The organism is Paracoccus zhouxuedongae, from assembly GCF_041927815.1.
In the GTDB taxonomy this organism is placed as follows: Bacteria; Pseudomonadota; Alphaproteobacteria; order Rhodobacterales; family Rhodobacteraceae; genus Paracoccus.
Genome location: NZ_JBHFHM010000014.1, coordinates 1 through 57086 on the forward strand (window position 1 = coordinate 1; position 57086 = coordinate 57086).

General features: G+C 68.1%; 48 protein-coding genes, 1 pseudogene and 1 CRISPR repeat array (1 of these 50 running past the window's edge). Of the genes and pseudogenes, 19 read left to right on the plus strand and 30 right to left on the minus strand.

Annotated features, from left to right (window positions below; all coding sequences use genetic code 11):
• The first annotated feature begins 48 nt into the window (after positions 1–48).
• A CRISPR array of direct repeats spans positions 49–2699; the repeat unit is 29 nt; unit sequence CGGTTCATCCCCGCGTGTGCGGGGAACAG.
• 78 nt (positions 2700–2777) lie between these two features.
• Both cas2e and cas1e read right to left on the minus strand, forming a co-directional pair.
• On the minus strand, positions 2778–3059 hold the full coding sequence (cas2e, locus tag ACEYYA_RS13510) for a type I-E CRISPR-associated endoribonuclease Cas2e (protein WP_374801441.1): 282 nt from the start codon (positions 3057–3059) through the stop codon (positions 2778–2780).
• Positions 3056–3964 carry a type I-E CRISPR-associated endonuclease Cas1e gene (cas1e, locus tag ACEYYA_RS13515; protein WP_374801442.1) on the minus strand — a complete coding sequence of 303 codons (909 nt, stop codon included), beginning with the start codon at positions 3962–3964 and terminating at the stop codon, positions 3056–3058. The genes cas2e and cas1e overlap by 4 nt, the downstream gene beginning before the upstream one ends.
• Before the next feature lie 159 nt (positions 3965–4123).
• On the opposite strand from cas1e, the gene ACEYYA_RS13520 reads away from it, so the two are divergent.
• Complete coding sequence (locus tag ACEYYA_RS13520; protein ID WP_374801443.1) at positions 4124–4255, plus strand: hypothetical protein; 132 nt, start codon at positions 4124–4126, stop codon at positions 4253–4255.
• Here ACEYYA_RS13520 and cas6e read toward each other — a convergent pair.
• From cas6e to ACEYYA_RS13590, 14 genes are all read right to left on the minus strand, one after another.
• Positions 4239–4907, minus strand: coding sequence for a type I-E CRISPR-associated protein Cas6/Cse3/CasE (gene cas6e / locus ACEYYA_RS13525; protein WP_374801444.1), 669 nt, complete (start codon positions 4905–4907; stop codon positions 4239–4241). The two genes, ACEYYA_RS13520 and cas6e, sit on opposite strands and share 17 nt — an antisense overlap.
• Complete coding sequence (gene cas5e / locus ACEYYA_RS13530) at positions 4904–5590, minus strand: type I-E CRISPR-associated protein Cas5/CasD (protein ID WP_374801445.1); 687 nt, start codon at positions 5588–5590, stop codon at positions 4904–4906. The genes cas6e and cas5e overlap by 4 nt, the downstream gene beginning before the upstream one ends.
• Entirely contained in the window at positions 5583–6656 is a 1074-nt protein-coding gene (cas7e, locus tag ACEYYA_RS13535) for a type I-E CRISPR-associated protein Cas7/Cse4/CasC (protein WP_374801446.1), read from the minus strand. The genes cas5e and cas7e overlap by 8 nt, the downstream gene beginning before the upstream one ends.
• Complete coding sequence (gene casB / locus ACEYYA_RS13540; RefSeq protein ID WP_374801447.1) at positions 6653–7162, minus strand: type I-E CRISPR-associated protein Cse2/CasB; 510 nt, start codon at positions 7160–7162, stop codon at positions 6653–6655. The genes cas7e and casB overlap by 4 nt, the downstream gene beginning before the upstream one ends.
• Positions 7159–8637: a type I-E CRISPR-associated protein Cse1/CasA gene (gene casA, locus ACEYYA_RS13545; protein WP_374801448.1), complete on the minus strand. Its 1479-nt coding sequence runs from the start codon at positions 8635–8637 to the stop codon at positions 7159–7161. Before casA ends, casB begins: the two co-directional genes overlap by 4 nt.
• Before the next feature lie 175 nt (positions 8638–8812).
• Positions 8813–11284 (minus strand): CRISPR-associated helicase Cas3', encoded by a 2472-nt coding sequence (cas3, locus tag ACEYYA_RS13550; RefSeq protein WP_374801449.1) that lies wholly within the window; start codon positions 11282–11284, stop codon positions 8813–8815.
• 138 nt (positions 11285–11422) lie between these two features.
• The gene (locus tag ACEYYA_RS13555; protein WP_374801450.1) at positions 11423–14509 is read right to left on the minus strand and encodes a multidrug efflux RND transporter permease subunit; all 3087 of its coding nucleotides are present in this window, start codon (positions 14507–14509) and stop codon (positions 11423–11425) included.
• Positions 14509–15660, minus strand: a complete 1152-nt coding sequence (locus ACEYYA_RS13560; protein WP_374801451.1) for an efflux RND transporter periplasmic adaptor subunit — start codon at positions 15658–15660, stop codon at positions 14509–14511. Before ACEYYA_RS13560 ends, ACEYYA_RS13555 begins: the two co-directional genes overlap by 1 nt.
• 107 nt (positions 15661–15767) lie before the next feature.
• A complete protein-coding gene (cydX, locus tag ACEYYA_RS13565) occupies positions 15768–15908 on the minus strand; it encodes a cytochrome bd-I oxidase subunit CydX (RefSeq protein ID WP_374801452.1) in 141 nt (46 codons plus the stop codon).
• 12 nt (positions 15909–15920) lie between these two features.
• Positions 15921–17084, minus strand: a complete 1164-nt coding sequence (cydB, locus tag ACEYYA_RS13570) for a cytochrome d ubiquinol oxidase subunit II (protein ID WP_374801453.1) — start codon at positions 17082–17084, stop codon at positions 15921–15923.
• A 6-nt stretch (positions 17085–17090) separates the two neighbouring features.
• Positions 17091–18686, minus strand: coding sequence for a cytochrome ubiquinol oxidase subunit I (locus tag ACEYYA_RS13575; protein ID WP_374801454.1), 1596 nt, complete (start codon positions 18684–18686; stop codon positions 17091–17093).
• 101 nt (positions 18687–18787) lie between these two features.
• Positions 18788–20443 carry a thiol reductant ABC exporter subunit CydC gene (cydC, locus tag ACEYYA_RS13580; protein WP_374801455.1) on the minus strand — a complete coding sequence of 552 codons (1656 nt, stop codon included), beginning with the start codon at positions 20441–20443 and terminating at the stop codon, positions 18788–18790.
• A 5-nt stretch (positions 20444–20448) separates the two neighbouring features.
• Positions 20449–22107: an ABC transporter ATP-binding protein/permease gene (locus ACEYYA_RS13585; RefSeq protein WP_374801456.1), complete on the minus strand. Its 1659-nt coding sequence runs from the start codon at positions 22105–22107 to the stop codon at positions 20449–20451.
• Positions 22104–23111, minus strand: coding sequence for a LacI family DNA-binding transcriptional regulator (locus tag ACEYYA_RS13590; protein WP_374801457.1), 1008 nt, complete (start codon positions 23109–23111; stop codon positions 22104–22106). The genes ACEYYA_RS13585 and ACEYYA_RS13590 overlap by 4 nt, the downstream gene beginning before the upstream one ends.
• 145 nt (positions 23112–23256) lie before the next feature.
• Between ACEYYA_RS13590 and ACEYYA_RS13595 the strand changes: the two genes are divergently transcribed.
• The 11 genes from ACEYYA_RS13595 (at position 23257) to ACEYYA_RS13645 (ending at position 34735) form a co-directional block, all read left to right on the plus strand.
• The gene (locus ACEYYA_RS13595) at positions 23257–24231 is read left to right on the plus strand and encodes a substrate-binding domain-containing protein (protein WP_374801458.1); all 975 of its coding nucleotides are present in this window, start codon (positions 23257–23259) and stop codon (positions 24229–24231) included.
• A gap of 54 nt (positions 24232–24285) precedes the next feature.
• Positions 24286–25776 (plus strand): sugar ABC transporter ATP-binding protein, encoded by a 1491-nt coding sequence (locus ACEYYA_RS13600; RefSeq protein ID WP_374801459.1) that lies wholly within the window; start codon positions 24286–24288, stop codon positions 25774–25776.
• Positions 25769–26743 carry an ABC transporter permease gene (locus tag ACEYYA_RS13605; protein WP_374801460.1) on the plus strand — a complete coding sequence of 325 codons (975 nt, stop codon included), beginning with the start codon at positions 25769–25771 and terminating at the stop codon, positions 26741–26743. Before ACEYYA_RS13600 ends, ACEYYA_RS13605 begins: the two co-directional genes overlap by 8 nt.
• Positions 26743–27699: an ABC transporter permease gene (locus ACEYYA_RS13610; protein WP_374801461.1), complete on the plus strand. Its 957-nt coding sequence runs from the start codon at positions 26743–26745 to the stop codon at positions 27697–27699. The genes ACEYYA_RS13605 and ACEYYA_RS13610 overlap by 1 nt, the downstream gene beginning before the upstream one ends.
• A 9-nt stretch (positions 27700–27708) precedes the next feature.
• Positions 27709–29232 (plus strand): FGGY-family carbohydrate kinase, encoded by a 1524-nt coding sequence (locus ACEYYA_RS13615; RefSeq protein ID WP_374801462.1) that lies wholly within the window; start codon positions 27709–27711, stop codon positions 29230–29232.
• A 56-nt stretch (positions 29233–29288) separates the two neighbouring features.
• Positions 29289–30140, plus strand: coding sequence for an HTD2 family dehydratase (locus ACEYYA_RS13620; RefSeq protein WP_374801463.1), 852 nt, complete (start codon positions 29289–29291; stop codon positions 30138–30140).
• An 80-nt stretch (positions 30141–30220) separates the two neighbouring features.
• The gene (locus tag ACEYYA_RS13625; protein WP_374801464.1) at positions 30221–31495 is read left to right on the plus strand and encodes an NAD(P)/FAD-dependent oxidoreductase; all 1275 of its coding nucleotides are present in this window, start codon (positions 30221–30223) and stop codon (positions 31493–31495) included.
• The gene (locus ACEYYA_RS13630; protein WP_374801465.1) at positions 31485–32717 is read left to right on the plus strand and encodes a DUF1365 domain-containing protein; all 1233 of its coding nucleotides are present in this window, start codon (positions 31485–31487) and stop codon (positions 32715–32717) included. Before ACEYYA_RS13625 ends, ACEYYA_RS13630 begins: the two co-directional genes overlap by 11 nt.
• Positions 32702–33445, plus strand: a complete 744-nt coding sequence (locus tag ACEYYA_RS13635) for a class I SAM-dependent methyltransferase (protein ID WP_374801490.1) — start codon at positions 32702–32704, stop codon at positions 33443–33445. Before ACEYYA_RS13630 ends, ACEYYA_RS13635 begins: the two co-directional genes overlap by 16 nt.
• The gene (locus ACEYYA_RS13640) at positions 33438–34205 is read left to right on the plus strand and encodes an SDR family NAD(P)-dependent oxidoreductase (protein ID WP_374801466.1); all 768 of its coding nucleotides are present in this window, start codon (positions 33438–33440) and stop codon (positions 34203–34205) included. The genes ACEYYA_RS13635 and ACEYYA_RS13640 overlap by 8 nt, the downstream gene beginning before the upstream one ends.
• The gene (locus tag ACEYYA_RS13645) at positions 34202–34735 is read left to right on the plus strand and encodes a glutathione peroxidase (protein ID WP_374801467.1); all 534 of its coding nucleotides are present in this window, start codon (positions 34202–34204) and stop codon (positions 34733–34735) included. Before ACEYYA_RS13640 ends, ACEYYA_RS13645 begins: the two co-directional genes overlap by 4 nt.
• Positions 34736–34738: 3 nt before the next feature.
• Here the strand turns inward: ACEYYA_RS13645 and ACEYYA_RS13650 are convergent, their stop codons facing one another.
• Genes ACEYYA_RS13650 through ACEYYA_RS13660 form a run of 3 tightly spaced genes read right to left on the minus strand, consistent with a single transcriptional unit; the run spans position 34739 to position 36058 of the window.
• On the minus strand, positions 34739–34888 hold the full coding sequence (locus tag ACEYYA_RS13650; protein WP_374801468.1) for a hypothetical protein: 150 nt from the start codon (positions 34886–34888) through the stop codon (positions 34739–34741).
• Positions 34885–35283: a DUF2177 family protein gene (locus tag ACEYYA_RS13655; RefSeq protein ID WP_374801469.1), complete on the minus strand. Its 399-nt coding sequence runs from the start codon at positions 35281–35283 to the stop codon at positions 34885–34887. The genes ACEYYA_RS13650 and ACEYYA_RS13655 overlap by 4 nt, the downstream gene beginning before the upstream one ends.
• 43 nt (positions 35284–35326) lie before the next feature.
• Entirely contained in the window at positions 35327–36058 is a 732-nt protein-coding gene (locus tag ACEYYA_RS13660) for a FadR/GntR family transcriptional regulator (protein ID WP_374801470.1), read from the minus strand.
• 139 nt (positions 36059–36197) lie between these two features.
• Between ACEYYA_RS13660 and ACEYYA_RS13665 the strand changes: the two genes are divergently transcribed.
• The 5 genes from ACEYYA_RS13665 to ACEYYA_RS13685 all read left to right on the plus strand — a co-directional run bounded on the left by ACEYYA_RS13665 (position 36198) and on the right by ACEYYA_RS13685 (position 42553).
• Positions 36198–37769, plus strand: coding sequence for an ABC transporter substrate-binding protein (locus ACEYYA_RS13665; RefSeq protein ID WP_374801471.1), 1572 nt, complete (start codon positions 36198–36200; stop codon positions 37767–37769).
• 74 nt (positions 37770–37843) lie between these two features.
• Positions 37844–38809: an ABC transporter permease gene (locus tag ACEYYA_RS13670; RefSeq protein ID WP_374801472.1), complete on the plus strand. Its 966-nt coding sequence runs from the start codon at positions 37844–37846 to the stop codon at positions 38807–38809.
• Position 38810: 1 nt separating this feature from the next.
• Positions 38811–40799: a dipeptide/oligopeptide/nickel ABC transporter permease/ATP-binding protein gene (locus tag ACEYYA_RS13675; RefSeq protein ID WP_374801473.1), complete on the plus strand. Its 1989-nt coding sequence runs from the start codon at positions 38811–38813 to the stop codon at positions 40797–40799.
• Positions 40796–41596: an ABC transporter ATP-binding protein gene (locus ACEYYA_RS13680; RefSeq protein WP_374801474.1), complete on the plus strand. Its 801-nt coding sequence runs from the start codon at positions 40796–40798 to the stop codon at positions 41594–41596. The genes ACEYYA_RS13675 and ACEYYA_RS13680 overlap by 4 nt, the downstream gene beginning before the upstream one ends.
• Before the next feature lie 30 nt (positions 41597–41626).
• Complete coding sequence (locus tag ACEYYA_RS13685) at positions 41627–42553, plus strand: dihydrodipicolinate synthase family protein (protein ID WP_374801475.1); 927 nt, start codon at positions 41627–41629, stop codon at positions 42551–42553.
• A 33-nt stretch (positions 42554–42586) separates the two neighbouring features.
• On the opposite strand, the gene nagB is transcribed toward ACEYYA_RS13685, so the two are convergent.
• The 6 genes and pseudogenes from nagB to ACEYYA_RS13715 form a co-directional block, all read right to left on the minus strand.
• Positions 42587–43366 carry a glucosamine-6-phosphate deaminase gene (gene nagB, locus ACEYYA_RS13690; protein WP_374801476.1) on the minus strand — a complete coding sequence of 260 codons (780 nt, stop codon included), beginning with the start codon at positions 43364–43366 and terminating at the stop codon, positions 42587–42589.
• Positions 43363–44217, minus strand: a complete 855-nt coding sequence (locus ACEYYA_RS13695) for an ROK family protein (RefSeq protein ID WP_374801477.1) — start codon at positions 44215–44217, stop codon at positions 43363–43365. The genes nagB and ACEYYA_RS13695 overlap by 4 nt, the downstream gene beginning before the upstream one ends.
• Entirely contained in the window at positions 44217–44891 is a 675-nt protein-coding gene (locus tag ACEYYA_RS13700) for an N-acetylmannosamine-6-phosphate 2-epimerase (protein WP_374801478.1), read from the minus strand. The genes ACEYYA_RS13695 and ACEYYA_RS13700 overlap by 1 nt, the downstream gene beginning before the upstream one ends.
• Before the next feature lie 197 nt (positions 44892–45088).
• A pseudogene (gene bioB / locus ACEYYA_RS13705) lies at positions 45089–46039 on the minus strand (biotin synthase BioB); the annotation flags it as partial.
• A complete protein-coding gene (locus ACEYYA_RS13710) occupies positions 46036–46605 on the minus strand; it encodes a biotin transporter BioY (protein WP_374801479.1) in 570 nt (189 codons plus the stop codon). The gene ACEYYA_RS13710 and the pseudogene bioB, both read right to left, overlap by 4 nt.
• 78 nt (positions 46606–46683) lie before the next feature.
• Complete coding sequence (locus ACEYYA_RS13715) at positions 46684–47352, minus strand: GntR family transcriptional regulator (protein ID WP_374801480.1); 669 nt, start codon at positions 47350–47352, stop codon at positions 46684–46686.
• A 144-nt stretch (positions 47353–47496) separates the two neighbouring features.
• Here ACEYYA_RS13715 and ACEYYA_RS13720 point away from each other — a divergent pair, with 144 nt between their 5' ends.
• Positions 47497–48510: an alpha/beta hydrolase gene (locus ACEYYA_RS13720; protein WP_374801481.1), complete on the plus strand. Its 1014-nt coding sequence runs from the start codon at positions 47497–47499 to the stop codon at positions 48508–48510.
• A 3-nt stretch (positions 48511–48513) separates the two neighbouring features.
• On the opposite strand, the gene hpbA is transcribed toward ACEYYA_RS13720, so the two are convergent.
• The 3 genes from hpbA to ACEYYA_RS13735 are packed head-to-tail and all read right to left on the minus strand — an operon-like array spanning position 48514 to position 54080.
• Positions 48514–50550, minus strand: coding sequence for an N-methyl-L-proline N-demethylase HpbA (gene hpbA, locus ACEYYA_RS13725; RefSeq protein ID WP_374801482.1), 2037 nt, complete (start codon positions 50548–50550; stop codon positions 48514–48516).
• Between the two features lie 59 nt (positions 50551–50609).
• Positions 50610–53000, minus strand: a complete 2391-nt coding sequence (locus tag ACEYYA_RS13730) for a transketolase (protein ID WP_374801483.1) — start codon at positions 52998–53000, stop codon at positions 50610–50612.
• Positions 53001–53060: 60 nt separating this feature from the next.
• Positions 53061–54080 carry a 1-aminocyclopropane-1-carboxylate deaminase gene (locus tag ACEYYA_RS13735; protein ID WP_374801484.1) on the minus strand — a complete coding sequence of 340 codons (1020 nt, stop codon included), beginning with the start codon at positions 54078–54080 and terminating at the stop codon, positions 53061–53063.
• 139 nt (positions 54081–54219) lie between these two features.
• On the opposite strand from ACEYYA_RS13735, the gene ACEYYA_RS13740 reads away from it, so the two are divergent.
• Complete coding sequence (locus ACEYYA_RS13740) at positions 54220–54696, plus strand: Lrp/AsnC ligand binding domain-containing protein (RefSeq protein WP_374801485.1); 477 nt, start codon at positions 54220–54222, stop codon at positions 54694–54696.
• Positions 54697–54737: 41 nt separating this feature from the next.
• On the opposite strand, the gene ACEYYA_RS13745 is transcribed toward ACEYYA_RS13740, so the two are convergent.
• Positions 54738–55979 (minus strand): MFS transporter, encoded by a 1242-nt coding sequence (locus ACEYYA_RS13745; protein WP_374801486.1) that lies wholly within the window; start codon positions 55977–55979, stop codon positions 54738–54740.
• Positions 55979–57086: the end of an NADP-dependent malic enzyme gene (locus tag ACEYYA_RS13750; RefSeq protein WP_374801487.1), read on the minus strand. Its footprint extends 1172 nt past the window's final position; 1108 of the gene's 2280 nt are visible here — the last part of the coding sequence; the start codon falls outside the window, past its right edge; it ends in the stop codon at positions 55979–55981. The genes ACEYYA_RS13745 and ACEYYA_RS13750 overlap by 1 nt, the downstream gene beginning before the upstream one ends.

A 57086-nucleotide genomic window follows, 5' to 3' on the forward strand; every position in this document is an offset into this window, starting at 1 on the left:
CGTGTGCGGGGAACAGCCGTCAGCCTCGGGGGCGAGTTCGGGGCGCAGCGGTTCATCCCCGCGTGTGCGGGGAACAGGCCATCATCCCGCAGGGTATGGAGATCGAGTTCGGTTCATCCCCGCGTGTGCGGGGAACAGCGCGATCCCCCGGCCCGAGGTGAAGATCGGAACGGTTCATCCCCGCGTGTGCGGGGAACAGGGCCGCATTCCAAGCCCTGCTGGAGGCTCGTGCGGTTCATCCCCGCGTGTGCGGGGAACAGCCAGGTGGGCAGGATGTGCGACTCCCCGACCTCGGTTCATCCCCGCGTGTGCGGGGAACAGGGCGGTCATTCCTTCGTGGTCTCGATGATGATCGGTTCATCCCCGCGTGTGCGGGGAACAGGGCATCCAGCCGGGCGTGGTGCTGCAATACGCCGGTTCATCCCCGCGTGTGCGGGGAACAGATGATACGGCTGGCCGCCCCCTCGATCTGCTGCGGTTCATCCCCGCGTGTGCGGGGAACAGTTTGCGGTAACATTTGGCATCGTGAATATTATCGGTTCATCCCCGCGTGTGCGGGGAACAGAGGCCTGCGCCGCTTCGAAAATATGCTCGGTGCGGTTCATCCCCGCGTGTGCGGGGAACAGGCATCAGTGGTTCGATCAGGCCCATCCTGACCCGGTTCATCCCCGCGTGTGCGGGGAACAGCGCCAGCTCGCGGATCGGGGCGACCCTCTCGCCGGTTCATCCCCGCGTGTGCGGGGAACAGGCTCAGGCGCGAGGGTATATCGCCCGCAGCCGCGGTTCATCCCCGCGTGTGCGGGGAACAGCCTCGGCGGTCGTGGCCGCATTCCAAGCCCTGCGGTTCATCCCCGCGTGTGCGGGGAACAGGCCCTGGGCAAAACTGGTCGCGTCGACGATGCCGGTTCATCCCCGCGTGTGCGGGGAACAGGACCGGGGGGGCGTTTCGCCGGGGGGCGTTCCCGGTTCATCCCCGCGTGTGCGGGGAACAGTCATGTTCAAATCGCAAGCAAATCTGGCGCGGCGGTTCATCCCCGCGTGTGCGGGGAACAGCCGTGGAGACGAAGGCAGCTCTCATGTTTTTCCGGTTCATCCCCGCGTGTGCGGGGAACAGGGTGATCAGTTCTACGCCTCATTCCAGGCCAGCGGTTCATCCCCGCGTGTGCGGGGAACAGAAGGTTCATTGGAAAGCACATTACGCAATGTGCGGTTCATCCCCGCGTGTGCGGGGAACAGAGCGCTTCTAGCCGGTGCACTGCCTGCTGGACCGGTTCATCCCCGCGTGTGCGGGGAACAGATTTCCCGGCACGGCCAATATGTGATCGGGGTCGGTTCATCCCCGCGTGTGCGGGGAACAGGCGACGGTGGTGATCTCAGGACGGATTGCCCGCGGTTCATCCCCGCGTGTGCGGGGAACAGGTTGAACTGCCCGAGGACGAACACCTGGTCGGCGGTTCATCCCCGCGTGTGCGGGGAACAGGACCGGGGGGGCGTTTCGCCGGGGGGCGTTCCCGGTTCATCCCCGCGTGTGCGGGGAACAGGTGATGAGGTCGATGACATTGGGCCACTCGACCGGTTCATCCCCGCGTGTGCGGGGAACAGTGATCGAGAACCGCAAGGCCTTCAACAAGCGCCGGTTCATCCCCGCGTGTGCGGGGAACAGCTGGGGGCCGTGCGCTGGAAAAAGCAGGTGCCCGGTTCATCCCCGCGTGTGCGGGGAACAGGTCTTGCGAAAGGCTCGCTGGGGAAGAAACGGCGGTTCATCCCCGCGTGTGCGGGGAACAGGCTTGAACCACGGCTGCGGACAGGCTGCTGATCGGTTCATCCCCGCGTGTGCGGGGAACAGGGGGGCAAGCGCGAAATCAATAGATTGCCTCCCGGTTCATCCCCGCGTGTGCGGGGAACAGGTCTCGGTGGTGATCTTCTGCAGGAAATCATCCGGTTCATCCCCGCGTGTGCGGGGAACAGGCTGCACACCGATGATGGTTGCGCCGCCGATCGGTTCATCCCCGCGTGTGCGGGGAACAGTCCGCGACCGGACGGTGTTCCAGCCGCCGCGCCGGTTCATCCCCGCGTGTGCGGGGAACAGGGCGTGCAGCGCCTGATGCTGGCGCGCATCGAGGGTTCATCCCCGCGTGTGCGGGGAACAGGGCATGAGGTTTGCCCGGATCGCGCCGAGTGCCGGTTCATCCCCGCGTGTGCGGGGAACAGTGGCCAACCCTGATTTCAGAGCCTCGGCAGACCGGTTCATCCCCGCGTGTGCGGGGAACAGTTCTCCCGCGGCGTCATTTCGCGCAGCCGGCGCGGTTCATCCCCGCGTGTGCGGGGAACAGGCTGAGGAGCTTTTGATGACGTCCCTGATTTCCGGTTCATCCCCGCGTGTGCGGGGAACAGCATCCTGACGCAGGAGACCAGACAATGATGATCGGTTCATCCCCGCGTGTGCGGGGAACAGGCCCTGCAACAAGGCACGCAGGTCAGCCAGGTCGGTTCATCCCCGCGTGTGCGGGGAACAGTGGATCGCGTCACTGTTTTCCAGAAGCCAGCGCGGTTCATCCCCGCGTGTGCGGGGAACAGCATCTATCAGGATTTTGTCGAGCAGTTGCAGGCGGTTCATCCCCGCGTGTGCGGGGAACAGGGCTATTGACCGCCAGAGCATCACGCGGCCTCCGGTTCATCCCCGCGTGTGCGGGGAACAGTCTTCGTGCAGGCTATTGACCTAGCTTGATTTTCACAATGTCAAAGAGCGCACCAGATATTCCAATGCTTTCTCGTGGTCACTTTTCCGGGCGGAATTGCACCAGGGTCAGGCCGTCGAAATCCACCGGCATCCGGCGGTTGCGGCCCAGGGTTTTGAAGTCGAAGCCCTGGTCGGTCGGGGCGCGCCAGATCATCACGGCGTCGCCGCCATCAAGGTAAGCCTCGACCTGGCCCCAGATCCGGTCGCGGGTGCGGGCGGAATAGTCGCCGACAAAGACACCCGCGCGGATCTCCAGCAGCCAGGCGGCAAGGCGGCCGCGCAGGCGGGGGGGTGCGTTGGTGACGACGATCACCATCATTCCGGGTCATCCTGAAACGCCGGGCCTGCGGCCTCGGGCGGGGGGGCGGGGCGGGGCAGATCGCCCGCCGACAGCACATCTTCGATCGCCGGGATCAGGCGCGCCAGCAGGCCGGTGCGGCGAAAGGCATCGCGGCAGGCCAGCCGCACGGCGCGGTCAGGGGGCATGTCCAGCTTGCCGCGCGCGTGCTGACCGGCGATGCGGAAAGCCTCGGGGACCACGGTGTCCAGCTTGAACAGGTCGGCGATGTCATAGACGAATGACAGCGGCTTGCCGGTGTGCAGAAAGCCGATGGTGGGGGCGTAGCCGGCGGCCAGCACGGCGGCCTCGGACAGGCCATGCAGGCAGGCGGTGGCGGCGGAAAGGCAGCGATTGGGGATGTCGCCAGCCTCCCAATCCTTGGGGTCATAGCTTCGGCGGGTCCAGGTCACGCCATGCTGCTGCGCCAGCAGGGCATAGGTCTCGCGCACGCGCACGCCCTCGATCCCGCGCAATTGGTCGATCGAGCGGCGGGTGGGGGCGTCCTCGCCAAAGCGCATCGCATACATCGCCCGCACCACCCGCAGCCGGGCCACGGGGTCCAGCGCGATGGAGGCCTGCCACAGCAGCTTGTCGGCCCGCGCCCCGCCCGGCTGACCGGCGGAATACAGCCGCACCCCGGCCTCGCCCACCCAGGTCACCAGCGTGCCGGTGCGCGCGGCCAGCGCGACGGCGGCATGGGAAATCCGCGCGCCGGGTTCCAGCATCAGCCCCGCCAGACCGCCCACCGGGATATGGGTGCGGGTGCCGTCGGCGTTCACGGCGACGAAGGCCCCGTCCAGCACATCCAGCTGCGCGCGTTCGACAAACACCAGCTGGGCGCGGTCCTTCAGCGGGATCGGGCGCGGCGGGGGCAGGCCTTTCATGGGCGTGAACCGCTGAACTGGTTCACCGGGCCTTTTGCCGCGCCGGGTGGGCAGTCTGGGTTCAGGCCTGGCGCAACGCCACAGCGGTGACAGCCGACACCCGTTTGTGGCGACAAGTCATGGCCTGGAACGAACCTACCAACACCAACCGAGATACCCATGACGACCCTTTCCCTGCACCTCACCCCGGTCTCGTTCAAAGTGGCGGCGACCGGCCAACCGGCCATTCGTGCGATGGTCCGTCTGGCGATGACCGCCATCCTGCTGTTGCCGCTTATCCTCGCCGGATAAGCATGAGCCCGCAGCCAAAGGCCTTGGCACGCCCGAACCCCGCCGCCAGTTTGGCGACAAAGGCGGGGGGGTCGGTGACGCGCAGGCGGGCGGTCAGGTCCAGCACGCCGAACTGCGGCTGGCCGGCGCGCTTGCCGCGATGGCCAGGCAGGGCGACGGTCGAATAATCCTGAACCGCGACGGCCAGCGGGTCGAACCCATGCTGCGCCCCCTGCCCCGCCAGCCAGTCCTGCGCCGCCACTTGCGCCACCGCCATGCGCTGCGCCGCGCGCTCGCCCCGCGGCACGCCATGCAGCGCATCCATCACCACGTCGACGCGGCCCACGCCCTTGCGCGCCCGCGTGGCGTTGACGCGCAAGACCGCCTCCAGCACGTCGCCGGGGACAAGGTCGGGGGCAAAGGGCTTCACCTCGGGCGGATCGAACAGCGGGCTGTGGCCGGGGGGGCGCGGCGAGAGAACGAGGAAGCGCCCCTGCCCCTCGGCCCGCCACAGGAAATCGCGGGTTGCCGTCGGATCGCCCGCAAAGGCCGACCACAACAGGCGGTGATGCGCGTCCATCCGCGCGCCGTCATGGGCCGGGTCCAGCAACGCATCCAGCGCCGCCACCGCCGGGTCGCGCGCCACCCGCAGGCGCGAAAGATAAAGGCTCATGTCGCGGCCTCCGGGGTGATGTCGACGGCCACCATGGCGACGCTGCGCGGGGCGAAATGCCAGGCGCGGCGGTTGATGGCGATGTCGTGGCGGGCCTCGTGCCGGGTCGCGGCGGGGTGGTGGTCGCAGGCCATCTGGGTGGCCCGTGCGCCCCTGTGCCAGGCGGGCAGGCGCAGCGCGGCAAGCGCGGCCTCGGGGCTTTCGGCCGTCACGATCTGGGGGTTCAGGGGCGCGGCCAGCGGGCAGGACTTGCGCCCCAGATATAGCGTAAAAGCCGGCGTTTTCAACGCCTTGGCCAAGGCCCCAAGATCGCCACCCCAGACCGCGACACCATAAAGCGGCCCGGCGCGATAGTCGCGCAGGGTAATCGTCGTGTTTGTCCGCCCGCGCGCGGCCCGCAGCGCCGCGGGGCGCGATTGCGGGCGCTTCGCCGCGGCTGACGGCACCGTCTCGACCGTGTGGTAATCGCGAAGCACCGCCCCCGCGTCAAAGATCGCCACGGCGGTGTGCAGCGCCTCCAGCGCCGAAAAATCGCCGTCGCGGCGGATGCCAAGCGCCGCCCCCATCAGCCCGATCAGGGCCGAGCGCCCCGGCCAGGTCAGGCTACCGCGCCGCTCATGCCCGGCCAGTTCGCCCATCGCGCCAAGCGCGGCGGTCAGGTGAAAAGTCAGATAGTCAGCCACGGTCCACAGCCCCGGCGGCAAAGGCAGCGATGTCCTCCAGCGTCCCCCGCCCCGCCGCGACATGCATCACCTGATGCGCGTCGCAGCAAGCGCCATAGGCGGCGCTGATCTGACCCTCGCTCACCTCCAGCGCCGCGATTGAGGCCGCCATCAGGTCATCGCCCTTGACCGCCGTGAAGAAGGCCCCCGACAGATCGCGGGGCTGCTGCGGGCCGATCTCGGCGCGGATATAGCCCGCGCGGGGGTGGTGGGCGAAACTGTTCTGCTTGCCGCGCGGCGTGGCCATGGCCAGGGCGCGGGCCAGCGACTGCAAGCCGCGCGCCGCCAAGTCCTTGTCGCCGTTCAGGTTTTCGATCAGCAGATCGACATTCACACAGGTATATAGATAGTAGACGCCCGACCCAAAGCCGACCTCGCCCAGATGCCCCGCACCGGCGTCATCCTCACGCCTTTTCAGGTCGTCGACGGCGGAAAACCAGTCGTCTTCGGCCAGCACGCGGTGGGTGGTGATCGCGTGGCCGACCTGCACGGCGGCATCGCGGTTGAAATCGGGATCATCGGCCAGCATTCGCCCGAACATGGCAATGTCCACCGCGCCATCGGCCTGACGCAGGACCAGCTTTTTCAGATCCTTGTCCTTGGGCAGGTCGTCGCCCGCCAGCATCCGCGCCGCCAGATCCTCGGCCAGCCGCCATTCCTCGGGCGAGACAAAGGCCAGCGTTGTCGTCACCGGCTCTTGCGCCGCACCCTTGGCCGGGGCCTCCAGCTTGGAAAACACCGCGGCGACACTGGCGGCGGTGGACTTGGCGCTTTCCGGCGCAACCCCCTGCCCGATCAGCCGCCGTTCCAGTTCGACCCCCAGCCGCTTGGTGCGCGTGCCCATATGTCCGGCCAGATCGCTGGCAAAGAAACTGCTCTCCCGCACCGCGCGCTTGATCGACTGCGACGACAGCCGCAGCCGGGGCGCGCCGCCGACCAAGGCCGATTTCGGGCGGCCCTGGTCGTCGCGGTTCGGGTTCGACGGCGGATAGGCGGTCAGGACGTGAAATTGCACAAAGGTGGTCATGCGGGGGTCTCCTGAAGATCGGGTTGCAGCGCCGCAGGCGTGGGCGCGGCGTAGTATTCAAAGGTCCAGCGGGCGCGGGTCTGGTCGTCCCAAAGCCACAGGTCGCGGGCAAGCGCGGCGACGGCGCAGGCGCGGGCGTCTGCCGGGCCAAGCGCGCGGATCGCGCGGATCAGCGCGGTGGTCAGCTCGTCGCCCTCGGCCCGCATCAGGGTCTGAAAGCGCGCGGGCGAGATGGTCTTGGGATCGCCCTGCCCCAGCAGGCGCGGCAGGCTGGCCTGCGCCGTGCCGCGCAATTCGGCCAGCACGCGCACCAGACGGATCAGCCGGTCGGCATTGCGGCTGTGCAGCGCGGCGGCCAGATCCTGCACCGGCTTTTCTGCCAGGATCTCGATGCCCGTGCGCCGCCGCAGCCGCGCCGACAGGCCGCGCGCGGCACCGGAGTCACGGTCGGCGACCTCATGCGCCCACCAGTTGCGGATGGTTCTGCCGATGTCTTCGGGGGTCATGCGGCCTCCTGTTTGCGGGCGGGCGCGGGCAGGCCCAGTTGAGCGAAGGCCTTGCCGCCATAGGCGCCAAAGCCGTTGAATGCGCCGCACAGATTGCGATGCGCCTGCACGATGGCCTGCTGATCGGCGCTGTCGCGGTCGGCCAGCCCCGGCAGGGCGCGGGCTTCAAACAGGTGCAGCGCCACGCGCCGCATCGCGGCCAGCCAGATGCGCGCGGTCGCCTCACCCACATCGGCGGTCAGGGCGGCTTCAAAATCCGCCTGCGTCTCGGCATAAAACGCCTCTCGCACGGCCTCGCGCGCTTCGCCCTCGGCCATCACCGGGCCAAGCGCGTTGCGCAGCGCCAGGCTGAACAGGTCGGCGGCCTCGACCATGCCGACCACGGCCTCGGCGGTCTCGGGCGGCAGGTCCAGCAGCGGCGGCGTCGACAGGATGAAATCGCGGGGCTTCATGTTGTCCATCGCCCAGCCGGCGACGATCACCCGCGCTGCACGGCCATTGCCGCGTTCACCCCAGGCCCGCAGCATCTGCGCCCGCCGCATCAGCCCGCTGTCGCGTTCGCTGGCAATCACCGTGCCCAGCCAGTTGGGATAGCCGAATCGCCCGGCGCGCGGGTGCTTCGGCAGCCATTCGGTCGTCAGCTTCAGCCGGTAATAGGGGGTCAGCGGGTGGTCCCAACCGGCGTAATTCGTGCCGTAAGGACGCTGGATCACACCGGTGATCCGCTCGCCATCCGCCACCAGCCGCAACCGGCGCGGCATCCCGAAGAACGCCTCAACCGGGTGCGTCTGTTCGGGGAAAACCTGCTGCCCGGTCTCGGACGTGGCGGTCGCCCGCATCCACGGCAGATCGCCTGTGCTGCCGGGGGTGCCGTCCGGGACATTGGCCCAGACCAGATCCCACAGCCCCCCGCCTTCGGGCGCGACCAGCGTGACCATCGGCCCGCCGCCCCGCATCGAGGTGCGGTTCCCCGCCCCGCCCGAGGGCGCAAAGGCCTGCAACGTGTAAATCGCCATCGCCGCAAGCGCCGGTTCCAGCGCCGGATAGCGGTCGCGCCAGACCATCAGATCGGCATTGTTGCGCGTGGTCTGGCCGCCCGCGCTGTCGATGAACAGCATGTCCAGCGGGTTCGCCTCCCCCTCCAGCCGGGCGCGGTCCTGCATGAAGCGCGGCCCGTCGCCCAGCAGATCGAAGGCGGGGGCAAAAGCGGCCAGCCGGTCGCGCAGGCGGTCGGGGTCGGGGCGCTGCCGCGCCTCCCAGTCCTCGGCGTCCTGCGGCGGGTCGGCCAGGAACATGAGGCCGATCAGCAGTTCCAGACAGGCGATGTTCAGATCGGGGCGCGGCCAGTCCAGGCGGGCAAGGGCAGGATCTGCGATCTGCCAGGGCGCGATGACGCGTTCGGTGCCCGCATGGTCGAGGACGGGAATCCAGCGGTCGGCAATCAGGTTCAGCGGCATCGGAAACCTGTCAATCATCAATGAGTGACCCACACTTGCCCGCCGACCCGATTCGCACAAGCGATTTTTGTTTCCCTTCCGTACCTACCCATCAATTCTTATCCCCATATTAGCGGGGAACATTGGCATGAAGCGCTGATACCGACCCAACAGTTCGGTTCATCCCCAACCGGGGAAGCCTGCCTGTCCAGCACTACCCCCCTGCCGCGCCGAAAACCAGCCCGGTCTGCGGGTCATAGCGCAGCCCCTCGCAGATCACGCCCTCTGGCCCCAGCGGGCAGACCGTCACCGCCTTGCGCCGCCAGTCGGGCCAATCGGCAGTCAGGGCGGCGATCTCGGGCGCGCTCTGGTCGGGCAGATCCAGCCCGCGCAGGCGGGATTCGGCGGCCTGCACCTCGGACAGTTGACAGCTGTCAACGCCCCCGGCGACGGGCAACAGCGCCCCGCCGTCCCGCACGGCCAGCATCAGCGCGCGCGTCGGGCGGCCCAGGCGGGTGGGGTAATCGGTATCGTCCGAGGCCGCGCCGCCATCCCGATAGCCCCTGCCAAGATCAACCATATTGCGCCGGGCGGCGTTCGCCTCGGCATAGCCAAGGCCGATGCGCTGCGCTTCGGCCGCCTCAAGCGGGGCGGGCACAGGCAGGGCGTCGGCCCCATGGACGGCCTCGATCAGCGCGCGCAGGCCGGTCGGCGCGGTGATCCGGCCGGTGTCGAACAGCACCCGTGCCGTGCGCCATTGCAGATCCAGCGGATAGACCCAGGCGCCCTTGTCCAGCACCCGGTGCAGCCATTGCTCGTCGGCCACCTGCGCCGGATCGGGGGCCACGACATGCAGGATCGGCGCTGGAACCGGGCGGCTGACCTGCGGGCGCAGGTCCATATGTCGCCACAACCGCCCGGCCCGCTGGATCAACGCGGCGACCGGGGCAAGGTCCGACACCATCACGTCGAAGTCCAAATCCAATGAGGATTCAACGACTTGTGTGGCCACCAGCACCCGCCCCGCGCGCCCCTGCCCGTTTTTGCCAAACCGTGCGAGCGCGGCCTTTTCATGCCGCAGCCGATCGGCCAGCGTGAAACGCGCGTGCAACAGGTCGGCATCCACCCCCGCCGCCCGCAGCGCCGTGACCGCGGCAATCGCGTCATCGACGGCATTGCGCACCCACAGGCAGGCGGACCCCTGCCCTGCCCGTTCGGCCAGCAGCGCGACCGCAGCTGTCGCATCGCCCAGTCGTTCGACCGCCACTGGGCCACGCACGCCGGCGGCCTGCGGCAGATCGCGGCGCGCCGCTCCGCCTGCCACGGTCAGCGCCGGATAGGCCGGATCGCCGTCGTCCGCAGCACCCCATGCGGCCAGCAGGTCGCGCCGCAGGTCCAGCGGCAGCGTCGCCGTCAGCAGAATGGCCGAGCCGCGCGCCGCCCCGTGCAGCCGCAAAAGCTGGGCCAGTTCGGTCGCCATGTAAGGGGTGCCCATCTCATGCACCTCATCGACGATCAGGATCTTGGACGACAGGCCGAAACCGCGCAACGTATTGAAGCGCGTCGGCAAAATCGCCAGCAAGGCCTGATCGACGGTGCCCACGCCGACCGTGCCCAACAGCGCGCGGCGGCGGTTGTCGGCCAGCCAGTCGGTGCAGACCGGCGCATCGGTCTGGCGGACGCTTTCGCCGCGCAGGTCGCGGTATTCGCCAGACAATTCCGCCCGCCCATGGGCCAGCGTCAGACTGGGCGGCGCGGTGAACATGCGCCGCACGATACCGCGCGCGCGGGCGAACATCGCATCCGCCGTGGCCGTGGTGGGCAGCGCGAAGAACAGCCCGCGCCCCTTGCCCGCCAGCATCATCCGCTGGGCAAGGATCAGCGCCGCCTCGGTCTTGCCGGCGCCGGTTTCATCCTCGATCACCACCAGCGACGGGCCGTCGGGCAGATCGACCGTGGCGCAGGCATCCTGCATCGGGCGCAGCGCGAAGTCGAACAGCGCCCCGCCCGCAGGATCGGGATGGTCAAGGCCCGCACGGTTGACGGCCGTCAACGCCCGGCCCCGCGCGCCGTCCAGATAGTCGGCCAGCGACAGCCCGGGGGCCTGGGCCGGGAACCAGTCGGTATTGGACCCGATCCAGTCGGCGCAGGCGATGAAACCCGGCAGCCACCAGCTAAGCCGCTTGGCATCCGCCATGCTCAGCCCCGCAACCGAGGCACCGGGCCACAGCCCAACAAACGCCTCGATCAACGCGCCGCTGTCGGCCACGGCCTGCGGCCCGATGGCGTCCATGCGGCGAAGGGAATCGAAATCCGCGATGTTCGGCGGGCGCCCATGATGACCCGCCGCCGCCGCATAAAGCGGCTGACGAACATGACGGCTGCCGCCAAGCGCCGCAGCCAGAACCGCGTCATGGCGGCGCAGCAGAACCTCGGTCAGTTCCCAGTGGCGACCCCAGACCTGGCGCGCGCCACTGGTCAGCATGGCGCGAAAACTGTCGCTGATCTTGCCCAGATCGTGCAGGCCAGCCAGCAGGATCAGCGCGTCGCGCAAAGGTGCGGGCAGGGCAAAGGGCGCGATCAGCCGTTCGGCCACCGCCGCCACATCCAGCATGTGCCAGACCGCCGGATGGGAGATCCCGCCGTCGATGGCGCTTTTACCGGGCCAGTCGCTGACGAACTGCATGATCACCCCCATCAGACTGCGGGGGTATTATAGGCCCGGATCAGCGCCATGGCCATGGGTTCGGGTGAAAAACGGTCTGGATCGGCGGCGGTGCGCGGGTGGCGGGTGCGGATGCGTATTTGGGCAAGAAAGAAGGGCTTAGCGCAGCGATTGCCCGCGCAGCCGTTGCACCAGGCCATAGAGCATCGGAATCAGCAGCACCCCGATCACGGTCGCCGCGATCATCCCGCCCATCACGCCCGAGCCGATGGCGTTCTGCGCACCTGCCCCCGCCCCCGAGGCACGGGCCAGCGGGAACACCCCCATCACGAAGGCCAGCGAGGTCATGATGATCGGCCGCAGACGCTGGCCCGCCGCCGTCATCGCCGCCTGCCAGACGCTATCGCCCGCGGCGTGGCGGGTGCTGGCGAACTCGACGATCAGGATGGCGTTCTTGGCGGCAAGGCCGATGGTGGTCAGCAGGCCGACCTTGAAATAGACATCGTTGCTTTGGCCCATCAGCACGGCGGCGATCAGCGCCCCCATCAGCCCGACCGGCACCGCCAACATCACCGCCAGCGGGATCGACCAGCTTTCGTAAAGCGCGGCCAGGGCAAGGAACACGACCAGTGCGGAAATGGCGTAAAGCAGCCCCTCTTGCGTGCTGGCCAGCCGTTGCTGCCAGGCAAGGCCCGTCCATGCGACGCCATAGCCGCCGGGCAACGCCGCTGCCAGCTCCTCGACCGCGTGCATCGCCTGGCCCGAGGTGACGCCATCCGCCGCCTGGCCCGAGATCTGCATCGCCGCCGTGCCGCCATAGCGGTTCAGTGAAGCCGGGATGTCCTGCCAGCCGATGCTGGCGAAGGCGCGGAACGGCACCATCTCGCCCTGGGTGTTGCGGGCGAACCATTCGAAAATGTCGTCGGGCTGCATGCGATAGGCTGCATCGCCCTGAACGATGACGGGGTTCAGGTCGGCGCCGTTCTGAAAGTCGTTCACCTCACGCCCCGAGAAGATGGTGGAGAGCATCGCGTTCACATCCGATAGCGGCACGCCCAGCCGACTGGCGCGGATCGCGTCGATGTCGATGTTCAGCGCGGTGTCCTGGCGGATTTCGCCGCCGCGCAGGTTGGCCACGCGCGGGTCGTCGGTGGCAACCAGTGCCTGTGCGGCGTCGGCCAGCGCCTGCGGGCCGTGGCCGCCCTGATCCAGCAGCCAGGCGGTAAACCCGCCGCTGTCGCCCAGGCCCATGATCGCGGGCGGCGCCATGAAGAACACCCGGCCCTGGCGGTTGTCGGCAAAGGCCTGGGTGGCGCGGCGGGCGATCTGGGCGGCGGTCTGGTCGGGGTCGCCCAGCCGTTCGTCATAGCTGCGCAACCGGATGAACATCATCGCGGCATTCTGCGCGCTGCCGCCGAAGCTGAACCCCTGATTGGCAAAGATCGCATCGACCCCGGCGGTTTCCTGGGTCAGCAGGTAATCCTCGACCTGCTGCATCAGCGCGTCGGTCTGGGCGGTGGTGGCGCCGTTCGGCAGGCGGATCTGGGCCATCATCACGCCCTGATCCTCATCCGGCAGAAAGGATCCGGGCAGGCGGTTATAGAACAGCACCGCCACCGCGATGACCACCGCCAGCGCCGCGAGTGCCGCCAGCGGCACCCGGATCAGCGGCCCCAGCACCGCCAGATAGCCGCGCGACAGCCGGTTGAAGCCGCGGTTGAACCAGCGCGCGGGGGCGATGGGCGGGCGGGTGCGGGGGCGCAGCAGGCTGGCGCACAGCGCCGGTGTCAGGGTCAGCGCAAAGACCGTGGACAGCACCATCGCGGCGATGATCGTGACCGAGAATTGCCGATAGATCACCCCGGTTGATCCGGCGAAAAAGGCCATCGGCAGAAACACCGCCGCCAGCACCACGGTGGTGCCGATCAGCGCCGGGGTCAGCTCATCCATGCTGACAGCGGTGGCCTGATCGGCGGGCAGCCCCTGTTCGGTCATCACCCGTTCGACGTTTTCAACCACGATGATCGCGTCATCGACCAGAAGGCCGATGGCCAGCACCAGTGCGAACATCGTCATCGTGTTGATCGAAAAGCCGAACAGCGCCAGCACGCCGAAGGTGCCCAGCAGCGTGACCGGCACCGCCAGCGTCGGGATCAGGGTGGCGCGCGGGTTCTGCAAGAAGATCAGGATGACCAGGAACACCAGCACCACCGCCTCGATCAGGGTGTGATGGACCTTCTGGATGGATTGCTGGACAAAGGGCGCGGTGTCGAAAGGCACCTGCACGGTGACGCCATCAGGCAGCGCGGGGGCGATGCGGTCCATCGTGGCGCGCACGGCGGCGGCGGTGTCGACGGCATTCGCCCCGGTCGCCAGGTTGACGCCGAAGCCCGCCGCAGGCTGGCCGTTGTAGCGCGAATTGCCGCCATAGCTGGCCTGCCCGATCTCGACCCGTGCGACATCGCCAAGCCGGACGACCGCGCCTTCGGCCGTGGTTTTCAGCAGGATGGCGCGAAAGTCGTCGACGCTGCGCAACTGGCTTTGGGCGGTCACGTTGGCGGTGAATTGCTGCGCCTCGACCGCCGGTTGCGCGCCCAGGGCGCCGACGTTGACGGTTGTGTTCTGGGTGCCGATGGCGCTGGTGATGTCGCCGGGCGTCAGCGCGAATTGCCGCAGCCGCGCCGGGTCCAGCCAGATCCGCATCGCATAGCCGGACCCGAAACTTTGCACCCCGCCGACACCGGGGGTGCGTTCGATGGCACCACGGAACTGCTTGTCGACCATCTCGGCCAGTTCCAGGCTGGACCGGCGGCCATCGGTGCTGACCAGGGCCCCCACCATCAGGATCGAGCTGGTGGCGCGGCGCACGCTGACGCTGTTCTGCACCGGGCTGGGCAGTTGCGGGATGATGCCCTGCACCCGGTTCTGCACGCGGATCTGCGCCATCTCGCCGTCTTCGGACTGGTCAAAGACGATACTGACCGAGGCCCGCCCCCGCGACGAGGATGAGGTCATGTAGACCATCCCGTCCAGCCCGGTCATCGCATCCTCGATCACCGTGGTGACGCTGTTCTGCACCGCCTCGGCGGATGCCCCGGCATAGCTGGCCCCGATGCGCACCGTCGGCGGCGCGACCTCGGGGTATTGCGAGACCGGCAGTTGCCCCAGCCCAAGCGCGCCCAGCAGCATGGTCATCAGCGCAATGACCCAGGCAAAGACCGGGCGACGGATGAAGAACCGCGCCATCAGGGGGCAACCGGGATCACGGTGCCGCCCGGCCCGACGCTGACCGGCACAGGTTCGGCAGCGGCGCCGTCGCGCAGGTTGTCCAGATTGTCGACGATCAGCCGGTCACCCGGTGACAGCCCATCGGTCACGATCCAGTCCTGATCGGTGCTATAGGCGGCGGTCACCTGCTGGCGGGCGATCTTGCCGTCGCGCAAAAGCCAGACCCGCAGGCTGCCATCGGCCTGCGGCGCCCCGGCGCGCTGCGGCACCAGCAGGGCCTGATACTGGCCAAAGGTGATCTGCGCGGTCACGAACATGCCGGGCCAGACGCGGCCTTCGGGGTTGGCGACCTCGACGCGAACGGTAAAGCTGCCGGTGCTGGTCGAGACATTGTTGCCGATCGACACCACCCGGCCCTTGCGGCTGATCGTTTCGCCGTTCTCCAGCCGCAGCGCAACATCCAGCGTGTCGGCGCGGGTCAGCGTGCCGCCGTCCAGCATCGCCCGCAGCGCCAGCATCCGGGCGCTGCTGTCGGACAGGTCGGCATAGATCGGGTCGATCCGGCTGACCCGCGCCAGCCCGTCGGCCTGCCCCGCCGTCACCAGATCCCCGACCGAGACCGAGGGCACCGAGGCCCGCCCGGCAATCGGGCTGGTGATCGTGGTGCGGTCCAGGTTCAGTTGCGCGGCGGCGACATTGGCGGCGGCCAGATCCACGGCGGCACGCGCCTGCGCCAGGGTCGCGCGGGCGGTTTCCAGATCGGCGCGCGTCACCACGTTGCTGCCCGCCAGCCGCTCGCCCCGGTCAACGGCGGCCTGCGCGGGGGGAACGGCGGCCTCGGCGCGGGCCTGATCGGCGCGGGCCACGGCCAGGGCGGCCTGATAGCTGGCCGGGTCCAGCCGGAACATCGGATCGCCGGGGCGCATCTGCTGATCGGGGCGATACAGGATGTCCTGCACGATGCCCTGCACCAAAGGCCGGATCACCGCGTCTTCGCTGGCCAAGGCCAGCCCCGACAGCGCCAATGTCATCGGCACGTCCTGCGCGGTCAGCTCGATCACGCCGACGCGGATAGGGGTGTCGGGGCGCGCAGCCCGCCCCTGCGCCAGGGCCGGAAGCGCCGCGATCAACATCAGCAGCGCAGCGACCAGGCGGCGGGCAACGGGCATGGGCGATCCTTTCGGCGGGGCAGATCGCGCCATTATCGGGAAAGTCCGCGCCGCAGGCAATCAGTTGATGGTCGCGGGCAAGCGCCCCGCCCGCCGCGCCATTCGGGTCAGCGCGGATCGGCAGGCGGCGGGTCGGCAGGCGGCGAGTCGAACAGCACGTTGTCATCGACCAGTTCCAGCCACATCGCATTGACGATGGCAAAGGCAGCCGCCAGCGGCAGGCCAAGCATCCAGGCGAAATACCACATCGTTCGGCCCTTTCAGTAGGCGTGGGTGTCGGGCGTGGTGACGTCCTTTTCGGTCACCTTGCCCCACAGGACTTTGTAGACCCAGGCGGTATAGGCCAGGATCAGCGGCATGAAGATCGCCGTCACCACCAGCATCACAAACAGCGTCAGATGCGAGGACGAGGCGTCCCAGACGGTCAGCGAGCTGCGCGGGTCCAGGTTCGACGGCAGGATGAAGGGGAACATCACCAGCCCGACCGAGGACATCATCCCGAAGATCGCCAGCTTCGACCACAGAAGCGCGCCCAGATCGCCACCCGACCGCAGCGCCCGCAGCACCATCAGCATTCCGACAAAGCCCAGGATCGGCGCAATCGTGATCCAGGGGCGGTCGGCATAGGCGACAAGCCAACTGGGGGTGCGCGTGACCTCGGTCAGCAGCGGGTTCGACGGGCCGTTCGCCACCGGCGGGGTGACGAAGGCGTAACCCGAAATCCCGTAGGCCAGCCAGACCCCGGCCACAGCATAGCCCGCCAGGGCGATCAGCGCGGCCCAGGTGCCATAGCGCCGGGCGCGGGCGTGGATCGCACCCTCGGTTTTCAGCACCAGCCAGGCCGCGCCATGCATCACGATCATCGCCAGCGAGACGACCCCCGTCAGCAGCGCGAAGGGTCGCAGCAGGCCGAAGAACTTGGTGGCAAAGCTGCCGTCATACAGCGACAGCAGATCGGGCGTCAGCCGGAACGGAACGCCCAGCAGCACATTGCCAACCGCGACGCCGAACAGCAGCGCGGGCACCGCGCCACCGATGAACAGCGCCCAATCCCAGCGATTGCGCCAGACCGGGCTGTCGTTCTTGGACCGATACTTGAAACCCACCGGCCGCAGGATCAGCGCCGCCAGGATCGCGAACATCGCCAGGTAAAAGCCCGAAAAGCTGACCGCATATAGCGGCGGCCAGGCGGCGAAGATCGCGCCACCGCCCAGGATGAACCAGACCTGATTGCCCTCCCACACCGGGCCAACCGTGTTGATGACAACGCGGCGTTCGACATCGCTACGCGCGACAAAGGGCAGCAGCGTGCCCACCCCCATGTCAAAGCCGTCAGTCAGCGCAAAGCCGATCAGCAGCACCCCCAGCAGCAGCCACCAGATGACCCGCAGCAGGTCGAAGGACAGAAGTTCATGCAGGATCATGGCGTGTCACTCCGCAGGGGTTTCGTTGACCAGGCCCAGCCGTTGCCGCCGGGTGGCCGTCCAGGTCTCGGTCATCTCCACATCCTCGGTCGGGCCTATGCGGATGAATTTCAGCATCAGCCTGATCTCGATGATGAACAGGACGGTGTAGAAGGCCGAGAAACCCGCGAGGGTGATCAGTAGATCGGTGATCGACAGGTGGCTGACCGACAGCGCGGTGGGCAGCACGCCATCGACCGTCCAGGGCTGGCGGCCGAACTCGGCGGTGAACCAGCCCAGTTCGGCGGCGATCCACGGCGTCGGAATGATCGCCACAGCCAGCCGCAGCGCCCAACGCGGGTATTTCGCGCCGCGGAAGTTGGTGACCCAGAAGAAATAGGCCATCACCGCGATGAAGGTGAAGCCCAGGCCAACCATCAGGCGGAACGACCAGAACAGCGGCAGGACCATCGGCAGGGTGTCCTGCGTGGCCATGGCGATCTGTTCCTCGGTCGCTTGACGCGGATCTTCGACATAGCGTTTCAGCAGGAAGGCATAGCCCAGATCGGCCGAATGATCCTCGAACGCAGCGATCTGTTCGGGGCTGACCGCCGCGCCCGCCGCGCGGATCTGCATCAGCGCGTCATAAGAGATGATCCCCTGCCGGATGCGGCGTTCGGATTCGACCAGCAGATCCTCGATCCCCTCGATCGGGGTGGTGAAGGACCGGGTGCCGATGATCCCCATGACAAAGGGAATGTGGATGGCGTATTTCGTTTCGCGTGCCTGCTGATCGGGGATGCCGAACAGCGTGAACGATGCCGGGGCCGGTTCGGTGTGCCACATGGCTTCCATCGCGGCCAGTTTCATCTTCTGGTTATGGGTGGCCGAATAGCCGGACTCGTCGCCCAGCACGACGACCGACAGCGCCGAGGCGAGGCCGAAGCTGGCAGCCACGGCGATCGACCGGCGGGCCAGATCGACATGGCGGCCTTTCAGCAGATACCAGGCCGACACGCCCAGAACAAAAACCGCGGCGGTGACGTAACCGGCGCTGACGGTGTGAACGAACTTGGCCTGCGCGACCTCGTTGAACATCACGTCGAAAAAGCTGGTCATCTCCATCCGCATGGTGACGGGGTTGAACCGCGCCCCCACCGGGTTCTGCATCCAGCCATTCGCGATCAGGATCCACAAAGCTGAAAAGTTGGACCCGATGGCGACCAGCCAGGTCACGGCCAGATGGCCGACCTTGCTTAGCTTGTCCCAGCCGAAGAACATCAGGCCGACAAAGGTCGCCTCAAGGAAAAAGGCCATCAGCCCCTCGATGGCCAGCGGCGCACCAAAGACGTCGCCGACGTAATGGCTGTAATAGGACCAGTTCATGCCGAACTGGAACTCCATCGTGATGCCGGTGGCGACACCCAGGGCGAAGTTGATGCCGAACAACAGCGCCCAGAACTTTGTCATCTGCCGCCAGATTGGTCGGTTGGTCATCACATAGACGGTTTCCATGATCGCAACGATGATCGACAGACCAAGCGTCAGCGGCACGAACAGAAAGTGATACATGGCGGTCAGGGCGAATTGCAGCCGTGACAGCTCGACGATTCCAAAGTCCATAGGGTGTCTCCCTTGCTGGCGGACTTATCTGATGAATCCCAAAAGTCGCACCATCCTGTCACGATTATTGACCGGCATCAAAGGTGTATGGCGAATGCGCATTATGTCGCAGCCGGCAGCGCAAGCTGGCGGTCGGCCCAGGCGGTTTCCTCGGGGCGGTGGCTGGCCAGGATGATGGCGGCCTGCGGCAGGGCGCGGCGCAGACCGGCCAGGACGGCGTGGGCAGTGGCCGGGTCCAGCCCCTCGGTCGGTTCATCCAGCAGCAGCAGGCGGGGGTTGCGCAGCAAGGCACGGGCCAGCACGAGGCGGCGCGCCTCACCGCCCGACAGGCCCTCGCCGCGGGGGCGAAGCGGCATCGAAAGCCCGCCGCGCGCCGCCGCCAGCCGGTCCAGCGCAACATCGCGCAGGGCCTGCCACAGCCGGTCATCGCTGGCATCGGGGCAGGCCAGCCGCAGATTGTCGGCCAGCGTGCCCGACAGCAGCGCCGACCGCTGCGGCACCAGCGTCAGATGCTGGCGCAGCGCGGGCTCGGGCCAATCGGGCAGCGGATGGCCGCCCAGCCGGACCTGACCCGACAGCGGCGGGGCCATGGCCGCGATCACATGCAGCAGGCTGGATTTGCCCGCACCGCTGCGCCCGGTCAGTGCCAGCACCTGCCCCGGAAGCAGATCAAACGTCACGTCGCGCAGCAGCGCGCGGTCGGTGCCGGGTCGCGCCACGTCGATCTGGTCCAGCGACAGCAGCGGCTTTGCCGGGTCGATGACCGGATCGGGTCCGGGGCCTTGCGGTGCGGCGGGTCGCGTGGCCACCGGCGCGACGCGGCGGGCGGCGTCGGCAATACGGCCCAGATCCGACAGGGCGCGGCGCAGCGGCACCAGCACTTCGGCCAGGGCCAGCCCCGCCAGCAGCGCCATGGCGGCGATGGCGGGGCTGATCCGACCGGCCTGCGCCGCGGCGATACCCAGCCCCAGCAGGGCCGACACCACCGCCCCGGTCAGCAGCGTCGCCGCCGCGCCGATCCGGCGTTCGCTGCGATCCAGCCCCCGGCGCAGATACAGGCGACGGGTTTCGGCCTCGTTGACGGCATCGCGCGCCGCCAGCAGGCGCGATGTCGCGGCAAGGTCGCGGCGCGCCTCGATCAGGGTGATCAGGCGGCTGCGCAGGGCCTGGGTCGCGGCCTCGGCCCGCCGCGCGGGGGCGATCAGGCGGGGCAGCGCGCCCCCGGCGATCAGTGCCGGGCCCAGCCCATAGCCCAGCAGAAGAACGGCGGCGGCGGGCCATCCCCACAGCCAGCCGACCACCGCCGCCGTGCCGACCAAGGCCGCAAGCCCTGCGACCAGCGGCAGCGCAATGCGCAGGACCAACCCGTCCAGCGCATCGACATCGGCCATCACCCGGTTCACCGCCTGCGCGCCGCGCAGCCGCGCCTGGCGATCAAAGGGCGCGGCCAACAGCCCGGCGAACAGCCGCAGCCGCAGCCCCTCAAGCGCGCGCAGGGTGGCATCGTGGCTGGCCAACCGTTCGCCATAGCGCGCCGCCGCGCGCCCCATTGCCAGAAACCGGACCGAGGCCGAGGGCCGAAACACGTCGAACACCGCGCCCGCGCCAGCCAGACCGGCAGCGGCGGCGGCGGTGATGAACCAGCCCGACAGGCCCAGCAGCGCCGCGCCCATGGCCAGCACGACCGCCGCCAGCAGCACCGCGCGCGCGAATGACATGCGCGCCGCGCCCAGGATGACCCGCAGGATCTGCGCCATCCGCCTCATCCGCTGTCCGCCAGGTCAAGGGTGCGGTCCAGCATCGCCGCCAGCTCGGGGTCGTGCGTGGCGACGATCAGCGTGGCCCCGCGCGCGACCTCGGCCGACAGCGCGGCACGGATGCGGGCGGCGGTGGCGGGGTCAAGGTCGGCGGTCGGCTCATCCGCGAGGATCACCCGAGGGTTGCCGAAAATGGCGCGGGCCAGCATCAGCCGCCGCGCCTCGCCGCCCGACAGCCCCGCGCCGGTCGCGCCCAGCCGCGTGTCAAGGCCGCGCGGCAGCCGCGCCAGCACCGGCGTGAAGGCCGCGCGATCCAGCGCCGCCGCCACCGTGTCGCCACCGCCAGGCCGCCCCATGGCGACATTGGCGCGCAGGCTTTCGGGCAGGAAATGTGGTGCCTGCGGCATCCAGCCCAGCCCGGCGCGCCAGGCATCGGCGATGTCATCGGTCAGCGGCTGCCCACCAACGGTGACGCCGCCAGGCCCCCCCTCAAGCCCGGCGATGCGGCGCAGTAGCGTGGTCTTGCCGCTGCCGCTGGCCCCGGTCAGTGCCAGGCCTTGACCCGGCCCGACGCGCAGGCCGGGCAACTGGCGGCCATCGGGCAGCCGACTGGGCGCGACCTCGATCCACGCTGGTCCCGACAGGGCGGGCGCAGGGCCGCCGCTGCCCAGCAGGTCCGCGGGGACGGGCGCGACCTCGGCGGTGATCAGCTCATCCGCCACCGCCTCGGCGCTGGCCTTGTCATGCCAGGCGGCGGCCAGATCGCGCAGAGGCTGAAAGAACTCGGGCGCGATCAGCAAAAGGAAGATCCCGGCGGCGGGGGTCATGCCCGCGCCCCAGGTGCCGAAGTCGATCAACCCCAGCAGGGTGAAGCCGACATAGACCGCCACCATTGCCACGCCGATGGCCGAGAACAGCTCCAGCACGGTCGAGGACAGGAAGGCCAGCCGAAGCACCGCAAAGGTGCGCGCCCGCACATCGCCGCTGCGCTGGCGAAAGTCGCGCGCGACCGCATCGCCCGCGCCGATCAGCCGCAGATCGACCAGCGCCGACAGCCGTTCGACCAGCAGGTCGTTCAGCGTGCCGACCTGCGCCAACTGCCGGGCGCTGGCGTCGCGGGCCGCCATGCCGACCAGGGCCATGAACACCGGGATCAGCGGCCCGGCCACCAGCAGGATCAGCGCCACCGCCCAGGATTGCCACAGCGCCAGCGCCGCGATCAGCAGCGGCAGCACGGCCACCCGGAACTGCGCCGGTCGGTAGCGCTGAACATAAGGCCCCAGCAGGTCCAGCTTTTCCACCGCCAGCGCCGCCGCCTGACCGGCACCCTGCGCGCCCTGACCATGAAGGGCGGCAGCCAGCCGCGCCGTGCGGGCCTGATGCACGACATCCTCGGCAGCGGCCTGGGTCAGCCGGTCGGCCAGCAGCCCCAGCCCGGCGCGCAGCACGAACAGCGCAAACAGGGCCGCCGCGCGCGGCCAGGCGGCGATCACGCGCCCCGCCAACAGCGCGCCCAAGCTGTCGGCGATCAGCGCCGCCTGCGCAAGCCAGACCAGCCCGGCCAGCACCGACAGCGCCGATCCGGCCCGCAGCCTGGCCCAGCCAGGCGCCGACAAGGCCCGCAGCCGGGCCGCACGATCCCGGCCCTGGCGGGTGTCCGTCATCGCGCGGCCAGCCCCGGCGTCATGACCAGATCGCAGGGCACCAGCTCGGTCTGGCCGGGGGCCAGCGCGCGGTGGTCAAGCTGATGAAAGGCGCGCTGCACCAGCCCCGCGCCGTTCTGGCGCACCATGATCAGCGGCATGTCCAAAAGCGCCGCAAAAGGGTCGTGGTCGAACACGCCGATCACCGTCTGCCGCAGGCTGCCCGGCGGCGTGTCGCGCAGGGCGCGCACCACGCCCTCGAACGCGATGGTCGAGTTGACGATCAGCACGGAGGGCAGGCCGCGATCCGCCACGATCCGGCGCAGCGCGGCCTCGGCCCGGTCGGGGTTGTAGCCGTCGACGATGCGCTGCACCGCGATCCCCGGCGCGACATCGGCCAGCGCCGCATCAAAGCCGCGCAGGCGCTGGACCGTGGCGAAATCATGCGCGCGCCCACCGATGAACAGCGCGCTGCGCGGGTCGGGATGGGCGCGCAGGGCGGCGCCGGTCAGATCGCGGCAGCCGGTAAAACTGTCCGACACGATCGAGGGCGCCAGCCGCCCCGGCAGGTCAAGGTTCAGCACCTCGACCCCCTGGGCCTGCGCCAGTTCGGCCACCGGATCGGGCGCGGTGGCCCCCACCACGAACAGCGTGTCGATCCGGTAGGCCAGCAGATGCCGCGCCGCATCCAGCTCCAGCGCGGGGTCGCGCAGGGCGCTGACGATCACCGGGAACAGACCGCGCGCCCGCGCCTCATGCTCAAAGGCTTGCGAGATGGTGCTGAAGAACCGGTTGTCATGCATCGGCAGGATCATCCCGATCATCCCCGACCGGTCGCCGCGCAAGGCCTGCGCCTGGCGGTTCGGCGTAAAGCCCAGATCCTGCGCCAGATCGCGCACCCGTTGCGCGGTGTCGGGCTTGATCCGGCGGCGCTGCCAACTGCCGTTCAGCACCGCGCTGACCGTCGACACCGACACCCCCGCCCGGTCGGCGATGTCGCGGATAGAGACGGGGCGGGTGTTCATCGGCCGGGCCAGGATTGCGTTAACATCACGCACAATAATCTTGACTTTGCGGCGGCGACAAGGAAGTTTCAGCTTGCGCAAACGATTGTGCAACGGTTTGCGCAGGTATGACCAAAGGGGCGCGCGTCGCCCGATCGGGGGGAAAATGAAGAAGATCCTGTTTGCAGCCTCGGCCATCGCGCTGATCGCGGGCGCTGCGGCGGCGGGTGACAAGCCCAGCATCGGCATCGTGGTCAAGATCGGCGGCATTCCGTGGTTCAACGCCATGGAAACCGGCATCAAGGAACAGGCCGAGGCTTTGGGCGTCGATGCCTTCATGGTTGGCCCGACCAGCGCCGACCCGGCACTTCAGGTGCGCGCGATCGAGGATCTGATCGCCCGTGGCGTCGATGTGATCGGCGTTGTGCCCAACGATGCCGCCGTGCTGGAACCGGTACTGAAACGCGCGCGTGAGGCCGGGATCAAGGTCATCACCCATGAATCGCCCGACAGCCAGAACGTCGATTTCGACTTTGAAATGGTGTCGTCGAAAGACCTGGGTGAGGCGCACGCCAAGCTGCTGAAGGACACCACCGGCTGCAAGGGCAGCTATGTGATGTATGTCGGCGGGCTGACCGTGCCGGCGCATAACGCCTGGGCCGATGCCGCCGCGAACTGGCTGGCCACCGAATGCCCCGATTACAAACAGGCCGCCGACCGCTTTGGCGTGGCGGAATCGGTCGACGATTCGCGCAACACCACGCTGGATCTGCTGCGCGCCCATCCCGATCTGTCGGGCATCATCGGCTTTGGCAGTCAGGGGCCGATCGGTGCCGCCCGCGCCGTGCAGGAACGCGGGCTTGAGGGCAAGGTCGCGGTCATGGGCCTGTTCAGCGCCGGTCAGGGGCAGAAGCTGGTCCATGACGGTGCCATCACCGGCGGCTTCCTGTGGTCCCCGCTTGAGGCCGGCAAGGCCTTTGTCCAACTGGGCAAGATGCTGGTCGATGGCGAAGCGATCAACGATGGCGCCGATCTGCCGATCCTGGGTCCGGTCAAGCTGGATGGCCATGTGATCTATGGCAACAAGCCGCTGGCGCTGGACAAGACCACCATCGACGGTCTGGCCGAACTGGGGCTGTAAGCCCTGATCCGGGCGGCGCGATCCCTGCGCCGCCCCCTTTCTTGCGGGTACCCGATGGCCGCCGATACCGTGCTGTCGCTGGCGCAGGTCACCTGCCGGTTTGGCCGGCTGACCGCGCTGGATGACGTTTCCTTTGACCTGACCGCGGGCGAGGTTCACTGCCTGGCCGGTGAAAACGGCTGTGGCAAATCCACGCTGATCAAGATCGTGAACGGCGTCTACGCGCCCGAAGCCGGCGCGCGGATCGCGCTGCATGGCGGTGCCGCGCAGGCGCGGCTGACGCCCTCGCAGGCGCGGGCGGCGGGCATTCATGTGATCTGGCAGGATCTGGCGCTGTTTCCCGACCTGACCCTGGCCGAGAACATCGGCTATGACAGTTTCGTCGCGCGTCCCCTTGCGCCGCCGAACCGCGCGGACCTGGCCGAACAAGCCCGCGCCGTGCTGGCCCGGCTGGGGCTGGATCTGGACCCCGCGACCCGGCTGGGCGATCTGCCGATCGCGCAGCGCCAGTTGATCGCCATTGCCCGCGTGCTGGCCGCCGATGCGCGGATCGTGTTCATGGACGAGCCCACCGCCTCGCTGACCCAGGCCGAGGTCGCAGGGCTGCTGGCGGCGGTGCGGCGGATGACCGATGACGGCATCGCCGTGGTCTTTGTCAGTCACCGCCTGGCCGAGGTGCTGGACATTGCCGACCGCGTGACGGTGCTGCGCGATGGCCGCAAGGTCGGCACCTTCCCGGCAAGGGGGATGACGCAAAGCCGCCTGACCACGCTGATGACCGGGCGCGAACTGACCGACACGCCGCGCGCGCCCAAGGCGTTCGATACGCCGGTGCTGACGGTGCAGGGGCTGACGCGCACCGGGCAGTTTCACGACATCGACCTGACCCTGCACAAGGGTGAGATCGTCGGGCTGACCGGCCTTCTGGGGTCGGGTCGCACCGAACTGGCGCTGTGCCTGTTCGGCATGACCCGCCCCGATGCCGGGCAGATCCTGCTGGACGGAGTGCCGCAGGCGTTCCGGTCGAACCGCGATGCGATCCGCGCCGGGCTGGCCTATGTGTCCGAGGACCGGCTGAATCTGGGCCTGATCCAGGTGCAATCCATCGCCGACAATGCCGCGATGGCCGCCCTGCCCCGGATCGGCCGCGCCGCCTGGCTGTGGCCGCGCGCCCTGGCCGATCTGGCGCGCGACTGGGTGGGGCGCCTGTCGATCAAGGCGCATGACGTCGATCTGCCGGTGAACAGCCTGTCGGGCGGCAACCAGCAGCGGGTGGTGCTGGCGAAATGGCTGGCGACGCAGCCGCGCGTGCTGATCCTGGACGCGCCCACCGTCGGCGTCGATGTCGGCGCGAAAGAGGGAATCTTTCGCATCGTCCGCGACCTGGCCGATCAGGGCATGGCGATCCTTGTCATCTCGGACGAGGCCAGCGAACTGCGCGTGAACTGCGACCGCATCCTGGTGCTGCGCGACGGGCGGCTGACCCGCCAGATCGACCCGCGCCATGTCACCGACACCCAGATCGAGGAGGCCGCCCATGCCTAGGCTGTCGGTCGAGGCCATCCTGGCCCTGCTGATCCTGGCCATCGCCAGCGCGCTGTCGCTGACCGCGCCGGGCTTTGCCAGTATGCAAAACCTGTTCGACCTCTTGAACGCCAGCGCGGTCAACATGATCTTCGCGCTTGGCCTGCTGGTCGTGCTGCTGATCGGGGGGATCGACATCTCGTTTTCGGTCGGGGCCTCGGTCGTGCAATATGTCGCGATCACCGCGCTGATGGGGATCGGCGGCGGCAACTGGGCGATGGGCATCGTGCTGGCCATGGCTATCGGTGCCGGGCTGGGGCTGTTCAACGCCGCGCTGATCCACGGCTTTCGCATCGTCTCGATCATCGTCACCATCGCCACGTTCAACCTGTATTTCGGGCTGCTGATGTTCCTGACCGGCGGGCGGTCGATCTACATGATCCCCGACTGGCTGGATACGCGGGTGCAGATCCTGTCGATCGACACGGCCAGCGGCGCGGCGCGGTTGGGGCTGCCGGTGGCGGTCGTGGTGCTGGTCGCGGCGCTGACCTGGGCGATCCTGAACCGCACCGGCTTTGGTCGCCAACTGGCCGGCTATGGGTCCAACCCCGAGGCCGCGCTGCGATCCGGTGTCAGCGGCTGGCGGGTGCATCTGTTCGCCTATGGCTGGCTGGGCGCGATGGCGGGGCTGGCCGGTCTGATGCAGGCCCATATCGTGCGCGAGGTCGTCCCGAACGCCCTTTACGGGCGTGAGTTCGACGTGCTGGCCGCCACGGTTCTGGGCGGCGCGGTGCTGGGCGGCGGGCGCGGCACGGTGGCGGGCACGATCCTCGGGGTGCTGCTGCTGGCCATGGTGCAGAACGGGCTGAACCTTCTGGGCGTGTCGCCCTATGCCTTCAAGATCGTGGTCGGCGCGATCATCCTGATCGCCGTCACCGGCATCAACTTCGGCCGTTTGCGCCACAACCTTGGCGGAGGCCAGATCTGATGCGCAACCTGCATCCCGACACGCGCGAAACCCTGTCGATGCTGGGCTTTCTGGCGCTGGTGCTGGCGGGCTTTGCGGCCTTTGCGCCGCAGGTGCTGGGGCCGGTGGCGCTGCGGTCGATGGCGTTTCAACTGCCGGAACTGGGGCTGCTGACGCTGGCGATGTTCATTCCCATCGTCGCGGGCGGGCTAAACCTGGCCGTGACCTATACCGCCAATGCCGCCGGGCTGATCGCCGCCGTGCTGATGACGCAGGTGATGCCCGATGCGGGCGGCGCGGGCATTGCCTTGGCGATGATCGCCGCGCTGCTGGCGGGGGCGGCGATCGGCGCGGCCATCGGCGCGATGATCGCCTGGGTCGAGGCGCATCCGATCCTGGTGACCCTTGGCGCGATGATCCTGTTGCGCGGCGTGGGTGAGTTCGCGACCCGTGGCGGCGACATATCCGGCATGCCCCCGGTGCTTGAGGTGGTGGGCCATGGCAGCCTGCTGGGCCTGCCGGTGCCGCTGCTGATCTTTGCGGCGGCGGTGGCGCTGTGGGTCTGGATCATGCGCTATACGAGGCTGGGCTATCGCATCCACATGGTCGGGTCGAACCCGGCGGCGGCGACTTTCTCGGGCATTGACACCCGCCGGGTGCTGATCGCGGTTTATGCGCTGTCGGGGTTCATGGCGGCCCTTGCGGGGCTGATGATGCTGGCGCGGTTCAACTCGGTTCGGGTGGGGCATGGCGAAAGCTATCTGCTGATGACGATCCTGGCGTGCTTTCTGGCCGGGGCCGATCCGTTCGGCGGCTTTGGCCGGGTGGTGCCGCTGGCCATCGCGCTGGTCAGCCTGCAACTGATCGCCAGCGGCATGAACGTGCTGGGGGCCAATCAGCATCTGGTGACCGCTGTCTGGGGCGGCTTTCTGATCATCGTGATGATCGGCCGCACCAGCCTGTTGCGGCGAAGATAGGGGAACGCGATGACCTATGTGATCGGGGTTGACGTCGGCACGCAATCCGCCCGCGCCGGGGTATTCGACGCCCAGGGCCGGATGCTGGGCAGCGCCCGCCAGGGCCTGCGCATCCACCACCCGCAGGCCGGTTGGGCCGAGCAATCCAGCGCCGACATCTGGGGGGCGATCTGCGCCTCGGTCCGTGGCGCGATGGCGCAAGCCGGGGTCGATCCGGCGCGCGTCACGGGTATCGGCTTTGACGCCACCTGTTCGCTGGTGCTGACCGATGCGCAAGGCGCGCCTCTGCCCCTGTCGGGCGACTGGGACGTGATCCTGTGGATGGATCAGCGCGCCACCGAACAGGCGGCGCGCGCCAATGCCACCGGCGCGCGGCCGCTGGCCTATGTCGGCGGCACCATGTCGCCGGAAATGGAGATGCCCAAGCTGATGTGGCTCAAGGCGCATCGCCACGATCTGTGGGCGCGGATGGGCGCGGCCTTTGATCTGGCCGATTGGCTGACCTGGAAGGCCTCGGGGTCGAACGAAAGGTCGGCCTGCACGCTGACCTGCAAATGGGGCTATCTGCCCGATCAGACCCCTGCCTGGGACGGCGACTTTCTGGCGGCCATCGACCTGACCGATCTTCAGGCGCGAACCAAAGTGCCCGATCGCGCGGTGGACATCGGCACCGATCTGGGACCGCTGACCGCCAAGGCCGCCGCCGATCTGGGCCTGCCGACAGCCGTGCGGGTGGCCGCCGGGATCATCGACGCCCACGCCGGGGCCTTGGCGGTGCTGGGCGCCGCGCCCGCGCCGGATACGCTGGCGCTGATCGCCGGCACCTCGAACTGCCACATGGCGTTGCACCCGCAGGCGCAGGCGGTGCCGGGCGTCTGGGGGCCGTATCTGGGCGCGGTGCTGCCCGGATTGTGGCTGAACGAGGGCGGCCAGACCGCCACCGGCGCGGCGCTGGATCATCTGGTGGCCAGCCATGCCGGTGCGGCGGCCTTCGGTCCCGATGTGCATGGCCGGGTGCAGGCCGCGATCCTGGACCGGATGGCCGATGGCGACCCTGCGCCCGATCTGCACGTGCTGCCCGACTTTCTGGGCAACCGATCCCCCCATGCCGATCCCGACCGCCGCGCGATCATCGCCGGGCTGACCTTTGACGACCCGCCCGAGCAGTTCCTGCGGCTTTACTGGGCCACGGCCACGGGCATCGCCCATGGCACCCGCGCCATCATCGACCGCCTGAACGCCGCCGATTATGCCATCACCCGGCTGATCCTGTGCGGCGGCCATGCGAAAAGCCCGCTGCTGGCGCGGCTTTACGCCGATGCGACCGGCTGCACCGTGCTGATCCCCGACGCGGATGAGCCGGTGTTGCTGGGCGCGGCCGTCACCGCGCTGATGGCGGTGGGGGGCGCGCAGGCGGCGCTGGCGGGCATCCGCGACCAGATCGCGCCCGACCCCGCCTGGCAGGCGATCCACGCCCGCCGCTGGGCGGCCTATCAGCGGCTGGACCGATTGGCGGGCGAACTGGCTGGCTGATCTGGACATCGGCGCGCGGCGCTGCGATCAACGGGCATGACCCAAGGCACCGCACGATGATCGACATCGCCCATCTGCAAGGCTGGATCGGCCAGACCGAGACGCTGACCGAACGCATCGCGCCCTTTCCCGCCAATGCACTTGCCGCCACGCTGGACCGCGACGATCCCCCCTATGCGGATGGCTCGCCGCTACCGCCGCTGTGGCACTGGCTGCATTTCCTGCCGATCTTCAAGCGGGCGCAGGCCGGATATGACGGCCATGCGGCGCTTGGCGGCTTCCTGCCGCCGGTGCCGCTGCCACGCCGGATGTGGGCGGGCAGCCGCCTGCGGTGGCTGGCGCCGATGCGCATCGGGCAGGTGCTGCGCAAGGTCTCGACCGTGGCATCGGTCACCCACAAGGCGGGGCGGTCGGGCGATCTGGTGTTCGTCACCGTGCGCCATCAGGTTTTTGACGGCGATGTGTTGGGGATCGAGGAAGACCACGACATCGTTTATCGCCAGCCCGCCGACCCGCTTGCCCCCATCACCGCGCCGCCGCCCGCGCCCGACACCTGGGCCTTTGCCCGCGACATCACCCCCGACCCGGTGCTGCTGTTTCGCTATTCGGCGCTGACCTTTAACGGCCACCGCATTCATTACGACCACCCCTTCTGCACCGGGACCGAGGGCTATGACGGCCTGGTGGTGCATGGCCCGCTGCTGGCGACGCTGCTTTTGGACCTGCTGCGGCGCCAGATGCCGGAGGCCACTGTCACCGATTTCCAGTTCCGCGCGCTGGCGACGATCTTTGACACCGCGCCCTTCAGCGTTCACGGCCAGACGCAGGGCGATGGCCGCAGCATCCGGCTGTGGGCGCGTCGGAGCGACGGCGCCCTGGCGATGGATGCGACCGCCACCATCGCCTGACCCCACCGGCGCAAAAGAAATCTGCAGCACGCGCAACCCTTGCGCGGCGCGCATCGTTTCGTCGATACCGGTTTCGCCGGGTGTGGGGGAACGATGAAGATTGCGGGATTGGCGGCGGCATTTCCGGTCTGGGTGCCGACTTTCTGCTGGACCCGCATCACGACGTCACCCTGTTCGAGGCCGAGGCGCGGCCCGGCGGCCATGCCCGTACCGTGATGGCGGGGGGCGTGGCGGTGGATACCGGCTTCATCGTCTGCAACGCCCGCACCTATCCCTTGTTCGTGCCGCTGATGGATCATCTGGGCGTCACCCTGTCGCCCAGCGACATGTCGTTTTCGGTCAGCCTGGATGGTGGGCGTTACGAATATGGCACCACCACGCCGCTGGCCCTGCTGGCGCAGCCGGGGCTGATGGCCAGCCCGGCGCATTGGCGGCTGGTGCGCGACATCCTGCGGTTCTTCCGGCAGGCCCCAGCGCATCATGGCACGACGGGATCGCTGGGCGATCTGATCGACGCCATGGGCCTCGGCGCGGCGTTTCGGGATCGGTTCCTGCTGCCGATCTCGGGCGCGATCTGGTCGACGCCGACCGCGGGGATGCTGGATTTCCCGGCGGCGGCCTTTCTGCGGTTCTTCGACAATCACGGCCTGCTGACAGTGAACCGCCATCCGAAATGGATGACGGTTCAGGGCGGATCGCAGGTCTATGTGCAGGCGATCCTGTCGCGGTTACGCGGCGCGCTGCGGCTGAACTGCGCGGTGCGCGGGCTGCGTCGGCATCCGGCCGGGGTAACGGTGATGACCGACGCCGGCCCGCAGGATTTCGACCGCGTGGTGATCGCCACCCATGCCCCGCAAGCGCTGGCGCTGCTGGACCGCCCCGACCCCGATGAGGCCGCGATCCTGGGCACGCTGCGCACCCAGCCGAACCGCATGGTGCTGCATTCCGACACCCGTTTCATGCCGCGCCGCAGGCGGGCCTGGGCCTCGTGGAACTATGTCACCGCAGCGCGCGCGCCGACCACCGACCGGCCGATCAGCCTGTCCTACTGGATGAACCGGTTGCAGAACCTGACCACGCCGCAGCCGCTGATCGTCACCCTGAACCCCGAGGTCGAGCCGCAGCAGATCCACGATCAGGCCACCTTCGCGCATCCGCAATTCGACGCGGCGGCGATGGCGGCGCAGGCGCGGCTGCCCGCCATTCAGGGGCGCGGCGGCATCCATTACGCCGGGGCCTGGACGCGCTATGGCTTTCACGAGGATGGGCTGCTGTCGGCGCTGCGCGTGGCGCAGTCGCTGGGCATCGACTGGCCCTTGGGGCCGGACCCCTGGGGGACCAGCGATGTGCGCTGACCGCCCGGTCGATCTGTGGGATGGCGCGCTGATCGACACCGCGATCTGGCATGGCCGCAGCGGCGAGGCGGCGCGCCAGTTCCGCTATCGCGCCACCTATCTGGCCCTGCCCCTGGCCGCGTTCGAGGCGGGCCACCTGCCGATCCGCCCCGACCGCGCCGGGATCTGGTCGCTGCGGCGGCGCGACTATGGCCTGCGCGACGGCAGCGCGCTTGGCGATTTCATCCGCGATCAGCTGGCCCCGGTCGGGCTGGCCGATGCGCAGGTCACACTGGTGACGATGCCGCGCAGCAGTTTCTATGGCTTCAACCCGGTCAGCTTCTGGCTGGCGCGCGACGCGGGCGGGCTGCGGGCGGTGCTGGCCGAGGTGTCGAATACCTTTGGCGAATGGCACCTGTATCTGTGCCGCCACCCCGATGGCCGCCCGATTGCCCCCTGCGACCGGATCACTGGGGACAAGCTGTTTCACGTCTCGCCCTTTCTGCCGCGCAACGGCCATTATGTGTTCTGCTTTGACGCGGGGCCGGGGCGGTTCGGGGCCTGGGTCGACTGGATCGGCGCCGATGGGGCGGTGCGGCTCGGCACCTCGATGGCGGGGCCTGCGCGGGCGCTGACGCCCGCCAGCCTGCGCGCCGCGCGCCTGCGCCATCCGTTGCAGGCGCAGCGGGTGATGGCGCTGATCCACTGGCAAGCGCTGCAACTTGTGCGGCGGCGCGTCCGTTTTTATCCGAAACCGGCCCAAGCCGACGCGACCAGCTCGCGCGCTGAAGGTGCGGCAGCAGACCGGGCCAAGGGTGCCATCCGCATGTTTGAACGCCGCTTTCAGGATCAGCTTCTGCGCAGCCTTGCCGCACTGCGCCATGGCAGCCTGCGGCTGACCACGCCCGACGGGCAGGTGCGCGATTTCGTCGGCCCCGCGCCCGGCCCGGCGGCGGAACTGACGATTGCCGACTGGCGCGCGGTGCCCGCACTGGAGGCGAAAGGCGACATCGGCCTGACCGAGGCTTATCGCGACGGCTGGGTGGACACGCCCGACCTGACCGCGCTTCTGACGCTGGGGCTGGTGAACGAAAGCGCGCTGGATCGCTATGTTCACGGCCACCCGATTCAGGCGCTGGCGGCGCGGCTGATCTATCTGATGAACCGCAACACCCGCGCCGGATCGCGGCGCATTACGATCTGGGCAATGATTTCTATCGGCTGTGGCTGGACCCGACGATGACCTACTCCTCGGCCCTCTACGGGCCGGGCGACGATCTGGTGGCGGCGCAGCACCGCAAATATGACCGCATGATCGACGGGCTTGGCGCGCCATCCGGGCGCCTGCTTGAGATCGGCTGCGGCTGGGGCGGCTTTGCTGAACGCGCCCTGTCGCGCGGCGATTTCGCGCCGAAGGGCCTGACCCTGTCGCAGGAACAGGCGGCCTATGCCCGCGAACGGCTGGGTCCGGGGGCGCAGATCGCGCTTCAGGATTACCGCGACGAGGCCGGGCGCTACGACCATGTGGTGTCGATCGAGATGTTCGAGGCGGTCGGCGAAAAGTTCTGGCCGGTCTATTTCGCCAAGCTGCGCGAGGTGCTGGCACAAAAAGGCCGCGCCATGATCCAGACCATCACCATCGACGACCGCCATTTTGACCGCTACCGCAAGGGCAGCGACATGATCCGCAGCTTCATCTTTCCGGGCGGAATGCTGCCCTCGCCCAGCCGGTTCCGCGATCAGGCCGAACGCGCGGGCCTGCGGGTAGAGGACGCCTTCGGCTTTGGCGCCGATTACGCCCGCACCCTGCGCGAATGGCTGGACCGGTTCGACGCCCGCCGGGATGAGGTCGCGGCGCTTGGCTTTGACGCGGGCTTCATCCGGGTCTGGCGGTTCTATCTGGCCGCCTGCATCGCCGGTTTCGCCACCGGCCGCACCGATGTGATGCAATACCGGCTGGCCCATGCCTGACGCCCCCGCCATCTGGATCATGGGCGCGTCGGACGGCATCGGCGCCGCCGTGGCACGCGCCTATGCGGCACGCGGGGCGCGGCTGATCCTGTCGGCGCGATCCCCCGGCCCGCTGGCGGCACTGGCGGCGGAGCTGGGCGCGACCGCCCTGCCCTGCGACACCGCCGATGCCGAAGGTCTGGCGCAGGTGGCGGCGCAGGTGGGGCCGATCGACCGCGCGATCACGCTGGCGGCTCTGTATGATCCCGGCGCGGCGATGCAGGCCGACCCGGCGCGCGCGGCGCAGATCGTGACCACCAATCTGACCGGCAGCCTGCTGTTCGCGCAGGCCGCCGTGCCGCTGCTGCGCCCCGGTGGGCAGTTGGCGCTGACCGGATCGGTGGCGGGCTATGTCGGCCTGCCGCAGGGCCAGATCTATTCCGCCACAAAGGCAGGCGTCATCAATCTGGCCGAGACGCTGCGGGCCGAGCTGTGGCCGCGCGTCGATGTGCGGCTGATCTGCCCCGGCTTCGTCGCCACCCGGATGACGGCGCGCAACGATTTCGACATGCCCGGCCTGATGACGCCCGAAGCCGCCGCAAACCGCATCGTCGCGGGTCTGGACCGGCGCGGGTTCGAGGTCCACTTTCCCCGCCGCCTGACCTGGCCGCTGAAGATCCTGCGCGCCCTGCCCTATGGCGCGGCGCTTGCCCTGACCCGCCGCCTGACCCGCCGCCTGACCCGCGACGCGGCCCGCACCTCTGGAAAGGAACCGTCATGAACCGTCGCCTGTTTGTCGCCCTGACGCTTGCCGCGCTGACCGCCGCCCCCGCGATGGCGGCGGATGCCCCCGGCTTTACCTTTCCGTCCATCGACGGCGGCACGCTGAACACCGCCGACTGGCGCGGCCAGCCGGTGCTGGTGGTCAACACCGCCTCGATGTGCGGCTTTACCGGCCAGCTTGAGGATATGCAGGCCCTGCACGACAGCCTTGGCCCGCGCGGTCTGGTGGTGCTGGCGGTGCCGTCGAACAGCTTTGATCAGGAATATGACGACGCCAAGCGCGTGAAAGAGTTCTGCACGATCAAGTTCGGCATCACCCTGCCGATGGCCGACATCACGCCGGTCAAGGGCGCCGATGCCCACCCCTTCTATCGCTGGCTGCGCGACACGCAGGGCTTTGAACCCTCGTGGAACTTCAACAAGGTGCTGCTGGACCCGAATGGCGTCGTCGTCGGCACCTGGGGGTCGATGACCAAGCCCGGCGCGCGGGCGATTACCGACAAGCTGGCCCCCTGGCTGAAGGGCTAGGCGCTACCCCTCGACCCGTTTGGCGCGCCCGTCGGAAAAACTGCCGGTGTCGGCGGGGGTCGGCCCGTCGATCACCTGATCACCGCGCGAACGCAGCGCCTGGGCCAGTGCCGCACCGATGGTGCCGCTGTCGCCCAGGATCAGATCCGTCATGACAACCAGCGGGTGACGGTCAGCCCGGCCCAGGCCGAAAATCCGGTCAGCACCCCGCCCCAAGTGGTGTCGATCAACATCTGGCGCACCGACCAGTCGCGCAGGGTGGCGAAATTGGTGAACTCATAGGTGGCGTAGCACAGCAGGCCCAGGATCGCGCCGCGCAGTAGCGCCTGGCCCGCGGCGCCGCGTTCCAGCGCGGGGACCGAGACGAAATACAAAAGCCCGGCGATATAGCCCAGGTAAAAGATCACCGCCGGGCCGATTCGCATCGGATCGGCCAGCAGATGCCCGACATGGGTCTGAAACACCGGCTTGATCAACAGGGTGATGCCGATGGCGTCGATGACCAGAAAGATCACCAATGTGGACAGGTAAAGCGCCACGATCTGCATGGGGCGCACCTTTGGGGGAACAGCCATGGAAACGTGGCCCGGTTCAGGAAAGTTGCGCGGACCCGGCCAGCATTTTCAACAGCGGGCCATAATGGTCGACCACCGCCGTGCGATAGGCCGCCACATCCCCGGCCTGTGCGGCGGCCAGCAGGTCGCCATGGGCCTGCGCGGTCTGGCGCAGATCGGCGGGCAAGGCCAGGCCCAGACGCGGCAGAACGGCGGTGTGAATGTCCCAGAAGGCGGTCACCAACTGCCCGGCCAGTTGATTGCCGATGGGCGCCAGCAGTTCGGTGTGAAACTGCCGGTCGGCGGCCAGAAAGGTCTGGCCCCGGTCGGCAAGCTCGACCATCTGCGCCACCAGCCCGGCCAGCACCGGATGGTCGCGCCCGCGATGCGCGGCGACCACCCGGTCGGCCATCGCCAGATCCAGCGCGGATCGCAACTCGACCACCTCGCGCAGCACCTCCAGGTCATCGCCGGGCGACAGCACGCCGCGAAAGACCAGGGTTTCGACCAGCGAATCCAGGCTCATCTGGCCGACGACGGTGCCGTGGCCGTGGCGGACCTCGACGATATCCAGCGTCGCCAGGGTGCGGATCGCCTCGCGCAGGGATGACCGCGAGACGCCAAGTTCCTGACACAGCTCGGCTTCGGTGGGGATGGAATCGCCGGGGCGCAGCCCGCGCCGCAGGATCAGCGCCTTGATCTGTTCAGCCGTGGTGGCGCGGCGCATCCGGCCGGCGGCGGGCGGGGCGGTGTCAAAGGGCGCGTCCATCACATTGGCTTCCCACGCAAAAGGGTTCGGCTTTCGGTCTATAGCGGCATTTCCCCCGATCAGCACAAGAGGATTGCGCCACCTTTCCGTTCGTTCTACATGATGTATGACGTCTGATGTCAAGCGATGGGGAGGAACCATGTCCAAGACAGCTTTCGCAGTGACCCGCCGGCACCTGATGCTGGGCGCCGCCGCCCTTAGCCTGGGGCTGGCACTGGTCAACGCCAAACCGGCCCTGGCCGAAACCGCCGAAATCAACCCCGATGCCACGCTGGAAGTGGCCATCGCCTATGGCCTGTCGGGTTCGTTCGACCCGCTGAACGCATCCGGCGCGGTGACTCTGGCCGCCAACTGGCATGTGTTCGAAGGTCTGGTCGATCTGGACCCGGTGACGCGCAAACCCTATGCCGCGCTGGCTGCCGCGCTGCCCAGCAGCACCGATGGCACGACCTATGACATCAAGCTGCGCGATGGCGCGACCTTCCATGACGGCAGCCCGGTGACCGCCGACGACGTGGTGTTTTCCTATCAGCGCGTGATGGACCCGGAATCGAAATCGCTGTTCCGGTCGTTCGTGTCGTTCATCGACACGGTGGAAGCCGTCGATCCGCAGACCGTGCGCATCACCACCAAGTTCCCGTTCTCGCTGTTCAACGAACGGCTGGGGTCGGTCAAGATCGTGCCCAAGGCCGCTGTCGAAGCCGATGCCGAGGGCTTTGGCAAGCTGCCGATCGGCACCGGGCCTTACAAGATCGTGTCCGCCGTGCCCGAGGACAAGATCGTCTTTGAACGCAACGACGCCTATAACGGCCCGCGCCCGGCCTTGGCCAAGGAACTGGTCTGGAACCTGATCGCCGACCCGACCGCGCGGGTGAACGCGCTGACCTCGGGCACCGTGATGGCGATCGAGGACGTGCCCTATATCGACGCCGATGCGGTGGCCGCCCAGGCCTCCCTGGAAAAGGCGCAGTCCTTCGGGCTGCTGTTCGCGATGTTCAACACCCAGGCCGAACCCTTTGACGATGTGCGCGTGCGCCAGGCGTTCTTCTATGCGCTGGACATGGACAAGATCATCGGCACCGGGATGCTGGGCAATGCCGCGCCCGCGACCTCGTTCCTGCCCGAGGGGCATCCGAACTATCACCGCGCCGCGACCGTCTATAGCCATGACGCCGAAAAGGCCAAGGCGCTGCTGGCCGAGGCCGGCACCCCCAATCCGCAGATCACGCTGATGAGCTCGGACCACGGCTGGGTCAAGGACGTGGCCCCGATCATCAAGGATTCGCTGGATCAGGTCGGCTTCCAGACCACGCTGGATATCGGCCAGGCGGGCGGCCAGTATAAAAAGGTTGATGCCGGCGACATGCAGGTGATGATCGCGCCGGGCGATCCGTCGGTCTTCGGCAACGATCCCGACATCCTGATGCAATGGTGGTATGGCGACAACGTCTGGCCCAAGGATCGTTATCGCTGGGCGGGCAGCCCGGAATACACCCAGTTGACCGGCATCCTGGATGAGGCCCTGCGCCTGGACGGCGACGCCCAGCAGGCCAAGTGGAATGAGGCCTTTGACCTGCTGTCGGATCAGGTGCCGCTGTATCCGCTGTTCCACCGCCAACTGCCGACCGCCTGGGACGCCGAGCGTCTGGTCGGCTTTGCGCCGGTGCCGACCACCGGCCTGTCGCTGCTGGATGTGGGCGTGGCGAAGTAAGCCCGCCGCACGACCGGTCCCGGCGGCGCGCACCAGCCGCCGGGGCCACATCTGCCCCAAGCAAAGGCGCCCCTATGCTGAACGTCCTGACCCTGATCGGCCGCCGTCTGCTGCAACTGCCGGTCATCGTCCTGGGGATCACCTTTCTGGTGTTCTTCATCATGTCGTTTTCCAAGATCGACCCGGCGATCACCGCTTTGGGCGAGGGCGCGTCGGTCGAGGCGCGCGAAGCCTATCGCGAGGCGCATGGCCTGAACGACCCGCTGCTGACGCGTTATGTCAGCTTTCTGGGCGGCATGGTGCGGGGCGATCTGGGCACCTATTCGGCGCGCCAACTGCCCGTCACCGATGAGGTGGCGCGCGCCTTTCCCATCACCTTGCAACTGACCTTCCTGGGGCTGGTGATCGCCGTCGCGGCGGCACTGGTGCTGGGGGTGGTGGCGGCGATCTATCGCGACCGCTGGCCCGATCAGGTGATCCGGGTGCTGTCGGTCGCCTCGCTGTCTACGCCGTCGTTCTGGCTGGCGGTGCTGCTGATTCAGGCCTTCGGCAACCGGGTCGGGCTGATTTCGCTGCTGCCGACCTCCGGGCGGCTGCCGGCGCTGATGGATGACCCGGCGGGCTGGCTGGCGCGGATGCTGCTGCCCGCCTTTGCCCTGGCGGTGCCCGTCATCGGCCAGCTTTCGCGCGTGGTGCGCACCGCCATGGTCGAGGAGCTGGACCGCGATTATGTCCGCACCGCGCTTGGCGCCGGGGTGCCGCGCCGCGTGGTGGTGGCGCGCAACGTGCTGCGCAACGCGCTGATCACCCCGATCACCGTGCTTGGCCTGCGCATCGGCTATCTGATGGGCGGCGCCGTGGTGATCGAGATCATCTTCAACATCAACGGCATGGGGATGCTGATCATGAATGGCGTGACGAACAACGAACCCAATCTGGTGCAGGGCGTCACGCTGACCGTGGCTTTGGCCTTTGTCGTCATCAACATCATCGTCGACCTGCTGTATGTGCTGGTCAACCCGCGCATCCGGTCGGTGTGACATGCTGCGCGATGACCTGACCCGCCGCCTGTCTGTGCCCGGCCTGCGCCTGTCGGCGCTGCGCAACCTGCCCCTGCTGACGCGGATCGCGCTTGGCTTTGTGCTGATCGTCAGCCTGGCGGCGATCTGCGCGCCGCTGATCGCGCGGTTCGACCCTTTGTCCACCGGCCTGACCCCCGGCCCCGCCGCGCCCGACGGCACGCATTGGTTCGGCACCGACCGGCAGGGCCGCGACATCTTCTCGCGGCTGGTTTACGGCGCGCGGTCCTCGCTGGTGATCGGGCTGGCGGCCACCGGCATCGCCCTGGCCGCCGCCGCCGTGCTGGGGGCCATCGCCGCCACCGCCCACCGCTGGCTGTCCGAGGCGCTGATGCGCGCGCTGGACATGGTGATGTCATTTCCCGGCATTGCCTTGGCCGCCGTCTTTGTCAGCGTCTTTGGCCAGTCGCTGCCGGTGCTGGTTCTGACCATCGCCTTTCTCTATACGCCGCAACTGACCCGCGTGATCCGCGCCAACATCATCGGCCAGTATGGCGAGGATTACGTCGCCGCCGTCCGCGTCATGGGCGCATCGACCCCGCGCATCCTGATCCGGCATGTGGCGCGCAACTGTCTGGCGCCGATCCTGGTGTTCGCCACCGTGCTGGTCGCCGATGCCATCGTGTTCGAGGCCTCGCTGTCCTTCATTCAGGCCGGGGTGCCGGACCCGCACCCGTCCTGGGGCAATGTCATCGCCTCGGGGCGGCAACTGGTGATGTCGGGGGCGTGGTGGGCGACGTTCTTTCCGGGGATGCTGATCACCCTGACGGTGCTGGCGCTGAACATCCTGGCCGAGGGCATGACAGACGCCATGGCCGCGCCCCGCGCCCGCAGCACGATCAGCGCCGCCGCCGTCGAGGCGCAGATCGACGATGCCACGCCGCGCGACGAGGCCACCCCGCTGGCCACCCGTCTGGCCGAGCTGCGCGCGGTGGAACTGCGCCGCACCGACCGGCTGGTCTTTCACCGCCCCGACACCCCGCCCCTGCTGGAGGTGCGCAACCTTTCCATCGGCTTTCCCCGCCATGGCAGCGTGAATGTGGTCGATGACGTGTCCTTCGACCTGCACCGGGGCGAGACACTGGCGCTTGTCGGGGAATCCGGTTGCGGCAAGTCGATCACCTCATTGGCGATCACCGGGCTCTTGGACCGCCGCGCCCGGATCGAGGGCGAAATCCTGTTCGAGGGGCGCAACCTGCTGACCCTGCCGCGCGCCGAACGTAACGCGCTGCGGGGCACCGGCATCGCGATGATCTATCAGGATGCGCTGTCATCGCTGAACCCGGCGATGCTGATCCGGTCGCAGATGGCGCAACTGACCAGCCGGGGCGGCACCCGCAGCGCCGAAAGCCTGCTGGATATGGTGGGCCTGGACCCGGCGCGCACGCTGCGGTCCTATCCGCATGAACTGTCGGGCGGCCAGCGTCAGCGGGTGCTGATCGCCATGGCGCTGACCCGCGCCCCCAAGCTGGTGATCGCGGATGAGCCGACGACCGCGCTGGATGTAACCGTGCAGAAGCAGGTGATCGACCTGCTGAACCGGCTGCGGCAGGAACTGGGTTTCGCCATGCTGTTCGTGTCGCATGACCTGGCTTTGGTGGCCGAAATCGCGCATCGCGTGGCGGTGATGTATGCCGGGCAGATGGTCGAACAGGGCCGCACGCAAGAGATCCTGACCCAGCCGGTGCATGAATACACCCAAGGCCTGCTGGGCGCCGTGCTGTCGATCGAGGCCGGCGCGCAGCGGCTGCATCAGGTGCGGGGCACCGTGCCCTCGCCACTGGACTTTCCGCCGGGCGACCGGTTCGCGCCACGATCCTCTGACCCGGCGCGCAACATGGGCGTTCGCCGCGTGATGCGCCAGATCGCCGGGACGACGCATTCCTATGCCGCGCATCCCGACGATCCGCCGGTGCTGCCGCTGCTTCAATCCGGGGGGGACCGCGCATGACCACGGCAAAGACCGCGCCGGTGATGGCGCTGCGCGACGTGACCGTGACCTATCGCCCGCGCGGCAGTTGGGGCGGCGCGGTGTTCCGGGCGCTGGACGGGGTGTCGCTGGCGGTGCATCGCGGCCGCACCCTGGGCATTGTGGGCGAATCCGGTTCGGGCAAATCGACGGCGGCCAAGGTGATGGTCGGGCTGATCCAGCCCACATCAGGCCAGGTCGACTTCGCCGGCCAGCAGGTCAGCCGCTTTGACGCGCGCACCCGCCGGGCGCTTGGCCGCGTGGTGTCGGTTGTGTTTCAAGACCCGGCAACGGCGCTGAATGCGCGGATGCGGGTGGCCGATGCGCTGCTGGACCCGCTTCAGGTGCATGGCATCGGCGACCCCGACAGCCGCCGCACGCGCGTTGCCGCGCTGATCGCGCGGGTCGGGCTGCCGCAATCGGTGCTGGATGCCATTCCCTCGCAACTGTCGGGGGGGCAGAGGCAGCGCGTGGCCATTGCCCGCGCCCTTGCGCTGGACCCGCAGGTGATCGTCGCGGATGAGCCGACCTCGGCGCTGGATGTGTCGGTGCGGGCGCAGATCCTGAACCTGCTGGCCGACCTCAAGCGCGATCTGGGGCTGGGGATGGTGTTCATCTCGCACGATATCCAGACGGTGCGGCATGTGGCCGATGACATCGCGGTGATGCAATCGGGCCGGGTCGTCGAATACGGCCCCGCCGCGCAGGTCTTTGACCGCCCCGCCCAGGATTATACCCGCAGCCTGCTGGGCGCCGCCCCCAGCCTGCTGCACCCCTGACACCACCAACCACCACGAACGGATCAACCCATGACCGCAACCCAGTTCCACGGCATCATCCCGCCCGTCGTCACCCCCCTCACCCCCGATGGTCGCGTCGATCACGACGCCTTGGCCGGGGTCGTCGAGCACCTGCTGGCGGGCGGCGTGCATGGCCTGTTCCCGCTGGGATCGACCGGCCAGGTCGCCTATCTGACCGAGGCCGACCGCCGCGCCATCATCGACACCGTGGTGCGCACCACCGCCGGGCGGGTGCCGGTGATCGCCGGGGCCATCGACCTGACCGCCGCCCGCATCCGCGAAGGCGCGCGCGCCCTGATCGACGCGGGCGCCGATGCCATCGTCGCCACCGCGCCCGTTTACACGATCAATGACGAGGCCGAGATCGAGGATCACTTCCGCATCATCGCCGACGGCTTGGGCGTGCCCTTGTTCGCCTATGACATCCCGGTGCGTGTGCATCGCAAGTTGTCGGCGGGAATGCTGGTGCGGCTGGGGCAGGACGGGGTGATCGTCGGGGTCAAGGATTCCTCGGGCGATGACGTGGGCTTCCGCCGCCTGATCGCCGCGAACCGCGCAGCCGGTCAGCCGCTGCGGCTGTTCACCGGGCATGAGGTGGTGGTGGATGCCATGGCGCTGATCGGCGCAGATGGTGCGGTGCCGGGCCTCGCCAATGTCGATCCGGGCGCCTATGTGCGGCTGTGGCAGGCGGCGCAGGCGGGCGACATCACCCGCGCCGTGACGGAACAGGAACATCTGGCCCGTCTGTTCGAAATCGCCTTCCGCCCGCAGGGCCGGTCGGGCGATGCGGCGGGCGTGGGTGCCTTCAAGGTTGCCATGGCCGAACTGGGCATCATCCCCCATGCCACCATGCCCGCGCCGCTGCGCGATCTGGACGCCGCGACGCGCGACCAGATCCGCACCATCCTGCATGAGGTCGGCCTGCTGGCGCGCTGACGAAACCGCCGGGCGCGCGAGCCGCGCCCGGCCTTAGCCCAGATCCGGCATCTCGCCGTTCGGGTGGACGTGGACGTAATAGCCCAGCAGTTCCAGCCGCGCCGCCGCCGCACGGTCCAGCACCACCGTCGCATGACGGTGCATTTGCAGGATCGAGGCCGGGCAAGCCGCGGTGATCGGACCTTCGACCATCGCGGCGACGGCCTCGGCCTTGGCGGCGCCTGTCGCCAGCAACAGGCAATGACGTGCATCCATGATCGTGCCGACGCCCATCGTCAGCGCGTAACGCGGCATATCGCCATCGGGGAAATAGCGCGCATTCGCCTCCAGCGTGTCGCGGGTCAGCGTCTTGATCCGCGTGCGCGAGGTCAGGCTGCTGGTCGGCTCATTGAAGCCGATATGGCCGTTCTGGCCGATCCCCAACAGTTGCAGGTCGATTCCGCCATGGCTGGCAATCGCGGCCTCATAACGGTCGGCCTCGGCCTGCGGGTCGGGGGCATTGCCGATCGGCAGATGCGTGCGGGCCAGGTCGATATCGACATGATCGAACAGTTCCGCCTGCATCGTCGCGCGGTAGCTGTGCGGGTGGTCGGGGGAAAGGCCCAGATACTCATCCAGGTTGAAGGTGGTGGCGCGCGCAAAGCTGACCTGCCCTGCCGCCACCATCGCCCGCAGCGCGCGATAGACCGGCACCATCGTGCCCCCCGTCGCCAGCCCCAGAACAGAGGCCGGACGCGCCGCCAGTTGTTCGGCGATCAGCCCGGCGGTGCGGTCGGCGGCCTGGGCTGCGGTGTCAAGGATCAGAACCTTCATGGCGCCTCGCTTGCATGGATCAATGCGCCGATCAGGCCCGCGTCATGGCCAAGGGCTGCGCGCACCAGATCGGGGCGGAACAGCGGCGGTTCACCCGACAGATGACGGGCCACCCGGTCCAGATAGCCGTCGGCCAGCCCGATGCCTCCGCCGATTGCCACCCGGTCCAGCCCAAGGATCGTGGTCAGATCCGCGATCAGCGCGGCCACGGCGGCGGCGGACCGGTCGATGATCGGCGTGTGGCCGGGGTCGGCAAAGGCCTCGCGGGCGTCGCTGACGCCAGCAGCAGCGGCGATGGCGCGGCCTGCGGCGACGCTTTCCACGGTGCCGATGCGCCCCGACCCGCAGCGTCCGTCCCCCAGCCGCGAGCCGACAAAGCCCACATGCCCGGCCAGCCCGCTGGCGCTGTCGACCAGCCGCCCGCCCAGAACGATGCCACCCCCCACGCCGGTCGAGACCGTCAGGAAGGCGAAGTTGTCGGCGCCCTGCCCGGCGCCAACCCGCGCCTCGGCCAGGGCGGCGGCGGCGGCATCGTTGATGGCGCGGGCGCGCGGGCCAAAGAACAGCGCCAGTTCCGGCCCCAGGGGTGCGGCGGCAATGGCGCGCAGCGTGCCGGTGTTGACCGCGTGCCAGCCGCCCTGCCGATCCACGCGCCCGGCCACCGCGACGCCCAGCGGATCACCCGAGCGAAAGCCAAGATCATCCAGCAGCGCGGCCATGGCAGCCACTTGATCCTGCCAGTCGCCATCGCCATCGGTGGCGATCTGCTGTCGTGCCGCCAAGCGCCCGCCCGTGATGCGCGCAGCCGCGATCTTGCTGCCGCCAAGGTCGACCGCGAACCCGTCCAGCATCAGCCGCGCCCTTTGACGGCGGCGACGAACCAGCCGGTGACATGCTCAAGCCGGGTCAGCGCGCTGCCGACCGTGACCGCATCTGCCCCCGCCTGCATCGCCTGCGCGGCCAGTTCGGGGGTGTTGAACCGCCCCTCGGCCATGACGAAACCGTTCAGCGCGCGGAAGTCGCGGATCAGGCTGAGGTCGGGGCCGTCATCGTCGCGCAGCGTGTCGTCTGTATAGCCCGACAGCGTGGTGCCGATGATCGCCGCACCGGCGGCGAGCGCCCGGCGGCCATCCTCAAGCGTGGCGCAGTCGGCCATCGCCAGCCGCCCCGCCGCCGCAATCGCCGCCAGCACCTGATCGGGCGCATCGGGGCGCGGGCGTGGGGTCGCGTCATAGGCGATGATGTCGGCCCCGGCCTCGGCGAGGGCGACCACATCGCCCACAAGCGCCGTGATCCGCACCGGGCTGTCGGGCAGATCGCGCTTGACCAGTCCGATGATCGGCACGCTGACATGCGGGCGAACGGCGCGCAGATTGGCGACACCCTCGATCCGCAGGCCCGCCGCGCCGCCCGCCACCGCCGCCTGCGCCATCGCCGCGACAATCGCCGGGCTGTCCATCGGCCCGCCATCCACCGGCTGACAGGATGCCACCACCCCACCGCGCAGCCTGTCCAGAAGGGTCATCGGCTTTCCTCTCGGCCCAGATCAAACATAAGACGTCTGACGTTTTGTGGCGCAAGGCTGCGATGCGGTCAAGGGCGCGGGCTGAGGGGCTGGCTTTCTGCCTTGCACCGATCAGGCCGAAGATCGGGCGATGCCGCGCCATCGGCAAGCCCGTCCGGCAAGGCAGCCGAACCTGCGTCGCAATGATGGGTGGACATGGCGTCGGCGGGTGCCACCCGCATCCCCAGGCGGCGCAGCAGGTCATGGTCGCGCCAGGTCGCGGGGTTGGCGGTCGTCAGAAGCTGGTCGCCCACGAAAATCGAATTGGCCCCCGCCAGAAAGCACAGCGCCTGCACCGCGTCACTGATACCGGTGCGGCCCGCCGACAGCCGCACGACAGAGGCGGGCATCAGAATCCGTGCCAAGGCGACGATCCTGACCAGTTCTAGCGGATCGACAGGCTGGGCGGCATCCTCGATCGGCACGCCCTTCACCTCGGTCCACAGGTTTACGGGCACGCTGTCGGGATGCGAAGGAAGCGTGGCCAGCATGACCAGCATGGCGATACGATCCTCGGCGGTCTCGCCCATGCCCAGGATCCCGCCGCAACAAACCTTGATGCCGCCCTTGCGCACGTTCTCCAGCGTCTGAAGCCGATCATCCATGCTGCGGGTGCTGACGATCTGCGGATAATAGCCGGGCGAGGTGTCGACATTGTGGTTGTAGAAATCCAGCCCCGCCGCCTTGAGCCGGGCCACCTGTTCAGGCGACAGCATCCCCAGGGTCATGCAGGTTTCCAGACCCATGTCGGCGACTCCGCGCACCATCTCGCACAGGCTGTCCATATCGCGGTCCTTGGGGCTGCGCCACGCCGCGCCCATGCAGAACCGCTGCGCGCCGGCGGCCTTGGCGCGCGCGGCGGCGGCCAGCACATCCGCCTTGGCCATCAGCCGCGTCGCCTTTACGCGGGTGTCGTGATGCGCGGACTGAGAGCAATAGCCACAATCCTCGGGGCAGCCGCCGGTCTTGATGCTGAGCAGGCTGGCGGTTTCGATCACGGTCGGGTCGAAATGCGCACGATGGGCCAGTTGGGCGCGGTGCATCAGCTGGGGAAAGGGCAGCGCGTGAATGGCACGCGCCTCGTCCAGGGTCCAGTCGGTGCGGATCATGGCCGCGCCGCCCGCAGGCGCGACAGGCCACCGGCAAGCAGCGCCGCCAAGGCCAGTTTGACCAGATCGCCCAGGATGAACGGGGTCAGCCCGGCCGTCAGCAGCGACGACATGGGCACGAAGGCGGCCAGCCACGCCAGGCCAAGCGCATAGACCGGCACCAGGCCGGCCAGCATCGCCAGGAACCGGCCCGGCAGGCCCGCGCCCATCCCACGCGCCTTGACCAGCCAGCCGGTCAGCCCGGCCCCCAGCAGGAAGCCTGCCAGATAGCCGCCGGTTGGCCCGGCCATGTAGGCCAGCCCGATGCCGCGTTCGGGTGATCCCGAAAACACCGGAAGGCCAGCCGCACCCGCCGTCAGATAGGCAGCCATCGCGGCCATCCCCAGGCGCGGCCCAAGGGTCGCGGCCAGCAGGAACACCGCCAGCGTGTGCAGCGTCATCGGCACCGGCCAGAACGGGATCTGCACCTTGGCGCCCAGCGTGATCAGCACAGCGCCAAGCAAGGCGACGGCAAATCCGCGCGCAAGGTATATGGGACGGCCAGTGGCCATGGCGGAAGATGTCATCAGTCTATCCTTTGATCGCTGCACAATATCTATAGCAACAGCCGATCAAAGGGATTCGACAATACCGATTATAGATAATTACCCAGAAATGTTGTAACCCTCTATCGCAGAGGGATTTTTGGCGGACATCTTCCGTCTGCCGATCCAGCCGACGTGGCGGGCCAGGGTGGCACAGGCCAGATCCGTGTCGCCACGGCGCAGGGCGTCAAGGATGGCGCGGTGATCGTGATCGGTCCGCGCCTCCCAGTCGCGGCGCCAGGCGGCAAACAGGAACCGCGCGCTGGCGGCTTGCAGGTCATCAATGGCGCGCAGCAGCCGTGGCATGGCGCAGGGCGCCAGGATCAGATGGTGGAAACGACGGTTTGCCGCCTCCCAGTCGCGGAGGTTGCTTGCACGGTCGCCATGTTGCGTAACCTCCTCGGCTTGCAGCAAAATCGTGCGGCTGATGCGGGGCGCCGCGTGGCGCAGCGCCAGCGATTCCAGGCTGGCGCGCATCTCGGCGACCTCGCGCAGTTCGGCTACGTCGAAATCGGTGACCCGAAAGCCGCGGCGAGGTTCGCTTTCTGCCAGACCCTGCGTTTGCAACGCCAGAAAGGCCTCACGCACGGGGACGTGGCTTGCGCCGAACTCGGCGGCGACATGATCCTGACGCAGGCGCGCGCCGGGGGGAATCTCGCCCATGATGATGCGTTCGGCCAGGATGCGGGCGATGCGGGCGGAAAGGGTTTCAGATGGCGGCTGTTTCATGAACTATAGATAATATCGCACCCGCCACCTGTCGACCGTTTTGTCACGATATTGAATGACGTCGCGCAACCAGGGCTGGCAGGCCGCGCCATTCTGCTGGATGCTACGGCGACACGGCGCGGAGGCGGGACGATGCGGCTATGGATGACGTTGCTGATGGTGGCGCTGCTGACCGGCTGCGCGCCCCGGCCCGGATCGGACGACCTGCATCCTGCCCCGCCGCCCCCCGAAGCGCGCGTGCTGCGCGTCTATGTGGTCAGCACCCGCGCGCCCGACCCGCCGCCGCAGATCGGGTTTGGCACCCAGCCCTCGGCCATGCCGCAATATCGCAGCTATGACATTGCCGTCAGCCACGATGGCCCGCCGCGGGTCACCGCCTGGAAAGACCTGACGAAAGCCGCTTTTCTGGACCAGACGGCCGCCCGAAGCCGGGGCCGCGACGGTGGGCTGGGGGTTTTCGTGCATGGGTTCAACAATACCTTCGCTGAATCGCTGCTGAACTTTGCCACGCTGGCGCGGGATGGCGATCCGGGGATCGTGCCGGTGCTGTTCGCCTGGCCTTCTGCCGGGCATCCGCTGGAATACGAGGCGGACCGCCAGTCGGCGCTGCTGTCGCGTGATGCGCTGGCGGCCCTGCTGGACGACCTGACCGGGCCGGGCCGCCCGCAGCTTCTGGTGTTCGGGCACAGCATGGGCGGCGCGCTGACGCTGGAGGCGCTGCGCACGCTGCGCCTGAAGGGCGACCTTCGGACGCTGAACAACCTCAAGGTCGTGCTGGCCGCGCCGGATGTCGATCTGTTCATGTTCGACCGGCAAATGCGCGTGATCGGGCCGCTGGTCGATCCGATGGTGGTGCTGGTCTCGCCCGATGATCGCGCGCTGGCGCTGTCATCCCGGCTGGGCGGCGGGCGGCCGCGTCTGGGCGCCATCGCAGCCAACAATCCGGGCGTGGCAAGGGCAGCCCAGCGGGCCGGGGTGGTGGTGCTGGACATCAGCGCCCTGCCCGCCGACCCGCTGAACCATCGCCGGTTCGAGGCACTGGCGCGCTATGTGGGCGCCAACCAGACCGACAAGCCGCTGGACCTGCGCACCGCTGGCGCTTTCGTGCTGAACAGCGTTGACCGCAGCCTGCTGCGACCGGCGTTGACCGGGCCTTAGGGCCTAAAGATCCTTGACCAGCCGCAGGGCATCATGGATCGCGGCATGGGTGTTGCGGGCGGCAACCGCGTCGCCGATGCGGAACAGTTGAAAGCTGCCCTGCGGGTTATCCGCCAGCGTCTGCGGCCGCCCCGATGTCAGCGCCGGGTAATCGACCGCGCCAAGGTTCGACGACAGCGGCTTCAGCGCGAAATACAGATCGTCCAGCGGGCGGGTGCCGTGGTTGACGACGACCTGATCCACCACCCGGTCGCGCGTCATCTGCCCGTAATCGCTACCCAGGCGGGCGCGCAACAGGTTGCCGTCGCGCGCCACATCCATCAGCCGCCAGGTCACGGTAAAGGTCACGTCGCGCGCCTGAAGGTTGCGCATATAGGGCACAAGGTTCATCGCCATCACCTCGGGCGCGAAGCTGCGATCGGGGGTCACGATCTCGACCCTGGCACCGCTGGCCGACATGAGGTCGGCCGCCTGCAAGCCCGCGTGATCGCCCGCATCGTCAAAGATCAGCACGTTCTGGCCCGGCTTCACATCGCCCGACAGAATGTCCCAGGCCGACACCACAAGGTCATTGCCCGCCGCCAGCACATCGGTATGCGGCAGCCCGCCGGTGGCGATGATGACGACATCTGGGTCGGTGGCCAGCACATCGTCGGCCTCGGCATAGGTGTTGAAGCGGAAGGTGACACCGCGCTTGTCGCATTGATCCTGCCGCCAGCGGATGATGCTGATCATCTCGGCCCGACGCTTGTCCTGGGCGGTCAGGCGGATCTGGCCGCCGGGCTGGTCGGCGGCCTCGAACACGGTGACGGCATGGCCGCGCTCGGCGGCGACGCGGGCGGCCTCCATCCCGGCGGGACCGGCACCGACGACGGTGATGCGACGGGGCGCGGCAGCCGGTGCGATGACATGCGGCATGGTTTCTTCGCGTCCGGTCGCGGCATTGTGCAGGCAAAAGGCCATGCCGCCCTGATAGATGCGATCCAGGCAATAGTTTGCGCCGACGCAAGGGCGGATGTCATCCTCGCGTCCCTCGATGATCTTGCGGACCAGATGCGGGTCGGCCATGTGGGCGCGGGTCATGCCCACCATGTCCAGCTTGCCCGAGGCGATGGCGTGGCGGGCGGTGGCCACATCGGGGATCTTGGCGGCGTGAAAGGTGGGAAAGCCCGTCGCGGCACGGATCTGGCCCGCAAAGTCAAGGTGGGGGGCGTTGCGCATCCCTTGTATCGGGATCAGGTCGGTCAGGCCGGGGTCTGTGTCGATATGGCCGCGCACCACGTTCAGGAAATCGACCAGGCCGCTGTCTTTCAGTCGCTGGCTGACCTGCATCCCCTCATCCGCGCCCATGCCGCCGGGCTGGACCTGATCACCGGTATAGCGCAGCCCGACAATGAAATCTGGCCCGCAGCGGTCGCGGATGGCGCGCAGCACGTCGAAGGTAAAGCGCAGACGGTTGTCCAGGCTGCCGCCATAGGGCGGCGGCAGGTCGTTGGTCAGCGGCGACCAGAACTGTTCCAGCAGGTGCCCATAGGCCTCAAGCTCGATCCCGTCGACACCGGCGGCCTGCATCCGTTCGGCGGCATCGGCAAAGTCGCGGGTGACGCGGGCGATGTCCCAATCCTCGATCCGCTTGGGAAAGGCGCGGTGCGCGGCCTCGCGTTCGTGGCTGGGTGCAAGGACGGGCAGCCAGTCGCCCTTGTCCCAGCGGGTGCGGCGGCCCAGATGGGTCAACTGGATCATCACCGCCGCGCCATGATCGTGGCATTCATCGACAAGCTGGCGCATCCAGCCCACGACCTCATCACGATAGGCCAGGATATTGTTGAACACCGGCGGGCTATCCGGGGCGACCGATGCCGAACCGGCGGTCATCGTCAGCGCCACCCCGGCGCGCGCCCGTTCGACGTGATAGGCGCGATAGCGGCCCTTGGGCATCCCGTCCTCGGGGTAGGCGGGTTCATGACTGGTAATCATGATCCGGTTGCGCAGCGTCAGGTGCTTCAGCTGAAAGGGTTGCAACAGCGGATCATGGGTCATGGCGCGTCCTGTGGTCTGGCTGCGGCCAGATTGCGACATGGGCGGCGCGCGTCAAGCCGTCATGAAGGCACCAGATTGCGCAGCGCCGCCATGGCGGATCGGTCGCCCTCGATCAGCATCAGCGCAGATTCAGCCAGGGCCACGCGGTCGATGCGGAAATGCCGCGCCAGATCGCCGATCGTGCCGGTCTGGCCGAAATGTTCCACGCCATGCGCGATGGTGCGATGGCCCGCGACCGCGCCCAGCCAGGCCAGGGTGGCGGGATGGCCGTCGATCACGGTGATCAGCGTGCAATGGCGCGGCAGGTCGGCCAGCAGGCGTTCGACATGACTTTGCGCCGCGCCGTTCCCGCGCGCGCGTTCGCGTTGCGCCGCCGTCCAGCCCGCATTCAGCCGGTCGGCCGAGGTCACCGCCAGCACCCCGATATCCCGGCGGTGGCCCGCCAGCAGGCCGGCGGCGGCGATCGCCTCATCCGCGACGGCGCCCTGATAGGCGATCACCACGGCGCAATTCGGGCCGGGCTTGCGCAGCCAATAGGCGCCGTCGATGGCGCCTTGCCGGAACGCATCATCGGCGCGTTTTCCGGGCTGTTCCAGCGGCTTGGTCGTCAGACGCAGATAGACCGATCCGCCGGTCTCATCCCGCAGCCAGGTGCGTTCGTCGGGGTCACCCTCACCATCGCGTTGCAGGTAATCAAAGGCCCATTCCATGATGACCGCCAGTTCATCGGCAAAGGCGGGTTCAAACGCCGCCAGCCCGTCTTGCGCCATGCCGGTCAGCGGCGTGCCGATGGATTGATGCGCGCCACCCTCGGGGGCGAGGGTCACGCCGGACGGGGTGCCGACGATCATGAACCGGGCATCCTGGTAACAGGCGTAGTTCAGCGCATCCAGACCGCGATGCACGAAGGGGTCATAGACGGTGCCGATCGGGATCAGCCGCTTGCCCCACAGGCTATGCGCCAGCCCCGCCGCGCCCAGCAGCAGGAACAGGTTCATCTCGGCGATGCCCAGTTCCAGATGCTGCCCTTCGGGGGCAAAGTTCCACTTCGCAGTGGACGGAATCCGATGTTCGATGAAGGCATCGGCCAGGGCCTCACGCGCGAAAAGCTGGCGACGGTTCACGAAGGCCCCCAGCCCGGTGGTGCCCGTCACATCGGGCGAGGTGGTCAGGATCCGCGCCGCCAGATCGCTGTCGCCACGCGCCAGATCGTCCATGATCTTGCCGAAGGCCGCCTGGGTCGAAATCTCGCGGCTGGTGTCGATGGCGATCGCGGGCACCGGCAGTTGCGCGTCATGGTAACGCCGCGGGCCGCTGGCAAAGAACGGAACCTGGTCCAGAAACGCCTGCAAGGCGGGGCGGTCGGTGACGGTGGCGAACGGCTCCCACTCCTGCCCCTCGGGCACGCCCATATGGGCCTGCCATTCCGCCATCTGGGCCTTGGTCATCAGCCCGCCGTGGTTATCCTTGTGCCCGGCAATCGGCGTGCCCCAACCCTTGATCGTATAGGCCAGAAAGCAGACCGGGCGGTCGTGGTCGATGCCGGCAAAGGTGTCGGCCATGGTCTGCACGCAGTTGCCGCCCAGGTTCTCCATCAGCGCCGCCAGCTCGGCATCGCTGCGCGCCCCGATCAGCGCGCTGACATCGCCCTGATCGCCCAGATCATCCAGCAGCCGCTGCCGCCAGACCGCGCCGCCGCGATAGGTCAGCGCCGCATATTCGGCATTCGGGCAGGCGTCGATCCAGCCGCGCAGCGCATCGCCGCCCGGCTCGGCAAAGGCGGCGCGCTGCAAGGCGCCATATTTGACGCGGACCACATCCCAGCCGAAGGCGTCGAAGATCTTTTCGATGCGCTCGAACAGGCCTTCGCGGACGATGCCGTCCAGCGACTGCCGGTTATAGTCGATGATCCACCAGCAGTTGCGAAGGCCGTTCTTCCAGCCCTCTTGCAGGACTTCGTAGATGTTGCCCTCATCCATCTCGGCGTCACCGACCAGGGCGACCATGCGGCCGGGCGTCACGTCCTGGCCCCAGCTTTTCGCGGTGATGAAATCCTGCACCATCGCCGCAAGCGCTGTGATGCCCACCCCAAGGCCGACCGAGCCGGTCGAGAAATCAACGTCGTCACTGTCCTTGGTGCGGCTGGGATAGCTTTGCGCGCCGCCATAGCCACGAAAGTTCTGCATCTTCTCAAGGCTTTGCTGGCCCATCAGATAGTGCATGGCGTGAAACACCGGCGCCGCATGGGGCTTGACCGCGACCCGATCCTGGGGCCGCAGCGCGCTGAAATACAGCGCCGTCATGATCGACACCATCGAGGCCGAGCTGGCCTGATGCCCGCCGATCTTGATGCCGTCCACCTTGGGTCGCAGGTGATTGGCGTTGTGAATCATCCAGTGCGACAGCCACAGCAGCCGCTGTTCGATGGTTTTCAGATGCTGTGCCGTCATGGCGCCCCCCTTTGGTCGTGATGGGGCCGCGTGCTAGCGGCCCCGGTTCAAGCGCGCGGCTTAGCCGTCCTTATAGAAATAACTGTAGCCGTTCAGCGCCGGTGCGCCGCCCAGATGGGCGTAAAGAACGCGCGAGCCTTCGGGGAAAAAGCCCTTTTTCGTCAGGTCGATCATGCCTTGCATCGACTTCCCTTCATACACCGGGTCGGTCATCATCGCCTCGGTCCGGGCTGCCAGACGGATCGCCTCGTTCGTTTCCTCGGAGGGCACGCCATAGGCGGGATAGGCGTAGTCGTTGTTGATGACGATCTCATACTCGCGCACGGGGCGGCCAAGGCCGACCAGTTCGGCGGTGTTGTCGACGATCTGGCGCACCTGCGCGCGGGTCTGCTCCGGCGTCCCCGAAGCGTCGATGCCGATCACCCGGTCGGCACGATCCTGCGCGGCAAAGCCCACGATCATGCCGCCTTGGGTCGAACCGGTGACCACGCAGACCACGATGTAATCGAACTTGAAGCCCAGTTCGGCCTCTTGCTGGGCGACCTCCTCGGCGAAGCCGACATAGCCAAGCGCGCCGTATTTGTGGACAGATGCCCCCGCCGGAATGGCATAGGGCTTGCCGCCCGCATCCTTGACCGACTGGATCGCATCTTCCCAGCTTTTGCGGATGCCGATGTCGAAGCCATCATCGACCAGCCGCGAATCCGCGCCCATCAGCCGGGTCATCAGGATGTTGCCCACGCGGTCATAGACGGCATCGTAATGCGGCACCCATTTTTCCTGGATGACCACGCATTTCATGCCGATCTTGGCCGCCGTCGCCGCCACCATCCGGGTGTGGTTGGACTGCACGCCGCCAATCGACACCAGCGTATCCGCGCCCGAGGCGATGGCGTCCGGCACGATATATTCCAGCTTTCGCAGCTTGTTGCCGCCCATCGCCAGCCCGGAATTGCAATCGTCGCGCTTGGCATAGATCTGCACCTTGCCGCCCAAAGCCTCGGTCAGGCGGGGCAGGTGTTCGATCGGCGTCGGGCCGAAGGTCAGCGGATAGCGTTCAAACTTTTGAAGAAGCGACATCGATGTCTCCCTGTTGGCGTTGGGATGAAGCCTAGGCGGTTCGGGGCTGAATGTGCTTTCAATCTGTGGGGCAGAAATTGGCTAATTATGCTTTCAATTTGCCATTACTTCCCTGCATTATCCGTTTGAAGGCACTTTGATGAAAGGTTCTTCCATGGCCGATCTGGACCGAATCGACCGCAACATGCTGCGGCATCTGCAACGCGATGGCCGACTTAGCAATGCCGACTTGGCCAAGGCGGTGAATGTCAGCGCCGCGACCTGTCACCGGCGCACGCAGCGGCTGTTCGATGACGGCCATCTGGGCGCGGTGCGCGGTCAGGTGAACCCGCAATCCGTGGGTCTGGGCGCGCTGGTGCTGGTCGGCGTCGTGCTGGACCGATCCACCCCCGACAGCTTTGCCGCCTTCGAGGGCGCGGTGAGTGGCATGAAAGAGGTGCTGGACTGCCATCTGGTCGCGGGCGATTTCGATTACCTGCTGAAAATCCGCGTCCGCGACATGACGGATTTCAACCGGCTACACGGCAAGATGCTGATCTCATTGCCCGGCGTGCGCCAGATCCGCACGTTTTTCGTGATGAAAGAGGTCAAGGAAAACGCGCCGTTGGCGTTTTAGGGGCGTGATGGCGGGGGGGGGGCGGTAGCGCCCCCTGCCCCTTAACGCGGCAAATGCCGCGCCACGAACCGCCATCCCGCAAGGATCATCACCACAAACACCGCTGCGGCGATGGCGAACGGCGCCAGCAGCGCGTCGCTGCGCCCCCAGACAGGTTCGGCCAGTCGAACCGCGACCCCCGACAACACCATGCCGAACGGGACCATCCCCAGGGCGAACAGCCGATACAGCGCGTTCACGCGCCCCAGCAGCGCGCGCGGGACGGCGCGTTGGCGGGTGCTGACCGAAACGGTATTCCAGACGATGCCGAAGAACTCGCTGACGAAAAAGCCCAGGCACAGCAGCCACAGGCTGTCCGCGGTCAGGACAAGCAGCGGAAACACCGGCATCGACAGCAGCCCCCAGCGCAGCGACCAGACCCCGCCCAGCCGTGCCGCGATCCGGTCTGACAGAAGCCCCGCCAGCACCCCGCCCGCCGCGCCGCTGGCATAGATCGCGGCCAGCGCGGGCGCGCCCAGGCCAAGCCGCTCCTGCACCAGCAGGATCAGCGCGATCATCACCATCTCGAACGCGAAATTGGTGAAGCCGGTCAGCAGCGCCAGCCCGCGCAACAAGGGTGAGGCGATCAGGAACCGCCAACCCTCGGCCAGTTCGACGCGCCAGGGGCGGGGGTCGGTGCGGCCCGGCGCGAAATCACCGCGCAGCCGGGCGATGATGCCCGCCGCCAAGGCCAGCGCCAGCGCGTTCACCGCCAACGGCGCGGCGGGGCTGGCGGCCAGCAGCACACCGGCGAGGGCGGGACCGGCGAACTGGTTGGCGATCATCTCGGCCGACCACAGGCGGCCATTGGCGCGTTCCAGCGCGGCGGGCGGCACCAGCGCGGGCAGGATGGTCTGGGCGGCATTGTCGCGCAGCACCTCGGCTGCGCCGACCAGAAGCGCGAACAGGCCGATCAGCGCGAACAGGCCGGGCCGATCCACGCCGCGCAACGGCGGATCGGCAAAGGGCAGCGCCAGCCAGATCGCCAGCGCCGCCCCCGCATAGGCCGCCGTACGCAGCAGATCGGCCAGCAGGATCAGCCGCTGTCGGTCAAGCCGGTCAACGATCAGCCCGGCAGGCACAGAGAACAGGAACCACGGCGCCTTCAGCGCGACCGGCACCAATGCGATCAGCACCGGATCGCGCGTCAGAAGCGAGGCGATCCAGGCCCAGGCGATCAGCGCGATGCCATCGGCCAGATTGGTCAGGCTGGTGGCCAGAATGAACCGGCCCAGCACCCCCATCAGCGGCGCGCAGGCTTGACCTGCCCCAGCTTGGCCGCCGTGATTGCCGCCATGTTCAGAATGTCGTTGACCGTTGATCCGGTCGAACAGATCTGGATCGGCATGGGCGCGCCGGTCAGCACCGGGCCGATCACCGTGGCCCCGGCCATTTCCTGCATCAGCTTGACCGAGATGCTGGCCGAATGCCGCGCGGGCACGACCAGCACGTTCGCCGGGCCGGTCAGGCGGCAGAACGGATAGGCCTTCATCTGCTCGCGGTTCAGCGCGACATCCACCGTCATTTCGCCATCATATTCAAAATCGACGCCGCGGGCGTCCAGCACCTTGCTGGCCTCGGCCATCTTGGTGGCGCGTTCGCTGACCGGATAGCCGAAGGTCGAGAACGACAGGAAAGCCACGCGCGGCTCAAGGCCAAAGCCGCGCGCCACCAGCGCGCCGCGTTCGGCGATGTCGGCCAGGTCGGTCGCCTCGGGCCATTCATGCACCAGCGTGTCGCCCATCAGCACGATCCGGCCCTTGTGCAGCACGGCGGTGATGCCGACCGCGCCATCGGCGGCGGTCACGTCGAACACATGGCCGACCATGCGCAGCACATGCGCGGCCTTGCGCGTGGCGCCCGTCACCAGACCGTCGCCATGGCCGTGGGCCAGCATCAGCGCCGCAAAGATGTGGCGATCGCGGGTCGTCATCTTGTGGGCGTCCTCGACGTCGTAACCCTTGCGCTGCAAGCGGCCATAGAGGAAGTCGCGGTAAGTCTCGACATGCTTGGAATTGCCGGCGTTGACCACCTTGATCTCACGGTAGGCATCGCCCAGACCGGCGCCTTCCAGCTTGGCGCGCACGTCTTCCTCGCGGCCGACGACCAGCGACTGACCCAGGCCGTTGCGCTGATAGGCGACGGCGGCGCGCAGGACGCGCAGGTCGTCGCCCTCGGCAAAGATCATGCGGGCATGGGCGGCCTTGGCGCGGGCATAAAGCCCCTGAAGGATGCTGGCGGTCGGGTCCATCCGGGCCTTCAGCGACTGGGCGTAACCCTCCATGTCGATGATCGGGCGGCGGGCCACGCCGGTATCCATCCCGGCCTGCGCGACGGCGGGCGGGATGACG

Excerpts from the sequence above, each read along its gene's own strand:
- ACEYYA_RS13720 (WP_374801481.1), top strand. The coding sequence starts at position 47,497 with ATGACGTTGCTGATGGTGGCGCTGCTGACCGGCTGCGCGCCCCGGCCC.
- cydB (WP_374801453.1), bottom strand. The coding sequence starts at position 17,084 with ATGATCCTGCATGAACTTCTGTCCTTCGACCTGCTGCGGGTCATCTGG.
- cydC (WP_374801455.1), bottom strand. The coding sequence starts at position 20,443 with ATGGCGCAGATCCTGCGGGTCATCCTGGGCGCGGCGCGCATGTCATTC.
- ACEYYA_RS13600 (WP_374801459.1), top strand. The coding sequence starts at position 24,286 with ATGGCCGCCGATACCGTGCTGTCGCTGGCGCAGGTCACCTGCCGGTTT.
- ACEYYA_RS13595 (WP_374801458.1), top strand. The coding sequence starts at position 23,257 with ATGAAGAAGATCCTGTTTGCAGCCTCGGCCATCGCGCTGATCGCGGGC.
- ACEYYA_RS13715 (WP_374801480.1), bottom strand. The coding sequence starts at position 47,352 with ATGAAACAGCCGCCATCTGAAACCCTTTCCGCCCGCATCGCCCGCATC.
- ACEYYA_RS13640 (WP_374801466.1), top strand. The coding sequence starts at position 33,438 with ATGCCTGACGCCCCCGCCATCTGGATCATGGGCGCGTCGGACGGCATC.
- ACEYYA_RS13585 (WP_374801456.1), bottom strand. The coding sequence starts at position 22,107 with ATGACGGACACCCGCCAGGGCCGGGATCGTGCGGCCCGGCTGCGGGCC.
- ACEYYA_RS13735 (WP_374801484.1), bottom strand. The coding sequence starts at position 54,080 with ATGTCGCTTCTTCAAAAGTTTGAACGCTATCCGCTGACCTTCGGCCCG.
- ACEYYA_RS13630 (WP_374801465.1), top strand. The coding sequence starts at position 31,485 with ATGTGCGCTGACCGCCCGGTCGATCTGTGGGATGGCGCGCTGATCGAC.
- cas2e (WP_374801441.1), bottom strand. The coding sequence starts at position 3,059 with ATGATGGTGATCGTCGTCACCAACGCACCCCCCCGCCTGCGCGGCCGC.
- ACEYYA_RS13670 (WP_374801472.1), top strand. The coding sequence starts at position 37,844 with ATGCTGAACGTCCTGACCCTGATCGGCCGCCGTCTGCTGCAACTGCCG.
- ACEYYA_RS13605 (WP_374801460.1), top strand. The coding sequence starts at position 25,769 with ATGCCTAGGCTGTCGGTCGAGGCCATCCTGGCCCTGCTGATCCTGGCC.
- cas6e (WP_374801444.1), bottom strand. The coding sequence starts at position 4,907 with ATGAGCCTTTATCTTTCGCGCCTGCGGGTGGCGCGCGACCCGGCGGTG.
- ACEYYA_RS13730 (WP_374801483.1), bottom strand. The coding sequence starts at position 53,000 with ATGACGGCACAGCATCTGAAAACCATCGAACAGCGGCTGCTGTGGCTG.
- nagB (WP_374801476.1), bottom strand. The coding sequence starts at position 43,366 with ATGAAGGTTCTGATCCTTGACACCGCAGCCCAGGCCGCCGACCGCACC.
- ACEYYA_RS13695 (WP_374801477.1), bottom strand. The coding sequence starts at position 44,217 with ATGCTGGACGGGTTCGCGGTCGACCTTGGCGGCAGCAAGATCGCGGCT.
- cas7e (WP_374801446.1), bottom strand. The coding sequence starts at position 6,656 with ATGACCACCTTTGTGCAATTTCACGTCCTGACCGCCTATCCGCCGTCG.
- ACEYYA_RS13740 (WP_374801485.1), top strand. The coding sequence starts at position 54,220 with ATGAAAGGTTCTTCCATGGCCGATCTGGACCGAATCGACCGCAACATG.
- ACEYYA_RS13700 (WP_374801478.1), bottom strand. The coding sequence starts at position 44,891 with ATGACCCTTCTGGACAGGCTGCGCGGTGGGGTGGTGGCATCCTGTCAG.
- ACEYYA_RS13615 (WP_374801462.1), top strand. The coding sequence starts at position 27,709 with ATGACCTATGTGATCGGGGTTGACGTCGGCACGCAATCCGCCCGCGCC.
- ACEYYA_RS13645 (WP_374801467.1), top strand. The coding sequence starts at position 34,202 with ATGAACCGTCGCCTGTTTGTCGCCCTGACGCTTGCCGCGCTGACCGCC.
- cas3 (WP_374801449.1), bottom strand. The coding sequence starts at position 11,284 with ATGCAGTTCGTCAGCGACTGGCCCGGTAAAAGCGCCATCGACGGCGGG.
- ACEYYA_RS13520 (WP_374801443.1), top strand. The coding sequence starts at position 4,124 with ATGACGACCCTTTCCCTGCACCTCACCCCGGTCTCGTTCAAAGTGGCG.
- casA (WP_374801448.1), bottom strand. The coding sequence starts at position 8,637 with ATGATTGACAGGTTTCCGATGCCGCTGAACCTGATTGCCGACCGCTGG.
- ACEYYA_RS13675 (WP_374801473.1), top strand. The coding sequence starts at position 38,811 with ATGCTGCGCGATGACCTGACCCGCCGCCTGTCTGTGCCCGGCCTGCGC.
- cas1e (WP_374801442.1), bottom strand. The coding sequence starts at position 3,964 with ATGAAAGGCCTGCCCCCGCCGCGCCCGATCCCGCTGAAGGACCGCGCC.
- ACEYYA_RS13655 (WP_374801469.1), bottom strand. The coding sequence starts at position 35,283 with ATGCAGATCGTGGCGCTTTACCTGTCCACATTGGTGATCTTTCTGGTC.
- cydX (WP_374801452.1), bottom strand. The coding sequence starts at position 15,908 with ATGTGGTATTTCGCCTGGATGCTTGGCCTGCCGCTGGCGGCTGCCTTT.
- ACEYYA_RS13560 (WP_374801451.1), bottom strand. The coding sequence starts at position 15,660 with ATGCCCGTTGCCCGCCGCCTGGTCGCTGCGCTGCTGATGTTGATCGCG.
- ACEYYA_RS13650 (WP_374801468.1), bottom strand. The coding sequence starts at position 34,888 with ATGACGGATCTGATCCTGGGCGACAGCGGCACCATCGGTGCGGCACTG.
- ACEYYA_RS13665 (WP_374801471.1), top strand. The coding sequence starts at position 36,198 with ATGTCCAAGACAGCTTTCGCAGTGACCCGCCGGCACCTGATGCTGGGC.
- ACEYYA_RS13555 (WP_374801450.1), bottom strand. The coding sequence starts at position 14,509 with ATGGCGCGGTTCTTCATCCGTCGCCCGGTCTTTGCCTGGGTCATTGCG.
- hpbA (WP_374801482.1), bottom strand. The coding sequence starts at position 50,550 with ATGACCCATGATCCGCTGTTGCAACCCTTTCAGCTGAAGCACCTGACG.
- ACEYYA_RS13620 (WP_374801463.1), top strand. The coding sequence starts at position 29,289 with ATGATCGACATCGCCCATCTGCAAGGCTGGATCGGCCAGACCGAGACG.
- casB (WP_374801447.1), bottom strand. The coding sequence starts at position 7,162 with ATGACCCCCGAAGACATCGGCAGAACCATCCGCAACTGGTGGGCGCAT.
- ACEYYA_RS13575 (WP_374801454.1), bottom strand. The coding sequence starts at position 18,686 with ATGGACTTTGGAATCGTCGAGCTGTCACGGCTGCAATTCGCCCTGACC.
- ACEYYA_RS13680 (WP_374801474.1), top strand. The coding sequence starts at position 40,796 with ATGACCACGGCAAAGACCGCGCCGGTGATGGCGCTGCGCGACGTGACC.
- ACEYYA_RS13745 (WP_374801486.1), bottom strand. The coding sequence starts at position 55,979 with ATGGGGGTGCTGGGCCGGTTCATTCTGGCCACCAGCCTGACCAATCTG.
- ACEYYA_RS13590 (WP_374801457.1), bottom strand. The coding sequence starts at position 23,111 with ATGAACACCCGCCCCGTCTCTATCCGCGACATCGCCGACCGGGCGGGG.
- ACEYYA_RS13710 (WP_374801479.1), bottom strand. The coding sequence starts at position 46,605 with ATGACATCTTCCGCCATGGCCACTGGCCGTCCCATATACCTTGCGCGC.
- ACEYYA_RS13660 (WP_374801470.1), bottom strand. The coding sequence starts at position 36,058 with ATGGACGCGCCCTTTGACACCGCCCCGCCCGCCGCCGGCCGGATGCGC.
- ACEYYA_RS13685 (WP_374801475.1), top strand. The coding sequence starts at position 41,627 with ATGACCGCAACCCAGTTCCACGGCATCATCCCGCCCGTCGTCACCCCC.
- ACEYYA_RS13610 (WP_374801461.1), top strand. The coding sequence starts at position 26,743 with ATGCGCAACCTGCATCCCGACACGCGCGAAACCCTGTCGATGCTGGGC.